The organism is Pectobacterium hainanensis, assembly GCF_046237015.1.
Classification (GTDB): Bacteria; Pseudomonadota; Gammaproteobacteria; order Enterobacterales; family Enterobacteriaceae; genus JBJYIN01.
This window is the reverse complement of record NZ_JBJYIN010000005.1, coordinates 173,014-230,684: the sequence shown is the minus strand read 5'-3', so window position 1 is coordinate 230,684 and position 57,671 is coordinate 173,014. Positions and strand designations below refer to the sequence as shown.

The window sequence follows — 57,671 nt, the reverse complement described above, 5'->3', positions numbered from 1 at the left end:
GTGCATGTGGTGACAGTGAATGACTATCTGGCACAGCGTGATGCTGAAAATAACCGCCCTTTGTTCGAGTTCCTTGGTTTGAGTGTGGGCATTAACCTACCTAACATGCCTGCCCCGGCTAAGCGTGAAGCCTATGCCGCAGATATTACCTATGGTACGAACAATGAGTATGGTTTTGACTACCTGCGCGACAATATGGCGTTCAGCCCAGAAGAGCGTGTACAACGTAAACTCTATTACGCCTTGGTGGATGAAGTTGACTCCATTCTTATTGATGAAGCCCGTACGCCACTGATTATTTCCGGTCCTGCTGAAGATAGCTCTGAACTCTATACTCGGGTCAATACCATCATTCCTCATCTGATTCGTCAGGAAAAAGAAGATTCAGACACTTTCCACGGCGAAGGCCATTTCTCTGTTGATGAGAAGGCTCGCCAGGTTAACCTGACCGAACGTGGTTTGGTGCTGGTGGAAGAGCTGCTGGTTAGGGAAGGGATTATGGAAGAAGGGGAGTCCCTGTACTCTCCGGCTAACATTATGCTGATGCATCACGTAACGGCCGCATTACGGGCGCATGTGTTGTTTACTCGCGATGTGGACTACATCGTTAAAGATGGTGAAGTTATCATCGTTGATGAACACACGGGCCGTACCATGCAAGGACGCCGCTGGTCTGATGGTCTTCATCAGGCGGTGGAAGCGAAAGAGCACGTGACGATTCAGAATGAAAACCAGACGCTGGCTTCCATTACTTTCCAGAATTATTTCCGACTGTATGAAAAACTGGCAGGGATGACCGGTACGGCGGACACGGAAGCATTTGAGTTTAGCTCTATTTATAAGCTAGATACGATTGTTGTGCCGACCAACCGTCCAATGATTCGTAAAGACCTCCCCGATCTGGTCTATATGACAGAGCAAGAAAAGATTGATGCCATTATCGAAGACATCAAAGACCGCACCCAAAAAGGCCAGCCGGTCTTGGTTGGTACGATCTCTATTGAAAAATCAGAGGTTGTTTCTCATGCATTGGAAAAAGCGGGCATCAAGCATAATGTTTTGAACGCCAAATTCCATGCTATGGAAGCGGACATTGTTGCACAGGCTGGTCAAACGGGAGCGGTAACCATCGCGACCAACATGGCCGGTCGTGGTACGGATATCGTGTTAGGCGGGAGCTGGCAGGCGGAAGTAGCACATCTGGATGCGCCTGATGAAGATCAAATCGCCGCGATCAAGGCGGCATGGCAAGAACGCCATGATGCCGTGCTGGCCGCCGGTGGTCTGCACATTATTGGTACGGAGCGTCACGAATCTCGTCGTATTGATAACCAGCTACGTGGTCGTTCTGGTCGTCAGGGCGATGCCGGTTCTTCCCGATTCTACCTGTCAATGGAAGATGCGCTGATGCGTATTTTTGCTTCTGATCGGGTGTCTAATATGATGCGCAAGCTGGGTATGAAACCGGGCGAGGCGATTGAGCATCCATGGGTGACAAAAGCGATTGCTAACGCTCAGCGGAAGGTGGAAAGCCGTAACTTTGATATCCGTAAGCAACTGCTGGAATATGACGATGTTGCTAACGATCAACGTCGTGCTATTTATACCCAACGTAATGAATTGTTGGATGTTTCCGATATCAGTGAAACGATTAATAGTATTCGGGAAGATGTATTCAAGGTTACCATCGATAGCTATATTCCACCGGAATCTCTGGAAGAAATGTGGGATACAGAAGGGCTGGAACAGCGTCTGAAAAATGACTTTGATCTGGATATGCCGATTAAAGCGTGGCTGGATAAAGAGCCAGAGCTTCATGAAGAGACGTTGCGAGAACGTATTTTCCAACAAGCGATTGAAGTGTATCAGCGTAAAGAAGAGATTGTCGGCGTAGAAGTGATGCGCAACTTTGAGAAAGGTGTGATGTTGCAAACGCTGGATTCTCTGTGGAAAGAGCATTTGGCGGCCATGGACTATTTACGGCAAGGCATCCATCTGCGAGGCTATGCTCAGAAGGATCCTAAGCAGGAATATAAGCGTGAGTCATTCTCAATGTTTGCTGCGATGCTGGAATCGCTGAAGTATGAAGTGATTAGTACGCTGAGCAAAGTTCAGGTACGTATGCCAGAAGAGATTGAAGCGCTAGAGCAGCAGCGCCGTGAAGAGGCCGAACGTCTGGCTCGCCAGCAGCAATTGAGCCATCAGGAAGAGACGAACCTGAATACGGGAATGCCTGTCCACGCCGATCGTAAAATAGGTCGTAACGATCCATGTCCGTGCGGTTCTGGTAAAAAGTATAAGCAATGCCACGGTCGTTTACAGTAATTACGAATACGTTGAATTGAATCATAATGAAAAGGCGGTCATTGGCCGCCTTTTGCTTGATAGGAATGATCATGGTGCAGAGACAGTTATCGGTTGCGGTGGGGATTATTCGCAACGCTGAACAACAGTTTTTTATCGCTCGTCGCCCTGGTGGCGTTCACATGGCTGGTATGTGGGAATTTCCTGGCGGCAAAGTTGAGCCCGGTGAGACACCGGAGGAAGCATTGGCGCGGGAGTTGCGCGAAGAGACTGGGATTGAAGTTCAGAGCGCAACGTTTCTGGATAAAAAAACATTCTCTACAACAGAACGAGTGATTACGTTGCACTTTTTTCTTGTAGAACAGTGGCAGGGTGAGCCCTATGGACGTGAGGGGCAGGCCTCACGTTGGTTGACGGTCAATGAACTGGAAGAGGATGAATTTCCGCCAGCGAATGCAGAAATGATCCGTTGGCTAAAAGCTAATTAACCGATTGGGTTATGGGTTCCACTCCATTGACCTTGCCAAATTCAGATACCGTTTTATACCCGTCATACTTCAAGCTGCTTGTGCGTTGGCTGCTCTCGTTACTCGGCTCATCCATGAGCCTCGCCCCGTTGGGGCCGCTGCAAGCAGCGTTCAAATCTGCTCCCAGCAGATTTGTCACCCGAATCACTTACCTGAGTAAGCTCCTGGGGATTAATGAGCTTCATAAATGAAGCTCACCCTGCGGGCCAGCGCTAGCGCTGTTTAAATCGGTTAAAACCGATTTGTCGTGCGGTTGCCGCCTTCACGCAACTTGAATTATTTTGGGTATATATGCGGTATCTGAATTCTAGAACGATCTGACCGTGCCGTTTAGTGCTGTTGGTTATCGCTCCAACCTTCACTATCTGAAACGATATCGTCGCTAGGGATACGTTTCTCTTCGTCAGCCCATTCCCCTAAATCAATAAGCTGACAACGCTTACTGCAAAAAGGGCGATAAGTGCTTTGCGTATTCCACACTACCAGTTTTTTACATGTAGGACATTGTACGGTTGTAATCTCATTATCCATTTGGGTTCTCCTGACAAATTCCCTTGTACGGCATTGATGTTAATCCTGATAATTTTTCTAGGGTCGTGTTGCGTTAGCAGCAGGCCAAATCGAATGTTAGGCGAGCAGGAATTTGACCGTTCTCGCTGTCTAAAGAGAGAAAACGTATCGCATAACGCGTTTTATGTCCGGATATTTGCGGATATAGCTGGAGCCCTAATTCGACACGCAAACGCAGCAGGTCAGCATCGGATGCATTATCCTGAAAGAACCCATTTAGGCTAATCTGTGGGCGAAAAGTACCAGAGTGACGAATGAGTTCTAACACCATATCCAGCGATTTTTTCAACGGCGATAATGATGTGAGCCAATTGGATACCACGTGTTCACGCTGTTCCTGCGGCTGGTGCAGCCAGATATGCAGCGTTGGTAAATCGAAGCTACAGCAGCCTCCAGGAATATTCAGCCGTTGGCGAACCATACTCACCAGACGGTCTTCTCGCAGAATTTGTCCCATCCGAGGGGCAGCCATGAGTACGGAGGACTGATCTTTTAACTGACGTCGTAACGTGTGAATGCGCTCCATATCAACGCCGGGCACATCGCTCCACTGTAGTAACTTCTGCTGCTGACGCTCCAGCTCTTTTAGTAGCTCTGTACGGACATCGCCTCGTTCTAATACATCCAGCAAATCTGAAATAGAGCGAAAGAATGTCAGAGCGTTTCCCATGTCAGTCAAGGCAGAGTTTTGATGCAACTGTTGTAGTAACGACTCGATGCGTAGCCAGGTACGTGTTTTTTCGTTTAAAGGATATTCAAACAAAATGGTTGAGGACGCGTCACTCATTCTCAGTAATCCTGTCAGCATCAGAGGCAGCTAGCTTGAGGTAAAGGCGATGCAGTTCGGCAACGCGTGAAGCTAGCTGTGTCTGATTGCCATTGTTATCAATAATATCGTTGGCGTAGGCCAGACGTTGCTCTCGAGTCGCCTGTGCTGCCAATATGTTTTCTGCCTGTTCCCGGCTCGTTCCATCTCGGGCCAGCGTGCGTTCAAGCTGTATATTCCGACTGACATCAACGACCAGAACACGTTGAGCTTTTTGCTGCAAGCCGTTCTCTACCAATAATGGTACCACCCAGAGCAGATAAGGCCCGTCCGCTGTCTGGAACTGTCGCAGCGTTTCTGCATGAATCAATGGATGCAGCAGATTATTTAACCACCGTTTTTCTTCAGGCGAAGAAAATATTTTCTGGCGTAATGCTGAACGATTGAGAGAGCCATCAGCATTGAGAATATTGTCACCAAATCGATATGTGATCGCCTGTAACGCTGGGGTATCAGGTTCAACGACCTGACGAGCAATGACATCCGCATCAATGATGGGGACCCCTAATTTTGTGAACTCATTGGCAACAGTGCTTTTCCCGCTGCCGATACCACCGGTCAGAGCGACGATATATGTCATGATACCGATTATGAAGGTCCTGAGAAAATGTATGGGTAAATTTTATCGATTCTATCCCAAATAAAGGTAAATTCGCAGTCTTGCCGAAGGATTATTAGTGCGTATGATAACGTCACTGGGAATGGCATTAATGATTCAGTATATAACTGAATGAAGACTTTTTTGCCCGCTGTCGCCACTAACCAGGAATCCAACCTCCATGCGTATCGAAGAAGACTTAAAGTTAGGCTTTAAAGATGTCCTCATCCGCCCTAAACGTTCTACCCTGAAAAGTCGTTCTGAGGTTGAATTGGAACGTCAATTCACCTTTCTTCATGCGGGGGAAGCGTGGTCCGGGGTGCCAATTATCGCTGCCAATATGGATACTGTGGGAACATTCCGCATGGCTGAGATCTTGGCGACGTTTGATGTATTGACTGCGGTTCATAAACATTACTCTGTCGAGCAATGGGCTCAGTTTGTGCAACGTTCTTCATCGGCCGTATTGCGCCATGTCATGGTGTCCACGGGAACCTCTGAAGCCGATTTCACCAAGCTGAAGCAAATTATTGCGTTATCTACAGAGCTAAAGTTCGTTTGTATTGATGTCGCAAATGGTTATTCCGAACATTTTGTCACTTTCTTGCAAAAAGCACGTGATGCTTTTCCAGATAAAGTGATTTGTGCTGGTAATGTCGTGACCGGGGAAATGGTTGAAGAACTCATTCTTTCTGGTGCAGATATTGTGAAAGTGGGGATTGGGCCCGGTTCCGTTTGTACTACCCGTGTTAAAACCGGTGTCGGTTATCCGCAACTGTCTGCCGTTATTGAATGTGCTGATGCCGCTCATGGTTTGGGAGGGCAGATTGTCAGCGACGGTGGTTGCTCCGTACCGGGCGATATTGCTAAGGCATTTGGCGGCGGTGCTGATTTCGTCATGTTAGGTGGAATGTTGGCGGGACATGATGAATGTGAGGGAACTGTCGTTGAAGAGAATGGCGAAAAGATGATGTTGTTTTATGGTATGAGTTCGGCTTCCGCAATGGAAAGACATGTCGGTGGTGTTGCTGAATACCGTGCAGCAGAAGGAAAAACCGTTAAGCTACCGCTTCGTGGCCCGGTAGAGAATACGGTCCGCGATATTATGGGTGGACTACGCTCAGCCTGTACGTATGTCGGTGCTTCTCGGTTGAAAGAACTGACCAAACGTACGACGTTTATCCGTGTTGCTGAACAGGAAAACCGAGTTTTCAACGGATAGAAAATATCTGTCGCATCCATCAATATTCATTCTGTTATGTTGGCTGGGTTAACCACCAGCCAACACATTTCCTAGTTGAAATATGGGCAGGTACATCCCTACCACAATTGCCCCAACCATTCCTCCGACGATCATCATCAGTAACGGCTCCAGTGTTTGCGTGAGATTTTCGGCTTCTTGCTCTGTTTTTCTCTCGTACCACTGTGCCAACTGAGCAAATAATGTATCCAAGGCTCCTGTTTCTTCACCCACGCGGATAAGCTGTTGGCTTGGGGCTGGAAACATTCTGACAAAAGGCTGTATTGCCTGATGCAGGGTGATGCCCTGATGAATTTGTTCCTGTATTTGTTGTATGGCCGATCGATAAAGTGGATGGTGAATCGTCGCGGCTGCATCCAGACCTGCCGGTAAGGTGAGCCCAGCATATTGTGTCATCGCGAGGATATTGAAGATCTGATTCAGGTATTTACCTCGGATCAACCCTGAAATAACGGGGATCTTAAGTAAAAAAGCCTGTTCTCTTTCTTGCCACATCAGTCTGTTGCGCCGCAGACTGGCATAGATCATCAATGATGTTATAAGCAAGAGTGAGGTTGGGAAACCATAATCGGCAACGCTGTCTGCCAGTTGAATAAGCCGCTGAGTAAACCAAGGGAGTGGCGTATCAAATGAGGCGTATAGGCTGGCAAATTCGGGCAACACCAGTGTCAGCATTAGCGTACTGACCAGCAAGGCCACGCTCAATACAAAACAAGGATAGCGGAGTGCTTTAATGACTTTGCGTTGTAGGTAGCTCTGTTTTTCCTGTTGACGCGATAGTTGTAGGCAACATTCATCGAGTTTTCCGGTAAGTTCTCCGACAGCAATCAAGGATCGGTAGACAACAGGGAAGATGTGTGGATATTCGGCCAGCGTTTCCGAGAATGCTTTCCCTTGTGAGAGTTGCACCGCGATTTCTTTGAGAATACAGCGCCAGCCTGGGCGTTCATGTTGTTCTGAGAGTAATTTGAGTGCATCTAATAAGGGGAGACCCGCCTGTAATAGTGTCGCCAATTGTTTGACCACTTCGCCGAGTTGCTCATTTTTCCAATAGCGTGGTGATAAGTACTGCCCCACTTTGAGGGATAAAGGTTGATACCCTTGTGCAATGAGGTCGGTATAGGCTTGATGGCGATGTTGACGCATCATTTCCCCTTTAATTAACTCGCCCTCCTGTGTGATTGCCTGCCAGTAATATAAACGGACCGGTTTCATTATTTGTCCACCTTAGCCGGAATGATGTTGCCCACAACACGATACAACTCGGCGATTGATGTTGTTCCCTCATTAACCAGTGATAACCCCGCTGAAAATAGCGTAGGGAAATCGGCGTGACGTGATAAGGAAGCGAGCTGGCGTTCATCGACGTTATTGACCAGCGCCTGCTGGAATTCGTGGGTGATGATCAGCAATTCATGTATGGCAATACGGCCATAATAGCCGGAAAAACAATGGCTACATCCCTGAGCCTGCCAGTGATTGAGTGGACCTCGCCATATTTCATCGGGGAAATGGTCTAGTGGTTCACTTTGGGTTTTACAGTGCGGACATAGGCGACGGACTAGCCGTTGTGCAATAACCAGTTTTAAGGCTGAGGCAAGCAGATAACCGGGAATGCCGAGGTGGGTTAATCGGCTTAGTGTTTCTATGGCTGAGTTGGTATGCAATGTAGACATTACCAGATGCCCTGTCTGTGCGGCTTTTACCGCAATTTCTGCGGTTTCAGCATCACGGATTTCGCCAATCATGATGACATCTGGATCCTGACGCAGTAGGGCGCGTAGTATCCGACTGAAATCGAGGTCGGCTTTTGGGTTGATTGCCGTCTGGTTTATACCGGATAGCGGGATTTCAATAGGATCTTCAACGCTGCAAATATTGCGACTGACATCATTAAGCCACTTGATGGCGCTGTAGAGCGTCACTGTCTTTCCACTTCCCGTCGGACCCGTGACCAAAATCATGCCCTGCGGGGAGCGAAGGGTATCGATAAACTGAGCCAGCGCATTTTCTGACATCCCCAGCGTATCCAGCCCCCATTCCTGTTGATAGGTCTGTAAAATCCGCAGCACGACTTTTTCTCCGTGTTGAACTGGAAGTGTGGCAATGCGTAATGAATAGCTCTGTTTGTCGAGTACCAGAGTGAATTGTCCATCCTGAGGTAAACGGCGCTCAGCGATGTTGAGTTTGCCCATGATTTTTAATCGGGCGGTAAGTCGTATGGTCAATTCTGCAGGTGGTGCGGATATTTCTTGTAGTACTCCATCAATACGGAGTCGGATACGATAATTCGTCGATAACGGTTCAAAGTGAATATCAGAGGCTCTGCGTTGAATAGCCATTCGCAATGTCTGATTAATAAACTGGATAACGGGGGAATCATCGTCATTAGCCGCATTATCCGATTGTGTAGGATAAACCGCTGTCGGTTCTTCAATCATTTTTGTGGGATTAAGCCGCTGTTCCAGTTTTGCTTGTGGCCATTGTTCAATTAAGATTCTGCGATTACTGGCGAAACGCAGCGCGGTGATCATCTCTGCTGACGGAGAAACACTGACTGCAACAGAAAGTGTTTGTTCATCCAGTGCAAGTAACAAGGCGCGGTAACGCTGACACAGCAACTGCAATTCGCTGATTAAATGGTCGGAGTTTGCCATCATCACCCTGCCGTATTATCAAAGCGGAAAACGTCCTGACAGGCGGATTGCAAGCTTTCAGCCTGACTGTCTGTGGCGCAGTTTTTTGTCCAGCGAGAGGTACTGGTGGTGGTATCCCAAATAGGGGTAAGTATGACATTCAACCCTTGCAAGGTTGATTGCCCGGTCAGGGTGATAACACCTTGATTCACTGTCACCGCACTGACATACCGTGAAGTTCTGGTGCCGGGTATCCCCTGATTACCTGAATTACAGGTAGAGAACGCACCATTTTCCAGGCCGCATAAATCGATAGCGGTTTTATAGGACACCATGTTTTGCAGCATATCGGTCATCGCCGCTTTTTGCAGATAGCCTTGATAGGCTGGCACGCCAATCGCGCTGAGTATGGCGATGATAGCAATGACAACCATCAATTCGACTAACGTAAATCCCTGTTGTTGAACCATTTCCCATTTCCCTGTTGTTGTTTGTATCAGGAGGATAGGGGGTTAACGCAGGACCGGCGATAGCGTTAAGGCTGAACGGGAACGAGTGATGAAAAAGATTTTTACGTTTGCCATTTGTTCTCAAATTTTCGCGATTGGCTACGCAATTTTTTAGTTGAAAGGGGGGAGGTTAGAACCCGGCAACCGGATGGATGCCGGATAAGAGGAGCTTAAAGGAAACGCATGGAGAGATCTAATGCCCGGATGTGCTTGGTTAATGCACCCACAGAAATGTAATCCACGCCGGTCTCTGCGTAATGACGTAATGTTTCAAGGGTGACATTCCCCGATATTTCCAGCAGTGCGAGCCCCTTGGCGAGTAAGATCGCTTCGCGTATCTTTTCCAGGCTGAAATTATCTAACATAACAATATCTGCTCCGGCATCTAACGCTTGTTGTAGCTCGTCAAGCGACTCGACTTCTACTTCAACGGGGACGTTGCTACGCAGCTGTTGTGCTTTTTCTACCGCCAGCCTGATAGAACCGGCGGCAATAATATGGTTTTCTTTGATCAAAAACGCATCTGCTAGCCCCAAACGATGATTGTCGCCCCCTCCGCATGAAACCGCGTATTTTAGCGCGGTACGCAAGCCCGGTATGGTTTTTCTGGTATCAAGCAAACGAGTTTGAGTACCTTTTAAACACGATACGTAGTGGCTTACTTCCGTTGCAACCCCGGATAGTGTTTGCAAAAAATTTAGCGCGGTACGTTCACCGGTCAGCAGTTGTTTTGCTGTCCCCGTTATTTCACATAGCAGTTGATCAGGTTTGATAGCATCGCCATCGGCGACATGCCAGGTAATTATGGCGGTGTTACCCAATTGGAAAAAGACTTCTTCCAGCCAGCGTTTGCCACAAAAAACGCCAGCCTCGCGCGTGATAATGCGAGCGTGCGCTTGCGCTTCATCGGGAAGAAGATGAGCGGTGATATCCTGATTGGCATCAACGATGCCGCCGAGATCTTCACACAAAGCCAGCGTGACGCTGGTGGGAATATCATGCTCAATACGTGCGAATAGCTCTGTTTGGCGTTGTTCCTGACTGTAACGGCGTGTTGGCATTACAAGGCTCCGGGAAAGAGGGCGAGGAGATATGCTACCTTGTTTATATACAGACATCCAGTCTGGATAGTCTTTATAAATCATATGATTACATTTATTTGATGATGCTGTGTGCAACGGGGCTCGTTCTGTATCTTATAGGCCTAACATGCCAAAATCTTTTTGTATCCAACTGGTTAGATATGGTGTTGGGAAACATGCTACCCTGTAGACGAGCGAATTGAAGTTAACCCACCTTACCTTATCTTTAGCCCGGCACGATACAATGCGAGGTTACCGCCGATGTTTTTGGAAAATGGCTGGTTATCTGAGATAAAGCATATACCTTCACCCCATTTTGACCTTCGCCCAGAAGATGAAGCGCCTTCGTTGTTGGTGATCCACAATATCAGTCTGCCACCCGGTGAATTTGGCGGGCCTTATATTGATCAGTTATTTACGGCCTCGCTCGATCCTGCTGCCCACCCTTATTTTTCTGATATCAGTCATTTACGTGTTTCTGCGCATTGCCTGATTCGCCGCGATGGGGAAATCATTCAATATGTTTCCTTTGACCAGCGGGCATGGCATGCCGGGGTTTCTTGTTTCGAGGGGCGTGAACGGTGTAATGATTTCTCAATTGGTATCGAGTTGGAAGGAACCGATACGCAACCTTTTACGGCAGAACAATACCACCAACTTGCTGCGTTGACCCAGATGTTGCTTGATGTTTACCCCATTACGCTGTCAAGAATTACCGGACATAGTCATATTGCACCAGGGCGTAAAACCGACCCCGGACCGGCTTTTGATTGGAACCAATATCATCGCCTGATTCAGGAAGGCTGGAGCGAGAACAAAGGGAGTATAAAACGATGACCTTATTTACATTGTTGTTGGTATTGGCATGGGAACGATTATTTAAACAAGGTGAACATTGGCAGGTCGACCACCGCCTTGAAGTGGTGTTTCGCCATTTACCCTCTCCTTCTCTATTTCAAACCTTGTTTCTGACGTTTTGTTGCATGGCGATCGTGTTCGTTTTGCTTTGGCTGTCGAGCGGTCTGCTATTTGGTCTTATTCTGCTCCTACTGTGGATCGCGTTAAGTTTGATGTGCATCGGCGCAGGGGAAGTTCGCCAGCATTATCGTCGTTACCTTCAGTCAGCGCAGCGTAATGAAAAGGATGCTAGCCAGGAATTAGCGGCTGAACTGGCTTTGATTCATGGTTTACCGGTAGGAACGGGGGAAAGTGAGCGCCTGAGGGAGTTACAGAACGCGTTATTATGGGTTAATTTTCGATTTTATCTGGCACCGTTATTTTGGTTTGCCGTCGCGGGGCCTTATGGTCCGGTAGCATTAGCGGGTTATGCGTTTTTACGAGCCAGACAGACGTGGCTGGCACGTCACCATACGCCGCTGGCGCGCGCGCAGTCTGGTGTTGATTCGCTGCTGCATTGGCTCGATTGGATTCCAGTACGTCTGGCTGGTGTGGCTTATGCTTTATTAGGACACGGCGAAAAGGCGCTGCCAGCCTGGTTTTCTTCGCTGTGCGATACCCGTAATTCCCAATATTGGGTGCTAACGCAATTGGCGCAATTTTCTTTGGCGAGAGAGCCTCACATTGATCCGGTAGAAACGCCGAAAGCAGCGGTGACATTAGCGAAGAAAGTGACGCTGGTGCTGGTCGTGGTGGTTGCCATTCTGACGATCTACGGCACGTTGGTATAGTCTTCTTATCCAACCTACGATAATGAAAAATGGCCGATATTCTCGGCCATTACTGGTGTTATCCGACTAAATGTTAGTGGCTTAGCCGCTTCCGTTTGAAGAAATAGCCAATGCCCAAAATGACCAACCAGACTGGAATTAATAAAACGGAAATTTGGATTCCAGGCGTCATATACATGATGACCAGAATGCCTGCCAAAAAGAGCAGGCAGAGGTAGTTACCTAACGGATAAATCAATGCTTTAAACTGGGTCACCGCCCCTTCTTTATCTTTCTGTTCCCGGAATTTCAGGTGCGCCAGGCTAATCATGGCCCAGTTGATGACCAGCGCAGAAACAACCAGCGACATCAGTAATTCGAATGCCTTACCCGGAATCAAATAGTTAATCAGCACACATAGCGCGGTAGCTAACGCCGATACGCCGATTGCCACGACAGGTACGCCACGGCGATCAACGGTTTGCAATACTTTTGGGCCATTTCCCTGCTTTGCTAAACCAAACAGCATACGGCTATTGCAATAAACGCAACTGTTATAAACCGATAGGGCTGCGGTCAGTACCACGATGTTTAAGACTGTCGCAACTGCATTACTGTTCAGTTCGTGGAAGATTAAGACGAACGGGCTACCCCCTTCGACCACTTTCCCCCACGGATAGAGTGATAACAGGATAGCAAGTGAACCGATGTAGAAAATCAGGATACGATAGATGACCTGATTGGTGGCGCGTGGAATGCTTTTCTCCGGTTCGTCTGCTTCAGCCGCGGTAATCCCAACCAGTTCCAGCCCGCCAAATGAGAACATGATCACGGCCATTGCCATGACTAACCCGGAAACCCCGTTCGGGAAAAATCCACCCTGAGCCCAGAGGTTGGTCACGGTCGCTTCTGGCCCGCCGGTGCCGCTAAGCAGCAGCCAACCGCCAAAGACGATCATACCAATAATGGCGGCAACCTTGATGATGGCAAACCAGAACTCCATCTCGCCGTAAACTTTAACGTTCGCCAGGTTAATCGCATTAATCAGTAGAAAGAAGACGGCAGCCGAAACCCAAGTTGGAATGTCAGGCCACCAGTACTGCACGTAAATGCCGACGGCGCTCAGTTCGGCCATCGCGACCAGAACATACAGCACCCAATAGTTCCAGCCCGAGGCAAAACCCGCAAAATTACCCCAATATTTATACGCGAAATGGCTAAAGGAACCTGCTACTGGCTCTTCTACCACCATTTCGCCAAGTTGGCGCATGATCAGAAAAGCAATCAATCCACCAATTGCATAGCCTAATAGTACTGACGGTCCAGCCATCTTGATGGTTTGAGCGATACCGAGAAACAGCCCGGTACCTACCGCACCACCCAAGGCAATCAACTGGATATGACGGTTTTTTAATCCACGCTTTAGCGTGCCGTCTTTTTGTTGATTATCCATCCAATATCATCCTCTGCCATTGTGAGCCAATAAACACTGGCGAAAAGCGCCGCTGTATTAACTCTTTTACGTTTATGTAATTTTATTTTTACGGTGACGAGAAATCTAATATTATGATGCCTCTACCGTTTGTCAGAGAATAGTGATAAGCGAGGAAGATTGCACTGATTTATTGATTATCAATAGATAAAAAGTACAGCGTATGGATGCCTGTTATATTTCAAGTTACAACGCCATGCGTTGTCATTGATTCTCTAGCCTATCCGTAAGTTGATCGTATCCCTTCTGTTAGCCTTAGTTAAAAATGTCTGTAAATATCTGGTAGAAGCTCACTTCGTTTTTATATTTTTGAATTAAAATTCATTTATTTTAACTTTATATGCATTTTTTGACGAATTAAACGGTTCAGCAATGCCTGTCTTACGTTTCAAAAAAGTTAAAATATAAAGTGATAGGATAAAGAGGCATAACTCAGGTGGGCTATCACTTTGCCTCATATTTCTTGTGCGTTTGTTAAAATCTGGTTGGATTGGTGATTTTGCTCAACGTCCTTATGGACAGAAGGTGAATACTTTGTTACTTTAGCGTCACGTTTTTGAAATTGGTATTACCAATTGACTCCGCGCCATTCGCAGAGAAGAATCCACCATGGCATATAGCAAGATCCGTCAGCCGAAGCTGTCAGATGTGATTGAGCAGCAACTGGAGTTTCTGATTCTTGAAGGAACCTTGCGCCCTGGCGAGAAGCTCCCCCCTGAGCGTGAACTGGCAAAGCAGTTCGATGTTTCCCGCCCTTCTCTGAGAGAAGCTATTCAACGACTGGAGGCCAAAGGTCTCCTCTTGCGCCGTCAGGGTGGTGGTACCTTCGTTCAAGCCAACCTTTGGCAAAGCGTCAGCGATCCGCTGGCGGAATTACTGAGCACACATCCTGAATCACAGTTCGATCTTCTGGAAACCCGCCATGCGCTGGAAGGCATCGCTGCATACTACGCTGCGTTGCGGGGGACTGAATCTGATCTGGCGCGTATCCGGGATTGTCACGCTGTCATTGAACAGGCACGAGAAGCGGGCGATCTGGATGCAGAGTCGGAAGCCGTTATGCAGTATCAGATTGCGGTAACAGAAGCCACGCATAATGTGGTTTTGTTGCATTTGTTGCGCTGTATGGGGCCAATGCTTGAACAAAACGTGAGACAGAATTTTGAATTGCTGTATCTGAGCCGCGAAGTGTTGGCGCAGGTGAGCATTCATCGCGCCAGCATTTTTGAGGCGATTGTTGCCCGTGAGCCGGAGAAGGCGCGCGAAGCATCACACCGTCATCTGGCGTTTATTGAGGAAGTATTGCTGGATCTTAACCGGGAACATAGTCGGCGTGAAAGATCATTACGTCGACTCCAGCAACGCAAGGATTGAGCGTCCTTTTGTACTTCGGGGCTCTGAATGCGGTAATGACGACGATGAGCCTGTCTTCATGCATTTTGCTAATGAGATGGCCGAATGCAAGAAGACAGGCTCCAACAAACTAACTTATTAGAGAAGATAAGGAATAACCATGTCAGATCGTTTAAATAATGACGTGGATCCGATCGAAACCCGCGACTGGCTGCAGGCGATCGAATCGGTCATCCGTGAAGAGGGTGTTGAACGCGCCCAGTATCTGATTGATCAGGTTCTGAGTGAAGCGCGTAAAGGTGGAGTAAGCGTTGCCGCTGGTAGCGCAGCTCGCCAATACATCAACACCATCGCAGTGGAAGATGAGCCGGATTATCCGGGGAATCTGGATCTGGAAAGTCGGATTCGTACCGCGATCCGTTGGAATGCGGTGATGACGGTGCTGCGTGCTTCGAAAAAAGATCTGGATCTGGGTGGCCATATGGCGTCTTTCCAGTCTTCCGCAACGTTTTATGAAGTGTGCTTTAACCACTTCTTCCGTGCGCGCAATGCACAGGACGGTGGCGATCTGGTTTACTTCCAGGGCCATATCTCTCCGGGCATCTATGCCCGTGCTTTCCTTGAAGGTCGCCTGACTGAAGATCAGATGAATAACTTCCGTCAGGAAGTTCACGGCAATGGCCTGTCTTCTTACCCGCACCCGAAATTGATGCCGACTTTCTGGCAGTTCCCAACCGTGTCAATGGGATTGGGACCAATTGGTGCAATCTATCAAGCTAAGTTCCTGAAATACCTGGAACACCGTGGTTTGAAAGATACGTCTAAACAAACCGTTTATGCTTTCCTGGGCGACGGTGAGATGGACGAACCAGAATCTAAAGGTGCGATCACCATCGCGACCCGTGAAAAACTGGACAACCTGGTATTCGTTATCAACTGTAACCTGCAACGTCTGGATGGCCCGGTAACCGGTAATGGCAAGATCATTAACGAACTGGAAGGTATCTTCAGCGGTGCTGGCTGGGATGTGATCAAGGTTATCTGGGGTGGCCGTTGGGACGAACTGCTGCGTAAAGATACCAGCGGTAAACTGATCCAACTGATGCAAGAAACGGTTGATGGTGATTACCAGACGTTCAAATCCAAGAACGGTGCCTATGTGCGTGAGCACTTCTTCGGGAAATATCCGGAAACCGCAGCACTGGTGAAAGACTGGACCGACGATCAGATTTGGTCATTGAACCGTGGTGGTCACGATCCGAAGAAAGTCTACGCCGCATTGAAAAAAGCGCAGGATACCAAAGGTAAACCAACGGTTATTCTGGCGCATACCATTAAAGGTTATGGTATGGGCGACGCTGCTGAAGGTAAAAACATTGCTCACCAGGTTAAGAAAATTAACATGGAAGGCGTGCGTTACTTCCGCGATCGTTTCAACGTGCCGGTCAGCGATGACAACATCGAAAAACTGCCGTACATCACGTTTGACAAAGACTCAGCAGAATACAAATACCTGCACGAGCGTCGTCAGGCTCTGGAAGGTTACCTGCCAAGCCGTCAGCCGAAATTCAGCGAAAAACTGGAATTACCGACGCTGGAAGATTTCAGTACACTGCTGGAAGAGCAGAACAAAGAAATTTCTACGACTATCGCCTTTGTTCGCGCACTGAACGTGATGTTGAAGAACAAATCGATCAAAGATCGTCTGGTTCCGATTATTGCCGATGAAGCGCGTACCTTTGGTATGGAAGGTCTGTTCCGTCAGATTGGTATTTACAGCCCGAACGGTCAGCAGTACACCCCGCAGGACCGCGAACAGGTTGCTTACTATAAAGAAGACGAAAAAGGTCAGATCCTGCAAGAAGGGATCAACGAACTGGGCGCTGGATCTTCATGGCTGGCGGCGGCAACGTCTTACAGCACCAACGATCTGCCAATGATCCCGTTCTACATCTACTACTCCATGTTCGGTTTCCAACGTATCGGCGACCTGTGCTGGGCGGCAGGTGACCAACAGGCGCGTGGCTTCCTGATCGGTGGTACTTCCGGTCGTACTACGCTGAACGGCGAAGGTTTGCAGCACGAAGATGGTCACAGCCACATTCAGTCTCTGACTATCCCGAACTGTATCTCCTACGATCCGGCATTTGCCTACGAAGTTGCAGTGATCATGCATGACGGTCTGCACCGTATGTACGGCGAAGCGCAGGAAAACATCTACTATTACATCACCACGCTGAACGAAAACTACCACATGCCAGCGATGCCGCAAGGTGCGGAAGACGGTATCCGTAAGGGTATCTATAAGCTGGAAACGGTTGAAGGCAGCAAAGGTAAAGTGCAGTTGCTGGGCTCCGGTTCTATTCTGCGTCACGTCCGTGATGCGGCTCAGATTCTGGCGAAAGACTATGGCATCGGTTCTGATGTGTTCAGCGTGACTTCCTTCACTGAATTGGCTCGTGATGGTCAGGATTGTGAACGTTGGAACATGCTGCATCCGACCGAAGCGCCTCGCGTACCTTATGTGGCTCAGGTGCTGAGTGATGCGCCAGCGGTTGCATCTACCGACTATATGAAGCTGTTTGCTGAGCAAATCCGTAACTTCATCCCAGCCAGCGATTATCGCGTATTGGGTACGGATGGTTTCGGACGTTCTGACAGCCGTGAGAACCTGCGTCACCACTTTGAAGTGGATGCGTCTTACGTGGTGGTTGCGGCTCTGGGTGAACTGGCTAAACGCGGTGAAATCGATAAGAAAGTGGTTGCAGATGCCATCACTAAATTCAACATCGATGCAGATAAAGTTAACCCGCGTCTGGCATAAGAGGTAAAGATTACATGGCTATCGAAATCAACGTACCGGACATCGGTGCAGATGAAGTTGAAGTCACCGAAGTGCTGGTGAAGGTGGGCGACACCGTTGAAGCGGAACAGTCGCTGATCACGGTTGAAGGTGATAAGGCTTCTATGGAAGTCCCTTCTCCGCAGGCCGGTGTTATTAAAGAGATTAAAGTCTCTGTCGGTGACAAAGTTGAAACTGGCAAACTGATCATGATTTTCGATTCCGCCGACGGTGCAGCTGACGCTGCACCTGCCAAGGCAGAAGCGAAACAAGAAGCCGCCCCGACTGCTGCACCAGCGGCGTCGGCAGCGAAAGACGTCAACGTCCCAGATATCGGCGGTGACGAAGTCGAAGTGACCGAAGTGCTGGTTAAAGTGGGCGACACCGTTGCGGCTGAACAATCTCTGATCACCGTAGAAGGCGACAAAGCTTCTATGGAAGTACCAGCACCTTTCGCGGGTACGGTTAAAGAGATCAAGATCAACACTGGCGATAAAGTCTCTACTGGCTCGCTGATCATGGTATTCGAAGTGGCAGGCGCTGCACCTGCTGCCGCTCCGGCACAGGCCGCTGCTCCAGCAGCATCGGCAGCGGCCGCTGGCGCTAAAGACGTCAACGTCCCGGATATCGGCGGTGATGAAGTTGAAGTGACTGAAGTGATGGTGAAAGTCGGCGATAAAATTGCCGCTGAGCAATCACTGATCACCGTTGAGGGCGACAAGGCTTCGATGGAAGTCCCTGCGCCATTCGCGGGTACGGTTAAAGAAATCAAAATCAGCACTGGTGATAAAGTTTCTACCGGCTCACTGATCATGGTCTTCGAAGTTGAAGGCGCTGCTCCTGCTGCGGTCGCTCCGGCTGCCAAACAAGAAGCGGCTGCACCCGCTCCAGCGGCAAAACCTGCTGCTGCGCCGGCTGCGAAAGCAGAAGGTAAAGGCGAGTTCACTGAGAACGATGCTTACGTTCACGCGACGCCGGTTATCCGCCGTCTGGCACGTGAATTTGGCGTGAATCTGGCGAAGGTGAAGGGAACGGGTCGTAAAGGCCGTATCCTGCGCGAAGACGTTCAGGCTTACGTGAAAGATGCTGTGAAACGCGCTGAGTCTGCACCTGCTGCGGGCGCTAGCGGTGGTTCTCTGCCGGGACTGTTGCCATGGCCGAAAGTGGACTTCAGCAAGTTTGGTGAAGTGGAAGAAGTCGAGCTGGGCCGCATCCAGAAAATCTCTGGTGCTAACCTGAGCCGTAACTGGGTGGTCATTCCACATGTTACGCACTTCGACAAGACGGATATCACCGATCTGGAAGCGTTCCGTAAACAGCAAAATGCCGAAGCAGAAAAACGCAAACTGGACGTGAAGTTCACCCCGGTTGTTTTCATCATGAAAGCCGTTGCTGCCGCGCTTGAACAGATGCCACGTTTCAACAGTTCACTGTCTGAAGACGCTCAACGTCTGACACTGAAGAAATACATCAACATCGGTGTTGCGGTTGATACGCCGAATGGTCTGGTGGTTCCAGTGTTTAAAGATGTGAACAAGAAAGGCATCGTTGAACTGTCTCGCGAACTGACGGCCATCTCTAAGAAAGCCCGTGACGGTAAGCTGACCGCAGGCGAAATGCAGGGTGGATGTTTCACCATCTCCAGCATTGGTGGCTTGGGTACCACTCACTTCGCGCCGATTGTTAACGCGCCGGAAGTGGCTATCCTGGGTGTGTCCAAGTCTGCGATGGAACCGGTCTGGAATGGTAAAGAGTTTACGCCGCGTCTGATGATGCCGATCTCTCTGTCCTTCGACCATCGTGTTATTGACGGTGCTGATGGTGCGCGCTTTATTACTATCATCAACAACACGTTGTCCGACATTCGCCGTCTGGTGATGTAATCGAAAAGTCGGCCTGACGGCCGGCTTTTTTCTGATAAGCTGTTATTTGTTGCAGCTATTAGTGATAAAGGACAAATCGTTAGTCGCTTGTTGTTTCAAAATTGTTAACGATTTTGTAAACTACCGCGGCAAAGACACGTCCCGGTGGAAGAGGACGTTAATAAAAATGGCACCCCAAATCTGAAAGACGACGAGGGTGACGTCAGACCCGCCGGAAATTAATTAAGAGGTCATGATGAGTACTGAAATTAAAGCTCAGGTAGTGGTACTTGGTGGCGGCCCAGCAGGTTATTCTGCGGCATTCCGCGCTGCGGATTTAGGGTTGGAAACCGTACTGGTAGAGCGCTACGCCACGCTGGGTGGTGTGTGTCTGAACGTTGGCTGTATCCCTTCTAAAGCATTACTGCACGTTGCCAAAGTGATTGAAGAAGCCAAAGCATTGGCACAGCACGGTATCGTATTCGGTGAGCCGAAGACCGATATTGACAAAATCCGCCTGTGGAAAGAAAAGGTCATTAATCAGATGACTGGCGGTCTGGCGGGTATGGCGAAAGGTCGTAAGGTCAAGGTTGTTAACGGTTATGGCAAATTTACTGGTTCCAACACGCTGGTTGTTGACGGTGAAAACGGTAAAACGACGGTAACCTTTGATAATGCGATTATTGCGGCGGGTTCACGTCCGATCCAACTACCTTTTATCCCTCATGATGACCCACGCGTATGGGATTCTACGGATGCGCTGGAACTGAAAAGCGTTCCCGGACGTCTGTTGGTCATGGGCGGCGGTATCATCGGTTTGGAAATGGGGACCGTATACCACGCGCTGGGTTCACAGATTGATGTAGTGGAAATGTTCGATCAGGTCATTCCCGCTGCCGACAAAGATATCGTTAAAGTCTTTACCAAGCGTATCAGCAAGCAGTTTAATCTGATGCTGGAAACCAAAGTGACGGCGGTAGAAGCAAAAGAAGACGGCATCTACGTGACGATGGAAGGTAAAAAAGCGCCATCTGAACCACAACGTTATGATGCGGTACTGGTGGCGATTGGCCGTGTGCCTAACGGTAAACTGCTGGATGTGGGTCAGGCTGGTGTTGAGGTTGACGAACGCGGCTTTATTCACGTTGACAAACAAATGCGTACCAATGTGCCGCACATCTACGCTATCGGCGATATCGTCGGTCAGCCTATGCTGGCGCATAAAGGTGTGCACGAAGGCCACGTTGCGGCTGAAGTTATTTCTGGCAAAAAACACTATTTCGATCCAAAAGTGATCCCTTCCATTGCTTACACTGAACCTGAAGTGGCGTGGGTAGGGGTAACTGAGAAAGAAGCGAAAGAGAAAGGCATCAGCTACGAAACGGCGACCTTCCCATGGGCGGCGTCTGGCCGTGCAGTCGCTTCTGATTGTTCAGAAGGTATGACCAAGCTAATTTTCGATAAAGCGACGCATCGTGTACTCGGTGGTGCAATCGTTGGTACTAACGGTGGCGAACTGTTAGGCGAAATCGGTTTGGCGATTGAAATGGGCTGTGATGCGGAAGATATCGCGCTGACTATCCATGCTCACCCGACGCTGCATGAATCAGTGGGTCTGGCTGCCGAAGTCTACGAAGGTAGCATTACCGACTTGCCGAATCCGAAAGCGAAAAAGAAATAATTTCACCTTAACGGTGGGAATGAATTCTCTCTGAATCCGGTATCGCAAGGTACCGGATTTTTTTGTTCATATGAGAGGCCTCTTCTGAATTATTTAGGGTATGGAAACTAAAAGACGTTATGATATTTCGACCTAATGTGACGGTTTAGAACGAGGGAAGGTAATGGAACGCGATGCAAAATTGATTGTGCGGTTGCGTGAACGTTTTGCGTTGTCAGATAAATCTCCACTGTATGTTCGATTCGTTCAAACGGTGCAGCAGGCGTTACAGATGGGAGAAATCCAGCGTGGTGATTTCTTACCCAGCGAGCGGGAACTGAGCGAATGGTTAGGTATTTCACGCATTACGGTACGAAAGGCACTGTCTGAGCTGGAATCGTTGAAAATTGTGGTACGTACGCGCGGTTACGGCACCTATATTAACGATCAGATGGAATACCACCTTAAAGAGGCGCGTGGGTTTACCCAACAGGTTCAGCATCAGGGGAAAAAGCCAGGTACGGAATGGCTGGCTAAATGCGTGGTTGGCTGTAGTGAAAGCGTGGCCGAACGCCTTGAATTGCCGGTAGGCAGCGACGTTTTTCTACTGAAACGTATTCGCTATATTGATGATGCGCCACTCTCTGTTGCTGAGTCCTATGTGCCGCTTGATTTCATTCATGATGTTAATGACATCACCCTGTCGTTATATGCTTATTTTCGTAGCCAGAACCGCAATCCAATGCGCACACGGAGTTGGGTTTCGGCGAAAATAGCGGATCAATCCCTGCAAACCTCGTTGAAATTAAGTGAAGATGCAGCGGTGCTGGTCGTGAAACAACTCGCTTTTGATCAGAGCAATGTTCCCATTGAATACAGTATTAGCTACTGCCGTGCAGACTCATACGTGTTTGTATCAGAAGAATAAACGCCAGCGGTTTTTAAGTTTGCGGCTGGCGGGTCATCAATGGGTTGTTAATTTGAGGGCTGTGACTCCTCTCGACGCATGTCTTCCTGATATCAGCAAGGTGTGACGTCGCGCGTTTGCAGATATTGGCTGAGCTGCTGGCGAGAGGGGGCGCAGTCTCCGCCTCGGTGGCTAACAACAAAAGAGGCAACCGAATTGCCTAATGTGATTGCCCTGTCTAATGTCCAGCCGGATGCCAGACCGGCAAGTACCCCGCCAGCGTGGCTGTCGCCGGCACCGATGGTATCGACCACTCGAGCGTTGAATGGCGCAACCCAACCAGCCTGCTGTGCGGTACAGTAGTAAGCGCCTTCTTTATCCATTCGGACAATCACTGGGCAGTGATGGCGGCGATACCACTCTTTTGCCAGCCTATCCACATCCTGAGTATCAAGCTGCTCCTGTGTACCTGCATTGTCGGTTTTTAGCAGGTAAGCGGCCTCATCACGGTTCACAGAAACAATCGGATTTCTGGCAAGAATGCGTGCCAATCGATCGGGCGCAATATCTGCAATGCGTGGACCGAAATCAATAAACAACGTGGTATCGGCAGATCGTGTTTCCAGCCAATCGATCAGCGCTTCGCCGTTTTTACTGGATAACTGATAGCCCGACAAATATATCAGCGCATCTGGATCAATCGTTAATTCTGACAGGATATCGGCTGACCATTGATTTTCTACTCCGCTAACTGACAAGAACGTCCGTTCTCCATCTGGTTCAATAAGCGCCAGACACCAGCCGTTATCACCCTCATCCGTTTGGATGACGCTTTCTATTCCTTTCTTTTGCAAGGCATTACGAATGATATCAGCCCAAACGCCTTGTCCGAGGGGAAGGGCATTCAGTGAGGTCATTTCGAGTTGCTTTAGGGTGATGGCGATATTAAGCGCACATCCCCCAATATTCACGCCTTGTTGGTGAAGTTCAATATCGCTACCACGGTGTGGCAGCGAATAAGCGTCGGCGATGACATCAATCACTGCTGCGCCGATGACGCAAATCTGACGCCGATTTTTCAATGTGGATATCTGCGCAATAAGCTTATCAGCTGGCATAACCTGCCTCTCTTTGTGAACGCAGGTGCAGCAGTGAACGGCTGTACTGCGTAACGTCAATCTGATTGACCTGATCTAATTGCTGCTTAAGTGCGACATCAAAACTTTCTATGCCGTTTAATGCCCCGCAGATGGCGGTGGCCATGGCGCCGATGGTATCGGTATCTCCGCCCAGATTGGCACACAAAATAGCGCACCGGTTGGCATCCGTTTGGGATAGTTCGACCATGGCGATAGCGGTTGGAACAGATTCGATGGTTGACGTGCCAGCACCAATCAGGTGGTAGATCCGATCCATCGTTTGCTCTACCCCATGACCTTGCCGGACCACCTGTAAAGCCAGTTCAATACGAGCCGCGATGGAGGCGCTGAATGTTGTCGTGTTTTTTTCCTGAGCGGCTTTAGCAATCGCGGGGAGCTGATCGCTGATCGCTGCCCAACTGCTCCCATCAATGGCCTTGGATATCGCCCAGGCAACCGCGGTTGCACCGGCAATCGCGACATCGGATTTATGCGTTGGGCTGGAGGCGAGTTCGACTTCAGTAATAAAGTCTGCCAGAGAATGGGTTGGCAGTAGGCATCCCAATGGAGAAACCCGCATGGCTGCGCCATTTGTGACACCGTTGTTTTCCAATGTGGCAATATCCTGCCCTTGATCAATCGCCCGTAGCGCAATTTTTGACGTTGGGCCCAGTACGTTTTTATTAAACGCATCAAAGCGTATCGCCCAGTCAAGAATATTTCGACCGATAATGTTGGGATCGATACGGCCTTCACACTCAATGATGGCATCAGCCAGCGCCAGCGCCATTGACGTATCATCGGTGTATTCCGCCACATTGAAGTAGCAGGCGGCACTATTTTCAGCGGGGCCCGGGAGGAAACGATCAATCCAGCCAAAATGCGATTTAACACGCGAACGCGGCCAGAGTTCAGACGGCATTCCCATCGCGTCTCCCAGAATTTGTCCGTATAACGTGCCTGTGATTCGGCTTTCTTTATTGTCTAGCATGAGATCATCCTCAATCGTGAACTGAGCGTAACACCTTCCTGATTAAGCAAAAGCGTTACGTTGGTGTTTGTTGCCCTTGGTGTTGGCAAAATTAATCGGCGTTTTCGCACTTACGCTTTCGTATTTACGCTGAGGTAGAAGGCGTTTTATCCGTATGAATTTTAATGGGTTGGATTTCTCGGGCGGACTCACGGAATAACACCAGAAAAATAACGGTGATAATGGCGATCATGATACCGCCGAATGCCCACATGCCGGCCCAGTTAAACGTCAGACCATTCTGTGGTTCTGGATAAGCAAAGAGTCGCTCCATCATCCAGCCTCCCAGACGATAGCCGAGTAAACTACCGATCCCCTGACATCCCAAAGTGATCAAGCCTTGAGCGGCATTACGCATTTGCACTGGCGTCTTTTTGTCCACATAGACGTAGGCGGTCACGAAGTAGAAATCGTAACTCACGCCGTGTAGCAAAATACCCATGAACAGTAACGCGTAAGTGAACAGGTGCTCTGCACCCCCATAAACGAAGAAAATGTAACGGATAGCGGCAGTAGCCAAACCTAGAATCAGAACTTTTTTGATCCCAAAACGTTTCGTGAAGAAGGGGAGTGCCAGCATGAAGAAGATTTCTGAAAACTGACCCAGCGTCATCCACCCTGTGGCATTCGCCATACCCACTTCGGTCAGATAGCCATTGGCGAAAATATAGTAAAACGCCAGTGGCATACTGAACATGAATGAGCAGATAAAGAAGACTAAAAAGTTACGATCTTTCAGTAATACCAGCGCATCCAGACCCAGCATCACTTTCAGGCTCAGCTTTCCGGTTCCTTTCGGTTCGGTATGCGGTAGCGTCAGGGCGAATATGCCAAGCAGTAATGAACAAGCCGCCGTTAACTCCAGCGGAATTTTAGTCGCTGAAATATCACCGAAACCTAACATCGGCGGCAGGAAGCCACAGGCGATGCCAGAAACGATCCAACCGATGGTGCCCATGACACGGATACGAGGAAAATCCCGCTCTACGTCGGCGACATGTGAAAAAGCAATACTGTTAGTCAGCGCTATCGTTGGCATGTAGGTGAGTGAATAGGCTAATAACAGTGGGAAGAATGTACTGAACTGCGTCTGCTGAGCAGCCAGATACATCAGTACCGCCCCCGTCACCATGAGCAACGCCAGCATTTTTTGTGCGGCGAAAAAGCGGTCAGTGAGTGAACCCACCAGGATGGGCGACAAAATAGCGGCAATGGACGTACAGGCGTAACACCAGGCAATTTGTGTCGGGGTAAACCCATTTCCATGCAAGAACGGCCATAGGGGAACAAACCAGGCTCCCCATATAAACCATTCAAGGAACATCATGAATGAGAGTTTGGATATTGTTTTATTCATTATTTTCATTCCTTCACCGGTGTGTAGGGGAGCGAGAGGTATATAACCTTTACAACACCATTAACGTTATCACTGGATGATACCTTTGCAATACCTTTATGTTTATAATTTGACCCTTGTAACATTTTTCAAACGTTTCCTTCTTCTGTGGAATAGTGATTTTCGCATTGGCACAGACGGGCTTTTTTACTACTTGCTTCGCAAAATTACACTTCCCTTTGTGGATTTTCATCTGCTCGATTGACAATCAAATATCAAACAGAAACGATGTTTTATTTTTAAGATTATGGTGAGGAGAATAAGCATGGTACGCCCGTTTTACTCCCTGTATCGCTATTATCCCGCACGCTGCTTATGGTCAATGAAATGAATACGTCTGTACCCGCTGTCACCGATGAAGGGCTGCCATCGTTTTATACACAGCTAAAGCGGCAGATGACCTATCCTGGTTCCTGGCTATCAGGAAACGATACCGACTTTACGTTGTGGAAATCTGGCGCACGGCAGAGGCTACGTACATCGTTGCTGACGCCAGATGCGACGAAAGCGTTTGTTCCTCAAACGTGTGAACGACAGGATCGCGGGAGTTATACGGCAGAGAAGGTGATTTTCAACCTCACAGATGAAAGTCGCGTTAATGCACTATTACTGTCCCCCAACGCATCGGGACCTCACCCTGCGATTGTTCTGCTACACGATCACGGCTCAATGTTTGATATCGGTAAGGAAAAAACGATCAAACCGTGGGGCGATACGGAGCAACTGACTCTTGCACAAACATGGGCGGATACGTATTTCTCAGGGCGCTTTGTCGGTGATGAACTGGCGACGCGAGGCTATGTGGTGCTGGCTGTCGATGCATTAGGCTGGGGAGAACGGGGACCGATAAAATATGAACAACAACAGGCGTTGGCGAGCAATTTTTTTAATCTGGGACGTTCGCTGGCGGGGCTGATGGCCTATGAGGATATGCGGGCAATAGATTTTCTGGCATCGCTTGATCAGGTCGATAAGCAACGCATTGGCGTTGTGGGATTTTCGATGGGGGCTTATCGAGCCTGGCAGTTAGCGGCGTTATCAGACAAGGTGGCTGCAACGGCGGCGATTGCCTGGTTCGGGACGTATGATGGTCTTATGACGCCGGGCAATAATGTGTTGAGGGGGCAGTCGGCATTCTACATGTTGCACCCTGGGTTACCGGGACATTTTGACTTTCCAGACGTGGCAAGCATATCGGCGCCGAATCCGATGTTATTGTTCAATGGTGGGAAAGATCACTTGTTCCCCACTCATTCTGTGGTGGCAGCGTATGAAAAAATACATAAAATTTGGCAATCGCAATGCGCAGACAGTCGGCTGGAAACAAGAATCTGGCCTGAATTAGGTCATGTTTTCTGTCGAGAACAGCAGGACGCCGTTTTTGCCTGGTTGGATCGTTGGTTAAAGGAATAACCGGTACGGGTCTGTATTATGATTGATTTTTTGATAAAATGCGGATTGCATAAATGAATGTTTAATCTCTGCGTGTTCAGAGATTTTTTTTACGCTGACAAGGATGAAAGAATGAAGAAATACTTGGGTGTGTTCATGCTGGCGTTATGGTTGTCGGGGTGTGATAGCGGGGAAAAGTTTTATCTTATTGATAAGATTCATCTTGAATTCGATAACAGCGAAGAGGTGATGACTAAAGAAGAGCTGTCTGTGATTCAGCAGGGGATTGCCAAAAGAGCGGTTGATAGCAAAGATGGTATCTATTTTAGTTTCATATCTGATCAAGGTTTTTACTACATTGACGGCGAAAAGTATGATGCTGGCCTTAAAGATGGACGGATGAAATTCAACGATATATTGCTGACGGTAAAAAAGGATGAAAAAGATACGATCAGTCTGGTATCGGATAAAAAAACAAACTGTGATTTCTTTGATTGTGAAATTTCAATGACATTGAAGCAGGTTGAAGAAAAGTCACCAGAATTTGTCAAGATGAAACAACATATTGATGAGAAGAAGAAAGCTGAATAGACCTGATTTATTCGGAACAGTGATGTACTCGTCTTGTATATCCGTCATACTTCAAGCCGCTTGTGTGTTGGCTGCTTAAACAGCCAGGGTATAACGTTGTTCAAAACAATAACGTTTTGTCACGCAGCTCGAATTATTTTGGTTATTGATGTTTTTTTAATTTAACAAGGATGAAAGAATGAAGAAGTACCTGGGTGTGTTCATTCTGGCGTTATGGTTATCGGGGTGTGACGGAGAAAAGAAAATTAGCGAGGGAACCTATCTGATTGATGATATTCGTATTGTATTTGATGGGGCTAGTAATAAAGAGGATGACCCCTTCAAATCAGCCGTTTCTGAAGGCCTTAAAGAGATTAAAGACGATATCTATTTCAATTTTACCTCCACGCAAGCGACATATTATACCCCAAAAAAACGGTATACCGAGGAGCTGAAAGGTAATCGGATTCAGATCGAAAATGTGTGGCATACGATAAATATAGATGAGAAAAACACGATTCGATTAGTGTCAGATAGAAAATCAGCCTGTTCGATTTATGACTGTGAAATTACGATGATCCTGAAGAAGAAGGACGATCAATCACCGGAAGTCATCAGAATCAAGCAAAATTTTGAAAAGTGGAGAATCGCCAGAGAAACGCAGCTTCTTGAGCAAAAAAGTATGTTTAATCAAGTGCCAATGGACGATTTCCCCGGTATTCTATTTTCGCCAGAGGCCAATTTTACCATTAAACTACCGTTTCGCATGTTTGACAAAATCAGTCAGCGGAAATCCGGTATGTATATCCGCAGAATGGGGCGTCTGCTGATCGATAAAGAAAATGAAGACACACTGATCTATACCCATCAGGATCAACAGACTGATTTTGATCTGTTTACCGTTAGCGCAGAGAAAAGCGATTTTAATTTGGCATTGTGGTTGGAAGGTCAAAATGAAGTCTTATTCCAGTCAGACAGCGGTGCTGCTTATTACAACCGGCAAGGCATACTGGAAGCGGTATATTTTCAATATGATGAATCGACCCATCGCTATTTTGTCGGTTTAGCCAATACTGAAGAAATTGTACCGCTCGCTAAAGCATTTGCCGTGTTGCGCACGATGGATAAACGCTACCGTGGCGAACAAGTATTATCTATGCGCGATTTGGCGTTATCTCAGCAGGCGCTGGAGGAAAAATACGGTATCAAGATTGCCGATGAATTTGATCTTGCTGATATGCATCAAATTCTCTGGGAAGCGATCGATGACGCTTTAGCAAAACCGATCCGTTTTATGACACAGAGGATGAGGCGTACGGCTATCGCCTTTCCGTCAGGTAGTCGGTACGAACATGATGTGCTGGTCTCTGTTTCTACCAAAACACGTGCTGAATTAATGGCAGAGGTGAAGGCAAAAATCCCTGAGGGAAAACAGATAGATGAGCATGTGTTTGTTTATGGCGATATGGTGTCCGATGGCTATGAATATTATGTTGATGCCAAGGATGGATTTACCTTGCATTTTACGGTGACCCATGACACTGGTACGCCATTGGAACGATTGATGTTTGTTCAGGTATTGCGGCAGCTCGATCTTGCTCGTTTCCCCACAATTCCAGAGCAAGAGAAAAAAAATCTGTTTAAGTATAACCGCCCGGAAGGTTCTCGCGATGATACCAGTGAGCGCTATTTCGTCGTTAAGGAAGGGCTGCTTGATAGTACAGGTAACTTAATTATTCCTGCTCCAGATGACGGATATTTTAATTTTAGTGAAAGCGAACCTTATCTATTGGCGACTAAATACAAACCGTGGGGTGAACATACTTATAGAGCGACATATGAAGGATTTATATTTGACGATAAAGGGAAATCTCTCCTTTATACTCCGGTATTTAAAGGCATCATTGAGCAGCGATTCGTTATCGGTGGTGATGAGAACAAGCTCGGGCTGTATGATTTAAAAGATCATAAATGGTTATTGAAACCAACTTATCACGAATTGAAATGGCATGACGGTGTTTATATTGGCTCTCACGTCAATATTCAAGAATCTGACAGTATGAGTGTGACGGAAAAGATCAAAGAGGACTTACTTGATAAAAATGCCCGAGTGATTGCCTCAGGTAAAGACATCAGAATGATTAAAAATAAGGACCGTATTATTGTTATTGGTTCTGATGAAAAGATTGTCAATCTTGTCAATAAGCAGGGAAAGATATTATTTACGCGTGTGGGTAGTGATTTGGAATATGTGCCAGAAATTGATGCTTATTCCGTGAGGGAACTCGGCTCTGCCAATGTCAGAAAACGGATAGGGATTGTGAGTGAGCGTGGCGAAGTGATTTTCCCGGTTGAGTATGGTGGATATTTGATACAGGATGGATACCTTGAGATGTCATCGGCTGATTTTAGCCGCGTCAGTCTATTTGAAGTCGACAAGGTTAAAAACTGGCGTAATCACCAGCCTTTAAAGGAAGTGGTTGTCTCTCCTTAGGTTTTTCTTCAATATTGTAGTGCGGTAACATTGTTGTGCAGTACATTGTAGTGCGGTCTATGGCGCGTGATTGAACACGAAAGCCCTAGACCGCCTATCATCGCGCTAGGCGATCTAGGGTGTTAAGTATGACATCCGACTGCCTGCGGCATCCCGTATAGGAAAGCGTGGCTACGCCTATATCTGTCATATACCCCTCATACTTCAAGTTGCCTATGTGCTGGTTTAGGGGATATTTATATAATTTTCTTCTTGTGATGGCATTCACGCGTCGCTATTCATTTGCCTAAAAAATAATGAGACAAGCATAATTAATGCTGGGCGTATTAATAATGTTAGTCACTTCTCTCCTTTTTATAATTCTGACGATGTTTGTTTTTAAATGCATATAAAACATATGGTTAACGCTTCGTCTTACATGTTTTTGTTATTTGTATAAGAGGGAAATATGAAGATTACAAATATAGAAGTGATTCGTCTTGCCATTCCTTTTAGTTCAGGAAGAAACCAGGAAAATGAATTAGATAACGACCGTTATAATGCTGCTTCTCCTACGCTAAAAAAGATGGAAACATTATTAGTTCGCGTTACAACAGATAATGGATTACAAGGATGGGGCGAAGGGTTTGGGCATCTTTGTAACCCTGTGACCTTCAATGCGCTGCAAGGGGTTGTTGGAAATTTTTTCTTGGGGAAAGAAATTGGACCATCACCCGATGATATTCAGGCACTGATGGTGAGTGCGGAACAAGCCTTACACGCTTTTGGCCGTTCTGGCCCGATTGTCTATGCATTATCGGCGATAGATATTGCGCTATGGGATCTTGCGGCTAAACAACAGGGTATTCCACTTTACCGGTTCCTTGGTTCTCACCGCAGCCAAATTGATGTTTATGCCAGCCTGGTGAGCTATGGCGAACCTGCACTGGCGGTGACGAATGCATTACGTGCGTATCATGCGGGTTTTAAAACCATAAAATTACATGAAACAGCTTATACAACCATTGCCGCAGTACGAGAAGCGTTACCACAGGATGTCGCATTGATGGTTGATGTGAATTGTCCCTGGGATGTCGATGAAGCTGTAAAGAATGCAAAAGCCCTGCGTCACTTATCGCTAACCTGGCTGGAAGAACCGGTTTGGCCGCCGGATGATATTGCGGGTCTGGCCCAGGTCAAAGCTGAAGGCGTTCCAATCGCCGCCGGTGAAAATGCGAATGGCGTACAAGGATTTATTCAACACTTTGTCGCCAATGCGATCTCGGTTGCACAACCCAGCGTTGCGAAAGTCGGAGGGATTAGTGCATCACTTCAGGTATTTAAACTCGCTGATAAGTACAAGGTAAAAGTAGTTCCCCATTGTTTTTATTATGGCGCAGGTTTGATGGCAACAGCGCATTTGGTTGCCACCCTGCCAAGCGAGGTTGCATTGGAGGTGCCTTATATTCAATGGACAGATAACCTTTATCCGCAATTAGCGTTTTCTCCTTATATGCAATTACCTGATTTACCCGGATTGGGTTTTGAACCTGATATGGCCGTCATCGATCAATATTGTATAGCCCGCGCGACATTAACGTTCGGCGAGGAGAAATCACATGTTGCAGCATAAATATCGTTGGGTTGTCGCACTTTTGTTATTTCTGGCTGGCATGCTTAATTATCTTGATCGTGCGGCATTATCCGTAATGGCTCCGTTAATTAAAAAGGATCTTCATATTGATGATGCGCAGATGGGGATCTTGTTCAGTTGTTTCTTTGTCGGGTACTGTCTTTTTTGTTTCATTGGCGGCTGGGGGGCTGACAAATACGGGCCTCGTAAAGTGTTTGCGTGGGCTGCCGGGCTATGGTCTGTTTTTTGCGGTGCTACGGCGATTGTTTCTGGATTTGCTCATCTCTTGGTTGTACGGGTGTTGTTTGGTATTGGCGAAGGGCCGATGGGAACCACGACAAATAAGTCTATTTCTAACTGGTTTCCTAAACGTGAAGTCGGACGTGCGGTTGGGCTGACAAATGCGGGTCAACCGTTGGGAGCAGCACTGGCCGCACCGGTTGTCGGTCTGGTTGGGTTGAGCTTTGGCTGGCGTATTTCTTTTATTGTGATTGCGCTACTGGGATTCGTGTGGCTAGCGTTTTGGTTGATATTTTTCCGCGATAAACCAGAGTTACATCACCGTGTGAGCGAGGAAGAAACGGCGCTTATTGTGAGTCAGCGTCCCGCAGCATCGTCGAATCATGTGGTAAAAGAGGGCACATCCGATCAACATAGCATCTTTTATTATGTGTTCTCGATGCCGGTTCTTGGCGTTGCTGCCGCATTTTTTTGTTTTAACTATATTCAATTCTTTTTTCTCTCCTGGTTACCCAGTTATCTGACCGATTTTCAACACCTCGATATTAAAAGTATGAGCATCATAGGAATCTTGCCGTGGCTGGGGGCAACATGCGGGTTTATTGGCGGTGGCATTATTTCTGACTGGCTGTATCGGACGACTGGTAATTTTCTGTTTTCGCGTAAGCTGGTGATTTTTTGTGGTCTGGCGATTGCCGCCGTTTGCGTCATGTTGACGGCTTATGCTTCAAATGTGACGATGGCCGTTGGGTTAATCACTGTCGCGAGTATTTTTGCCTACATGACGCCGCAGGCCTGTTGGTCACTGCTACAGGATATTGTACCTGCTGCGCGTATCGGTTCCGCCGGTGGCTTTGTCCACTTGCTGGCGAATTTAGCCGGTATTCTTTCTCCTGGTATTACTGGTTTTTTGATTCAGTATGGTGGCGGGTATCAGTCTGCCTTTATGCTCGCCAGTATTTTAGCGGTATTAGGGATCGTCGTGTTGGTTCTCTTTGTTCGTCAGGGAAAAGTGGACTTACTCAGGGCTCCGGCTGTGTGAGTCATTGACCGTACAAATCATTTCCCTCGTGGCCAACCTTAGGTTGGCCACATCCACTTTCAGCGTGGTTGTTGATGAACGCCGGTATTTATGGAAACAGTATTCCCAGTAGATAGTGTAAATCGCCAGCTTGTCTGAGTTCACAACGCCTGGCGATGTGGTTGCTATCCAGATGTGGGAGTGAACCTATCGTTTGTTGTAGTTTTGCCTGTAGATCTGTGGGTTTATCTGCGGTTTCCCGGCGGGTAACACGTTTGGTGAGTGTGGAACCATCATGTAAATACAGAGTCACCTCATGGAAACGGGCATCAGGATCGAGTTCGTCTGGTGGCGCGGTTTCGTCGGCAACGCGCTGCACTTTGTCGGCCAGTGCCAGAATATCAGGAACCACAGGTTCTTCAGTGAACCGCTCCAGTTTTAGTTCACCTTCCAGCAGTGCCGCAGCAATCACGTATTCCAGGCTGAAACGAGCTTCAACTCCCGTTGTTGCTCTGTGGATAAAGGGCGCGATATCACCACCGGGTGGGAAAGAAACGGTGATACGCGCTACGCTATCCGTCAGTGGTTTGACACCATGCTGTGCGTTCCATTGCTTTCTGAGTTCAAAAGCCGCTTCCGCTGCACTGTGTGTTCCCCCGCAAGTCGGATAACGTTTGAATTCCAGACCGGGAGAAAGAATACGCCACGGCGTTCCCCAGGATGCGGTGAGCTGCGTTGGTTGTTGTTTCCCATCACCATGCGCAACCAGAAAAGCGTCGATAACCTGTTCTGTATTGCCATGAAAACCCGCCAGTGAGAGCTTGAGCGCGGTGACGCCTGTTCTGGCGGCAAGCCCGGCGTGAAGCGGTTTCGCGGCGGAGCCGAACTGTGCGCGTAAACCCGCCGCTTGCGTCGCTGCCAGCCCGAGCGCTACCTTCGTTTGTTCAACCGATGCACCGAGTAAACGAGCCGCCGCCGCAGTTGCAGCGATGGCACCTAATGTCGCGGTGTTGTGGTAACCGAGACTATAGTGGCGAGATCCACAAGCCAGACCCAGCCTGCCTGCGGCTTCAACGCCAATAACATAGGCAATCAGAAAGGCTTCCTCGGTGATGTGCGGATACTCTGCCGAGAGTGCAAACAGCGCCGGTAATATTGTTGTGCTGGGATGCCCTCGAAAGGCCAGATGGTAATCATCGAAGTCCAGTGCATGGCCAACATAGCCCAGAATCAAGCTTGTGGTTTGACTGTCATTGCCGCTGAAAACCTGCTTTAGCGACGGTAGTCCGCTATCGGTAATTGCACCTTGGGTAATGGGTAGTGCGGTAGCAACAAAATCGGTTACGCCGAGACGTGCCGCATCAATTGCCAACTGATTAGGTAAACTGCATGTAATCCGTTGAGCAAACGTCGTTGTTAAATCTGTTGGGTTGGTCATAAGCAGAAGAAGGTCGACAGTGAAGAAGATCGATAGTAAAGATACCTTAATCTACTGTGCGCCGATGATAGGGGATTAATAACCAAATGAAATATGGTATTTGATTGCGTTATATAAGGATTCAGAAGCGATCTTTAATCTGCCCTGGTGTGATACCAAATGCACGTCGCAAAGCCGTAGCGAAATTGGCTGGACTATTATAGCCCGCGATGCTGGCGGCCTGTGCGATACCAATTCCATCTTTTTTCAACGCCAGCATGGCGCGTTGCAAACGACAATTTCGCAGGTATTCGAATACTGTCATGTTAAACGTCTGACGAAAATGCCGTTGTAGCGTACTTTCGCTCATATTAACGCTCTTGGCGATCTCACTCATAGAAAGCCGATCGGCAGCACCGCTTTCCAACATGTCTCTTACCTGTTGGATACGATGGTAGCCCCGTAACGTGACGCCATTTGTTTTTTCCTGTGTTGCGCTGGCGGTCAACGAGGTGAAGGCTTCGATGATCAGATTCATACACTGTGTTTCAAGATAGAGGCGCTGGAGCGGTGTTTTGCAGGGTTCCGCGTTGAGTATTTGCAGGGCAATAGCCAGCGCATGGCGCGAAGGTGTCCACAGGTGGGTGGCGAGGTGTGTTTGCGTAAAATCATAAATAGCTTGCCAGTCGTCGACGCTATCAAGCAGATTGCCGTACAGCCATTCGCGGCTGAAAGTCAGTGAAATTGTGCGTTCATATTCATCACGTTTGCCCGTGCGTGTAAACAGCGTGGGTTCGGTTAACATGATTAGTGACGCCGGTTGCTGATCGCCCAGATGCAACTGCTGTTCTCCAAATGTCACGTGCGCGGTGCCGTTAACAACGATGGCTAGTTTTATCGAACTGCTGAGGATTCCCTGCGTCTTCATGTTATGCAGGTTGAGTACATCGGCAGTATGCAATGTCACATGCTGGTTTAGCTGGGTCACGCTGAAGCTACCAAAGAGCACCGGTGTGTCATCTACCCATTTTGGACCGAATACACGGTAATCATTCGATAGAAGGCTGGACTGTTCAACAAGATGGTTCTTATAGATGGATTTTGACGACGGAATAGTATTTTGCATGATTCCCCCTTTGTAATGTCTGGTTATCCCCCGCCATTTTGATGTTTTGGCAAAGCAGTTTGCTGTTAGTGCAAACCTCATCCTGAACGACAAATGTAACAATGACTGCGCCAAAATGGTAATGCAAATACTTCTCAATAGCATTTTTCGTCGGGTTGACCCACATCGCTATTGGCTTATCCCATTTTCGGCACTGCGGAAAAAAGTGACTGACTGATGAAAATAATACGTATGCAAACGGCGTATGTTGGAAATGAAAGACGATGCCTTCCTTGATAATAAACGTATTTTCTGCCGGTTTTCTCTCCGCCTTTATTTAGCTCGTTGCTGATTGCCCGCTGCGCCTGTCTTCATCTGCGGCGGCATCAGAACGTCTATTCAGACGATTGACCCATTGATGACAGGGCAGGATGATTTTGATGAAACTACCACAACCACGCCACTATTTGGCGACTCTCATTGGCGTTAGCTGTGGGATGAGCGCTTTCCTGACGGTTGCACAAACGACAGATGTGACCGCTGAAGAACCTGCTGTTCAGGTTAAAAATAATACCACATCGGGCGATACGATGGTGGTGACGGCCGCAGAGCAAACGCGACAGGCTCCGGGCGTGTCGGTGATCACGGCCAAAGATATCAGTAAGCGTCCTCCTACCAACGATTTATCCGAGTTGATTCGTACCATGCCGGGGGTGAATTTAACCGGTAATTCGACCAGTGGTCAGCGGGGAAATAACCGTCAGATCGATATTCGTGGCATGGGGCCAGAAAATACGCTCATTCTGGTGGATGGCAAACCGATTTCCAGTCGTAACGCTGTACGCTATGGCTGGCGTGGTGAGCGTGATACCCGTGGTGATACCAACTGGGTTCCTGCTGATATGGTTGAACGGATTGAAGTGCTGCGTGGTCCTGCGGCTGCTCGCTACGGCAACGGTGCGGCAGGCGGGGTAGTGAACATTATCACCAAACAGCCAACGGATGAATTGCACGGCACCTGGAATACCTACATGAACATGCCGGAACATAAGGCTGAAGGGGCAACCAAACGTACCGATTTCAGCCTGATGGGAGGGTTAACGGATAACCTCAGTTTCCGTCTGTTCGGTAATATTAATAAAACGCAGGCTGATGCCAGAGATATCAATAAAGGCCATCAGTCGGAACGCGTGGGCGCTTATGCGGATACTCTAGCCGCTGGGCGAGAAGGCGTGCGTAACAAAGATATCAACGGCGCGTTGCGCTGGGATATCACCAAGCAACAGTCTCTGGAGTTTGAGGCCGGAGTGAGTCGACAGGGAAATATTTATGCCGGTGATACTCAGAACACTAACAGCAACGCCTATGTCGTCAGTAACTATGGTCGTGAAACCAATCGCATGTATCGGCAGAATTATGCTGTCACCCATCGCGGCTATTGGGACAGTGGGGTCAGTGCTATGTCATATCTGCAATATGAACGCACGCAGAATACCCGATTAGCTGAAGGCCTGGCCGGAGGGCTGGAAGGGATTTTCTCATCGGGGGATTTGTTCAGTACCATTAAATTGGACACCGTTACTGCGCACAGTGAGGTCAATATCCCGTTTGAAGCGTTGTTCAATCAAACGGCAACGGTTGGCGTGGAATGGTCAGAGCAAAAGATGAAAGATCCTGTGTCGAATTCACAAGCACTTAGTGGCGGGACAATCGACGGTTACCCAACAGGTACACGTAGCGATCGCATGTCGGCACGTATTGCATCCATGTTTGTCGAAGATAACGTGGAGTTAAGTTCCAGTACTATGTTAACACCTGCATTGCGTGTGGATCACCATAGTATGGTCGGAACCAACTGGAGCCCGTCGTTGAATTTATCGCAGGGGCTGGGAGATGACTTTACCCTGAAAATGGGCATTGCCCGAGCTTACAAAGCGCCGAACCTGTATCAACTCAACAGTGATTACTTGCTTTATAGTAAAGGGCAAGGATGCGCTGGAACCAGAACACCTTGTTATCTGCTAGGTAATGAAGATCTGAACGCAGAAACCAGTATTAATAAAGAAATTGGTATTGAGTTTAATCGTGATGGTTATCAGGCTGGCGTGACTTACTTCCGTAATGATTATCGTAACAAAATTGAGGCTGGGACTACCGTTCTTTCCAGAACGTCCAATGGTACACGTGTTTTCCAATGGGATAATATTCCGAAAGCGGTAGTTCAAGGGCTTGAGGGAACACTGAATGTCCCTATTAGCGAGGACATTAATTGGAATAACAATATTACCTATATGATTGAGAGTAAAAATAAAGAGACTGGCGAGTATTTGTCTACCATTCCTGAGTTTACGTTGAATTCATCGGTAAGCTGGCAAGCGACGGAAGCGCTCTCTCTCATGGCGGATATGACGTGGTATGGGCGTCAGAAACCGAAAAAATACGACTATCAAGGCAAGCGAGTAACGGATAGTGGTACGAATGAATTAAGTCCTTATGCCATTTTTGGGCTAAGTGGTACTTATGACGTTAACAAATACGCCAGCGTCACTGTGGGGGTGGATAATCTGTTAGATAAGCGCTTATATCGGGCAGGTAACGCGCAGACCACTGATAATACCAGCAATGGGGTTGTGTCTTATATGAGTGGGGCAGGTGCTGCAACGTATAATGAGCCGGGTAGAACCTTCTTTGTCAGCCTGAATACCCGTTTCTAAACCATATTGCCAACCGATATTTTCGGTTGGCGCTGATAGGAAGAGACAACGCGTAATCGTACGATTATTTCCGGTGTGGGTAAGTTACCCCACCGGATTTTTTGTTTGACCGACAATATGTTAACCATGACGAGAGGGCGGGACGTCGGAATGTATCAGTTGCGTAATACCGATGATGAGATGTTCACTTCGTCGGCGTGCGGGTGTTACCGCATTATGTCTTTTTGTCCTGATATTCCGTCACCGTCGCAGGGATGGCCGGTTATCTACCTGCTGGATGGCGCTCGCTACTTTCCTGTCGCGGTTGCATTAATAGAGGCGTTGGGTCGCCCGCGCTGTGGTATGGAAAGCGGTATGGTTGTCGCCATTGACTATAACGGCACAACGCGACGTGAACGGGATTATCGCCCGGCCGTTGAGAATATTGTGCCCGAAGTTAATCCGTCTGGCGGGTTTTATCCGTCGGGGATGGCGGGTGATGCAGAAGGATTTAGACGGTTTATCCAGACCGAGTTAAAGCCATTTATTGCCAGTAAATATCCCATTGATCATCGGCGTGAAGCGTTGTTTGGTCACTCTTATGGCGGCTTATTTACCGTTGATACGCTGCTGGCTGCCCCACAGAATTTTCAGCATTTTTATGCCGCCAGCCCCTCCGTTTGGTGGAATGGTGGTTACCTTATGCAACAGGCGGCGCGTTTTAATCCCGATAGGCTATCGCAGCGCGTAAGTTTGTCTTTATCCGTGGGGGAATATGAACAATCGCTGGAACCTTGGGAATGGCAATTGCCCGATGAGCAGCGTGAGGTGTTGCGTCAGCATCGGTATCAGCGACGCATGGTTGATGGTATTCGCGAACTATCGTGGTCATTACAGAATCGTTCATCGAATTTAGCGGTGAAATTGGATATCTACCCTGAGCAGTCACACCAATCTGTGCCGCTGTTTGCGCTACAACATGCTTTACGTTCTCATTTTCATGGCTCTCGCTAACAGGAGCGTGTCAGCAAACCGAATGGCAGAATGTGTTCACCGATGCTTTTGATGCTGTTGAAATCAAGGGCAAAAGATCGTTTTTAACGTTGCCACAATTTTTTCCACGTCCCGATTTTCTATGCGGTAGTACAGCGTCTGAGATTCGCGCCGATAGGCGATCAACCCTTCATCGCGCATTTTAGCCAGATGCTGCGATAGCGCTGACTGACTAAGGGGAATATGTTCAAGCAGTGCGCCGACTGACATTTCACCCTGCTCGATCAGCAGGCAAAGCACCAGCAGCCTGTTTTCGTTGCCAATCGCACGCAGCAGTGCCGAGGCTTTGGATGCCCCCTCCTGTAAGAAGATCCGATCTTGTTCATTTAATGCCATGTTGCCACCGTGATACTACGTTTGATAATTTAGGTAAATCTAATATATTGACGAAAGCATATGCAATCGATTTCTGGAGATGTTTGTTGATGACGGCAAAAGATAAAATAATGGGTAATTTGGCATCAGAAGGTAAGCTCGTCTCCCAAAAGGAGCGTGTATGGGATAGCCACTTCTGGAACCAGCGTTATGCCACAAGTGATTATGTTTATGGTACGACACCTAACGCATTTCTGGTTTCACAACGTCATCGATTCTGTCCGGGAATGCGCGTGCTTGCCGTGGCCGATGGTGAGGGACGTAATGGTGTTTGGTTGGCCGAGCAAGGGTTGGATGTGGTGTCGGTTGATATTTCTTCGATTGGACAACAGAAAGCTGACGCGTTAGCCGCTGCGCGTGGGGTTGAGCTGAATACGGTATGTGCCGATCTCAGCGAATGGGACTGGCAGCGCGAACATTTTGATGCGGTCGTCGGCATTTTTTTTCAGTTTGCCACCCCGGTTCTTCGTCAGAAGCTATTCACGGGGATGTGCACGACGCTGAATCCTGGCGGATTAGTGATATTGCAAGGGTATCGGGAAGAACAAATAAATTATGGAACCGGTGGCCCTGCTGCGGTTGAGCATCTATACAGTGAATCATTGTTGCGAACAGCATTTGGTGAGTTAGATATTCTCCATTTACGTTCCTATGACGAGATATTGAAAGAGGGACAATCTCATCATGGTCTGTCAGCACTCATCGATTTGGTTGCGCAGAAAAGGTGAGGGTTGCGTTTTTACGATAACGGCCACGGTGACGGATTTGTTGCGTATACCACGACACGCTCTGCGTGTTCTACACTGTGTGGGATAAGCGGTTCACGCTATTGGGGATAGTTTGTGCCATCAGGAGCATGCTATTCTGCGGAGGTCAGCATGGATAAGACTCGTTTCTGGCAGATAAAACGGTCAGGATGATTCAATAAAAATTAATGTTGCTATTATGTGAACAATTTAACAATCAATTCAAATCCTGATATGCTGACGAGGCTGGGCCGGACACTCTATTACCTTACATCCACAAGCTTACACCCAGGCATGGACATTAAGACCGGGAACAAGAGCGCCGGGCATAACGAAGACAATGAGAGCGAGGAGAAAGTCGTGCTAGAAGAATACCGTAAGCACGTGGCCGACCGGGCTGCACAGGGAATTGTTCCCAAGCCATTAGATGCCGCGCAGATGGCGGCGCTGGTTGAGTCACTAAAGAATCCACCGGCGGGTGAAGAAACCGTTCTACTTGATCTACTGATTAACCGCGTGCCTCCCGGCGTTGATGAAGCGGCGTATGTGAAAGCCGGTTTTCTGGCGGCGATTGCGAAAGGTGAGACGACCTCTTCTTTAGTGACACCAGAGAAAGCCGTTGAGCTGTTGGGCACAATGCAAGGTGGATACAATATTCATCCATTGATTGATGCGCTGGATAGCGAAGCCTTAGCCCCTATCGCTGCTGAAGCGTTATCTCATACCCTGCTGATGTTCGATAACTTTTATGACGTGGAAGAAAAGGCTAAAGCCGGTAATGCTTATGCCAAACAGGTCATTCAATCCTGGGCCGATGCTGACTGGTTCCTGTCCCGTCCCGAGCTGGCGGAAAAAATTACCGTTACTGTCTTTAAAGTGACCGGTGAAACTAACACCGATGACTTGTCTCCGGCACCTGATGCCTGGTCGCGCCCTGATATCCCCCTGCATGCATTAGCCATGCTGAAAAATGCTCGTGAAGGTATTGAGCCCGATCAGCCGGGCACGGTTGGCCCAATCAAACAAATTGAAGCACTGAACAAGAAAGGTTTCCCACTGGCTTATGTCGGGGACGTAGTCGGGACGGGGTCTTCGCGTAAATCGGCCACTAACTCGGTTCTGTGGTTCATGGGCGATGATATTCCGCACGTGCCTAACAAGCGAAGCGGTGGCGTGGTGCTGGGTGGTAAAATTGCGCCAATCTTCTTTAACACGATGGAAGATGCCGGAGCGTTGCCGATTGAAGTGGATGTCAGCAACCTGAATATGGGCGATGTGATTGATATCTACCCCTATAAGGGAGAGATTTGCCGTCATGATACCCACGAAGTACTGGCGACGTTTGAGTTGAAAACTGACGTGTTACTTGATGAAGTTCGCGCCGGTGGGCGTATTCCGTTGATCGTGGGTCGCGGCCTGACATCTAAAGCACGTGAGTCTCTGAATTTGCCATACAGCGACGTATTCCGCGTAGCCAAAGCGGCGGAAGCCAGTAAGAAGGGCTTTTCGTTGGCGCAGAAAATGGTGGGGCGTGCCTGCGGCGTCGAGGGGATTCGACCAAACGAATACTGTGAGCCGAAAATGACGTCGGTGGGATCGCAGGATACCACTGGGCCGATGACGCGTGACGAACTGAAAGATTTGGCCTGTCTGGGCTTCTCTGCCGATTTAGTGATGCAGTCGTTCTGCCACACGGCCGCTTACCCCAAACCAGTTGACGTGACGACTCACCACACGCTGCCGGACTTTATCATGAACCGTGGCGGGGTGTCTTTGCGGCCGGGCGATGGGGTCATTCACTCCTGGCTTAACCGTATGTTGCTGCCTGATACAGTCGGTACTGGTGCCGATTCACATACCCGTTTCCCTATCGGGATCTCATTCCCGGCGGGCTCCGGTCTGGTTGCATTTGCTGCCGCGACGGGCGTGATGCCGCTGGATATGCCGGAATCTGTTCTGGTGCGCTTCAAAGGTAAAATGCAGCCGGGTATTACGTTACGCGATCTGGTTCACGCTGTTCCGCTGTACGCGATCAAGCAAGGTTTGCTGACTGTCGAGAAGAAAGGCAAAAAGAACATTTTCTCGGGTCGCATTCTGGAAATCGAAGGTCTGCCAGATCTGAAAGTCGAGCAAGCTTTTGAATTGACGGACGCCTCGGCAGAGCGCTCTGCGGCGGGTTGTACCATCAAATTAGATAAAGAACCGATCATCGAGTATCTGAACTCCAACATCGTACTGCTGAAGTGGATGATTTCGGAAGGTTACGGCGATCGCCGTACGCTGGAACGTCGCATTGAGGGTATGGAAAAATGGCTGGCTGATCCACAGTTGCTGGAAGCCGATGCGGATGCGGAGTATGCCGCAGTCATCGATATCGATCTGGCTGAAATTAAAGAGCCAATCCTGTGTGCGCCAAACGATCCTGACGATGCTCGCTGGTTGTCTGATGTGCAGGGCGCAAAGATCGATGAAGTCTTCATTGGTTCTTGCATGACCAATATTGGTCACTTCCGTGCGGCGGGTAAATTGCTGGATAGCCACAAAGGCCAGTTGCCAACCCGTCTGTGGGTGGCGCCGCCAACTAAAATGGATGCGGCGCAACTGACCGAAGAAGGCTATTACAATGTCTTCGGCAAGAGCGGTGCGAGAATTGAGATCCCCGGCTGTTCGCTGTGTATGGGTAACCAGGCGCGTGTGGCGGATGGTTCTACGGTTGTTTCTACTTCGACCCGTAACTTCCCGAACCGTTTGGGGACGGGTGCCAATGTGTACCTGGCTTCGGCTGAACTGGCTGCTGTTGCATCGCTGTTGGGACGTCTGCCTACGCCAGATGAATATCAGGTCTATATGGATCAGGTGGATAAAACGGCACAGGACACCTATCGCTATCTGAATTTTGACCAGTTAGGTCAATATACCGAGAAAGCCGATGGCGTGATCTTCCAGAGCGCAGTCTAAATCGCTATAGTTGCGCACGCGTTATTGAAGGAGGCTCCGGTCTCCTTTTTTTCTGCCCATTTTTCGCTGGTGGTGAGGGGGAACGTGAAAGATGAAAGGCCGGTCACTGCGACATAGCGGGTGGGGCGCTACACTGAATAGAAGAGACATCACAGTGAGGATGGCATCATGGACTATGAATTTTTGCGGGATGTAACGGGTCAGGTAATTGTGCGAATGTCTATGGGACATGAAGCGGTCGGGCATTGGTTCAATGAAGAAGTGAAAGGCCAACTGACCGTGCTGGACGAAGTGGAACATGCCGCCAGTTCCGTTGCCGGTAGCGAGCGACAGTGGCAAAAAATCGGCCACGAATACACGCTGCTGTTAGATGCGGAAGAGGTGATCATTCAGGCTAATCAGTTGGAATTCACTACGGATGCGATGGAAGAGGGCATGAGCTATTACGATGAAGAAAGCCTCTCTCTGTGTGGTTTGGACGATTTTTTAGGTTTGACTGCGAAATATCGCGAGTTTGTACAGGAAAAATAATCGCTGGTTCATTATTTGAGCCATATTTATTCTCTAAGCTGTCTTAAAAAAACGGCCCAGCATAGCTGGACCGGATGAAATATATGAATCGGTATCATTTTTTACAGCGTAATTTTGCTGTGCCTTTTATCAGCGGGTGGACTCTGATAATTCGTATTCTTCCTCGACAGAAATCGGCTCTACTTTCCCCATCAGGAACAGGTAATTAATGATCCCCAATAGGACTAATGCGGCAGAGAAAATTAAAGCATAGGTAAATGATCCTGTTGCGGCGACAATCGCCCCGGTAATAATTGGTCCAACAGCTCCGCCCATATTTGATACCGTGTTTTGCAGCCCTGCGACCACAGAAACCATATTTTTGGGCGCTACATCGCCGGGTAATGCCCATACCTGAGACGCTGCCACTGTTGTACCTGATTTAGCAATACACAATAAGATTACCGTGAGGACAACAGAATCAGTAAGTGGGGCAAAGCCAATACAAAGTGCCATTAGCAAACCAATCGTAAGGAATAATTTCCGGGTTGCTGTTAGTGACAAAATTTTCTTGTGTGCAATTTTATCTGAAGCCCAACCAGCGATAACTTCAATAATCATACCTGATAATAATGGCAGCGCGGCGACGATCCCCATTTTTATAAAGTCCATTCCTTTTTCCTGGACTAAATAAGTTGGCAACCACGTAATAAAGAAGTAGGACGTGTAATTGATGGTAAAGAAGCCCAGACACATAGCCCAAATATTACGATAGCGTAAAAGTTGGTACCACTTCATGGGGAGCTTGGTGCCTGAACCATGTTTTTGTACCTGGCCATTGCGGATATAATCAACTTCTTCTTTGCTGATTTTTTTGTGATCTTCCGGATTTTCAGCATAAATAAAATACCATGCGATAACCCAAATAATGCCGACTGAACCAATGATCGCAAATGTCCAACGCCAGTCGATCATATAAATCATCCATACGATCAGTGGCATGGCAACAGCACCACCAAATTTCGATGCGCTGTCAAATAATCCCGATACGGTCGCTCGCTCGCGATCCGGGAACCATTTTGCTGCAATCCCCGCATTGCTGGGATAAGCGGCCGCTTCCCCAACCCCGAGTGCGACACGCAGTGCTAATAATGATTTGAATCCGGTTGCAAGTCCCATTGCAGACGTTGCAATTGACCACCAGGCAACGGCTAAACCCAGGCCTTTCTTTTGTCCGAATCGATCGGCAAACCATCCGGCAGGAATTTGTAATAACGAATATGACCAGAAGAAAGCGGCCATAATGAAACCCATCATCTCTGGCGTTAGGTGTAATTCGCTAATAAGATGAGGGGCTGCGGCTGAGAGTACGGTTCGATCAATATAATTGATAGCGATAGCTAACCACATTAATGCAGCGATCCACCAACGTATTGATGTTTTTTTTGCGGCGATATTATTCATGATTATTCGTTATCCTGTCGGTATAATTTATCCGGCGATATATACCCGTCATACTTCAAGTTGCATGTGCGTTGGCTGCGTTCAGTCACCCGAATCACTTACTTGAGTAAGCTCATCGGGATTCCTTCTCTTGCCGCCTTCCTGAAACTTGAATTATTTTGGGTATAGGGTACTTTTTTATCGGGTTATTAATGTCTCTAATCAATTACCTATTTTTATTCCCGTCATATTTCAAGTTACTTATACGTTAGCGAAATTTGACTTGGCCCATCCATAGGCCTTCTCCCCATCGGGATTAAATGAGAGACATCCTGTCTTGTCCTTCGCTTGTCGCCTTCCAGTCACTCGGATGACTTAAGGGTATGTCTATAACTTATTCATAATATTTAATGGTTTTTGATGATGGATAACATGGTTGATAATCTGTTCAACACAATGTTTCCCGATTTCACTAATGGCTCCGTCGGTATAACCGGCAATATGGGATGTCGGAATAAAGTTATCCAGCTCAAACAAGGAGTGAGTTTTAATTGGCTCGTTTTCAAATACGTCAGCCGCTGCACCTGCGATTTTCTTTTCGATAAGCGCTTGATACAACGCATTCTCATCAACAACGCCGCCACGCGAAACGTTAATTAAATAAGCGCTGTTTTTCATTTGGCCGATGCGTTCGGCATTGAAAAGATATTGGGTCTCTGGCGTTAATGGCGTATGTAATGTGATGAAGTCACTTTCTTTCGTTAGTTCATCTAAGGTGACGAATTCAATATTATTTTCTTTAGCAAAATTTTCGTCGGGATAGAAATCATAAGCAAGCACCCGCATGTTAAATCCACGTGCGCGTAATGCTACCTGCTTGCCGATATTACCTAATCCAATAATTCCTAATGTTTTCCCATAGGCATCAGTGGCAAAAATTCTTGGCCATTGTCCCGCGCGGGTTTGTTTCTCTGCCTGGGAAATTTGTCTGGCGCAGTTTAAGAGCAAAGAGAACGCGAAATCGGCGACAGCATGCTTATTGGCATTGGGCACGTTAGTCACATAGATATCTCGTTTGCGCGTCTCATCAAGATCAATGTTGTCAACGCCAACACCATGTTTGCAGACGATCTTTAAATGAGGTGTATGTTGCAAAAGTTCCGCATTCACTTCTGTAAACGCCACAATCATAGCCACTGCGTCTTTAAGATGCGGTATTAACTCGTTCAATGGGGTATCTGCTGGCAATGCGACCACTTCAAACCCGTGTTTTTCAAGATCGATAATGGGTTGTTGGTCGTATTTCGCAAAAGAAGGAGAAGTAGAAATAACTTTCATTGTTATATACCTATCTCATAGTGAATATTGGCGGAGCAGCCTGGGCGGCCCCGCCAGTCGTCTTAACCGGCAAACTGAGCCACGATACGACGAATGTTTTCTTCGTCCTGAGCCGAGAATTGGATGGGGTAGCGGCTGACACCGACATCATGACCCATCAGCGTCAGTGCTTTCTTCACAACGGCAGGTGAGAAGGCAATGGCGTACAGCGTCTTGCGTAATTCAGCAACTTGTTCCTGAGCTTGATGAGAGCCTTCAATGTCTCCCGCGTGGAAACGATGCCAGATCTGGCTGATGGGTTCTGGCGCGACGTTTGCCAATCCAGAAATACAGGCTGAGCAGCCATCAACAAAACCTTGATGAATCAGTGAATCAGGGCCATTCAGAACGTTAAAGCCTTCTACACCTTTCACCGCTTGCAAATAACCACTCAGGCTTTCATAGCTGCCTGCACTGTCTTTGATACCGATGATGTTTGGGTGATCCGCCAACTTACGTACGGTTTCTGGTGCCAGCGTGTTACCTGTGCGAGCTGGAATGTTGTAGAGGAAGACGGGTACCGTTAGTGCATCGGCGACGGCGGTATAGTGAGCAATCAACTCTTCTTGTTTCAATGGAATAAAATACGGGGTGATCACGGAGACGGCATCGACACCCAGTGCGGCAATGCGCTTCCCTAGCTTGATCGTTTCGCGTGTAGAGATTTCACCGATATGACCAACGACCGGGACTTTACCCGCCACTTCATCAACGCATGTTTCGGTTACCGCTACTTTTTCATCGGTATGTAAAACGAAAAACTCACCGTTGGTACCGTTACAGAAAATACCATTGCCGTATTTCATTTGGCGCTGTACCTGAAGGCGCAGTGCAGCAGGATTGAATTCACCCTGTGCGTCAAACGGCGTAACGATAGCAGTGAGTACTCCAGCAATTTTCTTACTCATTAATCTTTCCTCATTCATACGTAGTCAAAAACGAAAGTTTTAAAACAGCGTTAAATAAATTTCGCGGACATCATCGGCACTGACCTGTGTCGGTACGTTCTTCATCAGACGCTGAACCTGTAGCGCAGCCTCAACCAGATAGGGCAGATGCGATTTTTCTACGCCGAGCTGTTGTAGTGTGTCAGGCAGGTTGAGACGCTTGACCAGATCGGTGAAATAAGCCACCAGTGCCTGAGCTTTTTCCGCTGTACTGAGGGACAACTCCGCATCGGGTAACAGATCGTAAGCTTGCGCAAATTTTTCCTGCGCGGCGGTTTGTACAAAACGCATACAAGGCGCGAGTAGGATGGCATTCGCAGCGCCGTGGGGAATATGGTACTTACCGCCAAGAGGGTAGGACATGGCATGCACCAGGTGAGTACCTGAATGAGCAATGGCCGCACCGCCATAGTAGGAGGCCCACAACATATTCAATTTGGCTTCCAGGTTTTCTGGCTCGCGTACGGAAGCCTCAATATTGGCAAATAATTTTTTCAAGCCGATCAACGCATAGTTATCACTGACTGGGTTGGCGATGGTCGATGTGAAGCATTCGATCAGGTGGCATAACGCGTCGATCCCTGTCGAGGCAGCAATATGGGCAGGCATGCTGATAGTCAGTTCAGGAACCAGAGCAACGTAGTCTGGCAGCATAACCGGCGTGATAATGCCGACTTTAGTTTCTTTTTCAGGGATGGCTAAGATCGCGTTGGGCGTGGCTTCGGAGCCTGTACCCGCCGTCGTTGGAATCAGTAAGGACGTCGTCCGGCGTGTCGGTTTCTCTCCGGCCAACAGGCTTTCCAGCGTGACGGCATCATCACCCGCACATAAAACAGAAAGCAGTTTGGCTACATCCAGTACGCTGCCTCCTCCCACCCCGATAACCAGGTCGGTACGGGTTTGAGGAAGTTGCGCCAGTATGTTGGCGACATCATGTTGGCTGGGTTCGGCGGGAACATTATCTACCAGCAACACCTCTGGAATTTCTTGTTTCACTTGTTCGATCAGTGTCTGTACATCAGGCAGGCTGATGATGTTCTTGTCTGTCACAAACAGCACATGCTGTTTGCCTGCCATAAGATGGCGAATATCCTGTAATACCCGGTAGCCACTGATGACTGTGCTATTGATGTTCATGTGTATTACCTTGTTTTTTACCCATGTTAACAAATGGTGTTGATTTTTTTTAATCAAATTGACTGTTGTTAATCAATCAATACGGCCATTTGCTCGCTTTCGTGGCTATTTTATAAGTTAAATTCATTTTAAATAATTTGAGATTGCTCACATATAATCAAATATGATTTAATATAATCATTGTCAGCAAATTGATAACCCGAGGATAAAGTATGCCGACAGCGCAGCAGACAGCCGTTCATGTATTGGTCGTTGCGGATGACTTTACCGGTGCAAATGATGCCGGTGTCGGCCTGTCTCTTAACGGTGCTCAGGTCAATGTGGTTTTTGACATTAACAAGTTACAGCGTGACTTGTTGGGTGATGCGGTTGTGATTAATACCGACAGTCGTGCTGTCAGCTCAACGCTGGCTGCTCAGCGTACCGCTAAGGCGATTGAGGCATGGTTTTCCGCCGGGGGGAGAGGGTGGGTCTTTAAAAAGATTGATTCTACTTTACGCGGGAATATAGGTGCAGAAATCGAATCAGCCCTCGTTGCGACAGAAGCGCCTTTCGCGCTGATTGTTCCCGCCTCACCGACATTAGGGCGTGTGACCCGCGAGGGGCAGGTTTGGGTTAATGGTTGCCTGTTGACCGATACTGAATTTGCCAGCGATCCAAAAACGCCGGTGATATCAGCTTCTATCATGGCGCGAGTTGCGGAACAAACCACCTTGTCGGCTGTTGAAATCCATTTGTCGGCAGTGCGTGAGCCTGACCTGGCGCAGCAATTACATCATCTGGTTCAGGCCGGTGTAAGGCTGGTGGTTATGGATGCAGAAACGCAAGACGATCTGATAAAGATTATCAGTGCTGCCAACTCGTTATCGTTCCGGCCGCTATTGGTCGGATCATCTGGGCTAAGTGAAGCGCTGGCACAACGTCTTCATTTCCAACCGAAATCATATCGGCCATTGCTTGCGGTAGTTGGGTCAATGAGCGATATCGCTCAAAAACAGATCGTGGCCGCTAGCCATAAACCCAATGTCAATATTATTGATGTCGATATCAATGCGTTACTTTCAGATTCGGCGTTGACGGAAATTAAGCATTGGCGTGATGACATCATTACCACGCTGGTACAACGGCAGCACTGCATTATTCGCACCTGTCACCGCGATAGCCAGCGGTTTGAAATCGATGACTTGTGCCGACACTACGAACTGAGCCGTCAGCAGCTTGGTGAAACGATCAGTCGTGCGCTGGGAGAACTGGTGCGCAGTATTGTGGTTGATAAAAGAATCATGAATCAACAACGGCTGGGTGGGCTGTATTTATCCGGTGGCGACATAGCGATTGCGGTGGCAACGGCTTTGGGGGCTAGCGGCTTTCAGATTAAGGGGCAACTCGCATCCTGCGTGCCTTGGGGAACATTGCTTGACAGTGTGGTCGGCGATATTCCCGTCATGACTAAAGCGGGCGGTTTCGGCAATGAAACCACTCTGCTAGACGTTTTTCGTTTTATTGAGGAGAAGGCCAGTGAGTAAAATTATCGCAGTTACTATGGGTGACCCGGCGGGGATTGGGCCGGAGATTATTATCAAGTCTCTGGCCGAAGGAGAACTTTCCGGTGCGCCTGCCGTTGTCGTTGGGTGTGTACAGACGCTGCGTCGTATTCTCGCGCTGAATGTCGTACCCGCCGTCGAGTTGAAAGTGATTGATCGACCTGCCGATGCTGTTTTTACACCCGGGGTTATTAACATTATTGATGAGCCTCTGGCTGATCCAGAGACGTTAAAACCGGGTCTGGTACAGTCGCAGGCTGGCGATCTGGCCTACCGCTGTATTAAGCGCGCCACCGCATTAGCAATGGCGGGAGAAGTACATGCTATCGCTACTGCACCACTGAATAAGGAAGCGCTCCATTCGGCTGGGCATCTTTATCCGGGGCACACCGAGTTATTGGCCAAGCTAACCAACAGCCGTGACTATGCGATGGTGCTTTATACCGATAAATTGAAAGTGATTCATGTTTCAACACATATCGCATTGCGTAAGTTTCTTGATACCCTTAATCGCGATCGGGTTGAGACGGTGATTGCGATGGCAGATACGTTCCTGAAACGTGTCGGTTTCTCTCATCCTCGTATCGCGGTGGCGGGTGTGAACCCACATGCCGGTGAAAACGGGCTTTTTGGGGATGAAGAGATCAAGATTGTTACACCGTCCGTAGAAGCCATGAAAGCCAAAGGTATTGAGGTATACGGGCCGTGCCCACCGGATACTGTCTATCTGCAAGCTTATGAAGGCCAGTACGATATGGTGGTGGCAATGTATCATGACCAAGGACATATTCCGCTGAAATTGCTCGGTTTTTATGATGGGGTAAATATTACTGCGGGATTGCCTTTTATTCGTACCTCTGCCGATCACGGTACGGCTTTCGATATCGCATGGACGGGAAAAGCGAAGTCTGAGAGTATGGCGATCTCAATCCAGCTTGCCATGCAGCTCGCATAATTTACGCTTAGTGACAGGCTTCTCACGACGAGAGCCATCAATCCAGAGATAATAAGAGCGGGTGTAGGGAGACGTCATGTCTCCCTTGCGTGAGATAATCGTGTTGTCGTTTTATCGGCATCTAAGGGTTAAATGGATGCACATCGTCGAGGAGAAAACATTGAGCGATGCTTTGCGCATAAGCGGAGAGAAAGTGACAGGGCAAAGCCGTCTGGATCAGATTATGGACTATCTGAAGAGTCATAATCTGGTAACGGTAGATGAATTAGTTTCCGTCATTGATGCTTCCCCTGCGACGATCCGTCGCGATCTGATCAAATTGGACGAACAGGGAGTGATTAGTCGCAGCCATGGCGGCGTTACGCTTAATCGTTTCATTCCCTCTCAGCCGACAACCAATGAGAAACTGCAACGTAATTTGCAGGAGAAGCAGTCGATCGCGCGTTATGCCGCCACGCTGGTTCAACCGGGAAGTGCCGTGGTGTTGGATGCGGGCACTACCATGCTGGAGTTGGCTCGTAATCTGACGCATTTACCGTTACGTGTGATTACCGCTGACTTGCAAATTGCACTATTTTTGTCCGAATTTAAACAGATTGAGGTGACCATTATCGGTGGTCGCATTGACGATAGCAGCCAGTCATGTATTGGCGAGCATGGTCGTCGTCTGCTGCGTAGCATTTATCCCGATATCGCTTTTATTAGCTGTAATTCATGGAGCCTGGAAAAAGGCATCACGACGCCGACCGAGGAAAAGGCAGGCGTAAAGCAGGATCTTGGCCTGAATGCCAGCCGACGGGTATTGCTGGCTGATAGCAGTAAATACGGTGCTTACTCTCTGTTCTGTGTCGCACCGCTTACGGACCTAACCGATATTGTCACCGATACAGGGTTACCTCCTGACGTGCAAGCCCAGCTTAAGGCTCAGCCTTTTCATCTGAAATTGGTTTAACGCAGTTGGGGGAGACACTCCCCGACTCCCTCCTCATTGTTTCTACGGTCACGAGCCGCGTGCTGATATATGCCCGCGGTTTACTCAACGTGTTGTGTTCGTTTTCCGCTGCGGATCTCGTCTTCCTGAAAATTTCATTTCCTGACATGCATTCTGTGATCCAGTGACCATTTCTTAACTCTGTCCTCAGCCGGTTATTTACTCATCATAAACTGCGGTGCTAGCATTTCTGTTATGTAATATAGAATTGTGTTTTATAATGTAAAACAAAATAAACGAAGCGTTTGTCATGAGGCCATTAGCATTTGCTGACGTGCGGCGCCTTCCTTCCTTGATATTTGATGCTGTAAGGAGAAGTAAATGGGATTTGCCACAAAATTTGCCGGAATCATTCCACCGGTGTCTTCGATCTTTGCTGCCGATGGTTCGCTGGATGAAGCAGGGATGCAGCGTGTGATTGATCACTTGGTTACTGCGGGTGTGAATGGCTTGTTTTTCCTCGGTACGGGCGGTGAGTTTTCGCAAATGTCAGCACAGGAACGTATGGCATTAACCGAAGCCGTTGTGCGTATGGTAGACCATCGTGTGCCTGTCTTGATTGGTGTGGGTAGCACAAATACACGTGAGGCTGTGGCATTGAGCCAACACGCCCAGGAAGTTGGGGCTGATGCGATTGTTGCTATTAATCCCTATTACTGGCAAATCACCGAAGAAAATCTGATGGGATATTACCGTTCGATTGCCAAGGCCGTCACGTTGCCCGTGATCCTGTATAACTTCCCGAAACTTACTGGGCAGGATCTGTATCCAGATTTAGTGAAACGACTGGCAGATGCCAATGACAATATTGTCGGTATTAAAGACACCATTGATTCGGTTGCGCATCTGCGTGACATGATTACCACCGTGAAATCTGCACATCCTAATTTCAGCGTGTTCTGCGGATTTGACGATCATCTGTTGAATACGATGTTGATGGGAGGGGACGGTGCGATTTCCGCCAGCGGTAATTTTGCACCGGAGTTATCCGTCGGTATTTATCGGGCTATTTGTGATGGCGATTTGGCTCGCGCTGGTGAGATGCATAAAACCATCCTGCAATTGCCGCGCCTTTATCAAATTGACAGTCCTTTCGTCAATGTAGTGAAAGAAGCTATGCGGTTAGTTGGGTTGGATATTTCGACGTTCTGCTTGCCACCAACGCAGCCGCTGAATGACGCCCAGAAAGCACAGGTTCGGCAGACGCTGGTGGATGCTGGTCTGTTACCAAAGTAGTCGCGAATCGCCGATCGTTTTTTATATTGAGCATACTGTCGTGATTGCTGTTACCCAGGGTAAACAGTGATTTTCATTCTATAAAGATAAGTGAAGAAGCCATGTCTATTAATACGATCTTTAATCAAGACAATGCGCAGATCTATAACGTTCAGACGCATGCAGAAGGTCCGCAGGGTGCGCTGCCACTCACTCCGGAAATGTTGATTGATTCACCGAGTGGCCATATTTTCGGCCTGACGCTCAATGCGGGTATGGGATGGGATCCGAACAAGCTATTGGGTAGTGAAGTCCTCATCCTGGGTACGCAGGGCGGGATCCGTGATGCTGATGGTAAGCCAGTTGCGTTAGGCTATCACACGGGACACTGGGAAATTGGTTTGCAAATGCGTGCTGCTGCTGAAGAAGTGGCTCTGCACCGTGGCGTCCCTTTTGCTGGCTATATTAGCGATCCTTGCGATGGTCGTTCTCAGGGCACGACCGGTATGTTTGATTCTTTGCCGTACCGTAACGATGCCGCGATGGTGTTTCGCCGTCTGATTCGTTCTCTCCCTACCCGCAAAGCCGTTATTGGCGTCGCTACCTGTGATAAGGGTTTGCCTGCCATGATGATCGCGCTGTCATCCATGCATGCTTTGCCAACTATCATTGTTCCCGGCGGGGCCACGCTGCCGCCCACGCACGGTGAAGATGCCGGTAAAGTACAAACCATCGGCGCACGTTTCGCTAACCAGGATTTGACGCTGGAAGAAGCGGCGATGCTGGGTTGTCGGGCATGTGCTTCGCCTGGCGGCGGATGTCAGTTCCTTGGTACGGCTGGCACGTCACAAGTGGTTGCTGAAGGTCTGGGATTGGCGTTGCCGCACTCTGCGCTTGCGCCTTCTGGACAGGCCGTTTGGTTGGAAATTGCTCGTCAGTCGGCACGTGCGGTGCTTACGCTGGAGCATAAAGGGCTAACCACTCGCGATATCATAACGGATAAAGCTATTGAAAACGCGATGACGGTCCATGCGGCATTTGGGGGATCGACCAATCTCCTGCTGCATATTCCGGCGATTGCTCATGCTGCCGGTTGTCGTGTTCCAGGGGTAGATGAGTGGACGACAATCAACCGTCGCGTGCCGCGTCTGGTTAGCGTATTGCCTAACGGGCCAGTCTACCATCCGACGGTTCGCGCATTTTTAGCGGGCGGCGTACCGGAAGTCATGCTGCATCTGCGTGCGTTGGGGCTGTTGCATGAAGATGCGATGACGGTCACTGGCGAAACGGTGGGTGACAACTTGGCGTGGTGGGAAACGTCCGATCGTCGCAGAATCTTCCGCGAACGTTTGTTAGAGTTGGATGGCATTCACCCGGATGAGGTGATTATGAGCCCAACGCAAGCACGTACTCGTGGCTTGACATCGACCATTACGTTCCCAGTCGGCAATATTGCGCCGGAAGGGTCTGTTATTAAATCAACTGCGATTGATGATTCGGTGGTCGGGGAGGATGGCGTCTATCGGCATACCGGAAAGGCCAGCGTCTTTACTTCCGAAGAATTAGCGATCAAAGCCATTAAGCATGGTCAGGTCCATGAAGGCGATATCATGGTGATTATCGGTGGCGGGCCATCCGGTACTGGTATGGAGGAAACTTATCAGGTTACCTCCGCGCTGAAGCATTTACCCTATGGCAAACATGTCTCACTGATTACCGATGCCCGTTTCTCTGGCGTATCAACGGGAGCCTGTATCGGGCATGTTGGTCCGGAAGCGCTGGTAGGGGGACCAATTGGTAAACTGCGTAACGGCGATATCATTGAAATCATTGTTGATCGTCAAAAATTATCCGGTTCTATCAACTTTATTGGTACTGACGACAAACCGCTGACGCCGGATGAAGGCGCTGAAGAGTTGGCGAAACGTGAAGCGCATCCTGATCTGAGTGCGCATCCTGACTTACCGGATGATACGCGTCTATGGGCGGCATTACAGGCGGCCAGTGGTGGAACATGGACGGGATGTATTTATGATACCGATAAAATTATCGAAGTATTACAAGCTGGTGTTAAAGCATTAAATAAATAGGCTCGACAACATAGTTTTTAATTAATAAAAAATTAACGTTATATATTACCGTAGATTTTATTGAGTCTACGGTAATAAGAGTAAGTTGATTATGTGATTTGATAATAAAGTGTGGTTTAGCTTTATACTCTACACCCAAATAATTCAGGTGATAAATTTGCCAGAGTTCGATTTGAACATAATCAATCACTGGCAATGCAAAGTATGATTTGATAGTTTGAACAACAGTTTGAATAGTAGTCTTAATTAATCTGGCTAATGCTCTGTGCCTCAATTTTATTAGGCGCAGAGGATAGTTGTATGTCATGTGTCATGAATGAATGGTCTGAATACCAGGGAAATATAAAAACGGAAGTCTATCTTGCCTTAATAATATAAAAGTTGGAGCTAATAAGATGCCTTTATTTATTGTCTGTATCGGGATTTTTTTCCTGCTAATATTAATTATGAAGTTGAAGTTAAATACCTTTGTGTCCTTGCTTATCGTCGCATTTGGTGTCGCGCTGGCGTTAGGTATTCCACTTAATGGTGTCGTGAAATCTATTGAAAAAGGGCTCGGAGGGACATTAGGGCATATCGCGCTGATCTTCGGCGTCGGTGCCATGTTGGGGCGACTTATTGCGGATGCTGGCGGTGCTCATCGTATAGCTGTTACGTTGATTAATCGGTTTGGTGAACGCCATATCCAATGGGCGGTAGTGATTGCGTCGTTTATTGTCGGGATCGCGTTATTCTTTGAAGTAGGATTGGTGCTGTTGATTCCTATCCTGTTTACCATGTCGCGACAGTTAAAGGTTTCTATTCTGCACCTTGGTATCCCTATGATTTCCGCTTTGCTGGTGACGCATGGGTTTTTGCCACCGCACCCAGGGCCAACCATGATCGCGGGTGAATATGGCGCAGATATTGGTACCGTATTATTTTATGGCATCATTGTCGGTGCACCGACGGTCGTTATTTGTGGCCCGGTATTTAATAAGTTTGCAAAGAAAATTGTTCCAGAAGGCTTTAATAAAGTTGGGAATATTGATTCCTTAGGCCAGCAAAAGACATTTGATATTGAAGAAACGCCGGGATTTGGCATCAGCTTATTTACCGCTATGTTACCTGTGATATTGATGTCGATCTCTACCGTGATATCGATGGTTCAGCAGGAAATAGGATTAGCCGATAATTTATTGATCAACGTGATTAAATTTCTCGGTGATGCCTCTGTCGCGATGATCATCTCTTTGCTGTTTGCCATTTATTCAATGGGATTGTCACGAAATATTGCCGTAAAAGACTTGATGTCCTCCTGTAGCTCTGCGGCTGCTGGTATTGGGATGATGCTATTGATCATTGGGGGCGGTGGCGCATTCAAGCAGGTATTGATTGACGGTGGCGTTGGGACGTACGTTGCAGCACTGTTTTCCGGTACATCAGCGTCGCCTATTCTTCTGGCCTGGGGCGTTGCCGCAATTCTGCGTATCTCTCTTGGGTCTGCGACCGTTGCCGCAATTTCTACTGCTGGATTGGTAATCCCTACACTGGCACAGAGTGATGCAAATCTGGCATTGGTCACTCTGGCGACAGGAGCCGGGAGCGCAATTGCCTCTCATGTGAATGATGCCGGTTTTTGGATGATCAAGGAATACTTCGGATTAACCATGAAAGAAACGTTCGCTACCTGGACTTTGCTGTCCACGCTAGTTTCCGTTTTCGGTCTGGCATTCATTTTGATGTTAAATATGGTGATTTGAGTTTGGTTGGCGGGTGGTAAGATCACTCTGGCAATCCGTCCTTCAGCAGAAGGGCGGATTGTTATCGGGTTGAGGATTGTTATTGGGTGAGAATTGTTATCAGGCTATAGTTGAAGCGCTTTCATCGTCAGCCCATTACCCCAGATTGCTTTATTACTTCTTTTCAGACTTAATCGCTTTACCGGACCAGTAACCTGCCAGTAGTGAACCAGAAAGGTTATGCCATACGGAAAACAGTGCGCCTGGCAGGGCAGCCAATGGTGAGAAATAGAGTTTGCCAAGCGTTGCGGCCAAACCGGAGTTTTGCATGCCGACTTCCAATGCCAGAGTACGGCAGGTGGACTCATCAAAGCCGAACAGCTTGCCTCCCCAATAACCACCGA

The 57,671-nt window shown here is 48.2% G+C and carries 45 protein-coding genes (2 of these 45 only partly in view); 26 read left to right on the top strand and 19 right to left on the bottom strand.

All coding sequences use genetic code 11. The annotated features are described in order from the left end of the window. Together secA and mutT are read left to right on the top strand one after the other, a co-directional pair. A protein-coding gene (secA, locus tag ACKPVM_RS07225; RefSeq protein ID WP_409308164.1) for a preprotein translocase subunit SecA crosses the window boundary here: on the top strand, positions 1-2,325 show its 3' portion. Its footprint begins 375 nt before the window's first position; only the last 2,325 of its 2,700 coding nucleotides appear in the window; its start codon lies beyond the left edge, outside the window; its stop codon occupies positions 2,323-2,325. 71 nt (positions 2,326-2,396) lie between these two features. Further along, complete coding sequence (gene mutT, locus ACKPVM_RS07220) at positions 2,397-2,792, top strand: 8-oxo-dGTP diphosphatase MutT (RefSeq protein ID WP_409308162.1); 396 nt, start codon at positions 2,397-2,399, stop codon at positions 2,790-2,792. A gap of 369 nt (positions 2,793-3,161) precedes the next feature. Here mutT and yacG read toward each other — a convergent pair whose 3' ends face one another. The 3 genes from yacG to coaE all read right to left on the bottom strand — a co-directional run bounded on the left by yacG (position 3,162) and on the right by coaE (position 4,807). After that, the gene (gene yacG, locus ACKPVM_RS07215) at positions 3,162-3,362 is read right to left on the bottom strand and encodes a DNA gyrase inhibitor YacG (RefSeq protein ID WP_409308161.1); all 201 of its coding nucleotides are present in this window, start codon (positions 3,360-3,362) and stop codon (positions 3,162-3,164) included. A gap of 73 nt (positions 3,363-3,435) precedes the next feature. Next, positions 3,436-4,188 (bottom strand): cell division protein ZapD, encoded by a 753-nt coding sequence (zapD, locus tag ACKPVM_RS07210; RefSeq protein ID WP_409308159.1) that lies wholly within the window; start codon positions 4,186-4,188, stop codon positions 3,436-3,438. Next, positions 4,181-4,807 carry a dephospho-CoA kinase gene (coaE, locus tag ACKPVM_RS07205; RefSeq protein ID WP_409308157.1) on the bottom strand — a complete coding sequence of 209 codons (627 nt, stop codon included), beginning with the start codon at positions 4,805-4,807 and terminating at the stop codon, positions 4,181-4,183. Before coaE ends, zapD begins: the two co-directional genes overlap by 8 nt. 199 nt (positions 4,808-5,006) lie before the next feature. On the opposite strand from coaE, the gene ACKPVM_RS07200 reads away from it, so the two are divergent. After that, positions 5,007-6,047 carry a GMP reductase gene (locus ACKPVM_RS07200; RefSeq protein WP_409308155.1) on the top strand — a complete coding sequence of 347 codons (1,041 nt, stop codon included), beginning with the start codon at positions 5,007-5,009 and terminating at the stop codon, positions 6,045-6,047. Positions 6,048-6,095: 48 nt separating this feature from the next. Here ACKPVM_RS07200 and hofC read toward each other — a convergent pair whose 3' ends face one another. From hofC to nadC, 4 genes are all read right to left on the bottom strand, one after another. Further along, on the bottom strand, positions 6,096-7,301 hold the full coding sequence (hofC, locus tag ACKPVM_RS07195; protein WP_409308154.1) for a protein transport protein HofC: 1,206 nt from the start codon (positions 7,299-7,301) through the stop codon (positions 6,096-6,098). Next, the gene (gene gspE, locus ACKPVM_RS07190; RefSeq protein WP_409308152.1) at positions 7,301-8,746 is read right to left on the bottom strand and encodes a type II secretion system protein GspE; all 1,446 of its coding nucleotides are present in this window, start codon (positions 8,744-8,746) and stop codon (positions 7,301-7,303) included. Before gspE ends, hofC begins: the two co-directional genes overlap by 1 nt. Continuing rightward, positions 8,746-9,192, bottom strand: a complete 447-nt coding sequence (ppdD, locus tag ACKPVM_RS07185; RefSeq protein WP_409308151.1) for a prepilin peptidase-dependent pilin — start codon at positions 9,190-9,192, stop codon at positions 8,746-8,748. The genes gspE and ppdD overlap by 1 nt, the downstream gene beginning before the upstream one ends. 209 nt (positions 9,193-9,401) lie before the next feature. After that, positions 9,402-10,292, bottom strand: a complete 891-nt coding sequence (gene nadC, locus ACKPVM_RS07180) for a carboxylating nicotinate-nucleotide diphosphorylase (protein ID WP_409308149.1) — start codon at positions 10,290-10,292, stop codon at positions 9,402-9,404. A 282-nt stretch (positions 10,293-10,574) separates the two neighbouring features. On the opposite strand from nadC, the gene ampD reads away from it, so the two are divergent. Both ampD and ampE read left to right on the top strand, forming a co-directional pair. Further along, positions 10,575-11,150 carry a 1,6-anhydro-N-acetylmuramyl-L-alanine amidase AmpD gene (ampD, locus tag ACKPVM_RS07175; protein WP_409308147.1) on the top strand — a complete coding sequence of 192 codons (576 nt, stop codon included), beginning with the start codon at positions 10,575-10,577 and terminating at the stop codon, positions 11,148-11,150. After that, positions 11,147-12,001, top strand: coding sequence for a beta-lactamase regulator AmpE (gene ampE / locus ACKPVM_RS07170; RefSeq protein ID WP_409308146.1), 855 nt, complete (start codon positions 11,147-11,149; stop codon positions 11,999-12,001). Before ampD ends, ampE begins: the two co-directional genes overlap by 4 nt. Before the next feature lie 73 nt (positions 12,002-12,074). Here ampE and ACKPVM_RS07165 read toward each other — a convergent pair whose 3' ends face one another. After that, positions 12,075-13,433: an amino acid permease gene (locus tag ACKPVM_RS07165; protein ID WP_409308144.1), complete on the bottom strand. Its 1,359-nt coding sequence runs from the start codon at positions 13,431-13,433 to the stop codon at positions 12,075-12,077. Between the two features lie 648 nt (positions 13,434-14,081). On the opposite strand from ACKPVM_RS07165, the gene pdhR reads away from it, so the two are divergent. From pdhR to ACKPVM_RS07140, 5 genes are all read left to right on the top strand, one after another. Then, positions 14,082-14,846: a pyruvate dehydrogenase complex transcriptional repressor PdhR gene (gene pdhR / locus ACKPVM_RS07160; protein ID WP_409308142.1), complete on the top strand. Its 765-nt coding sequence runs from the start codon at positions 14,082-14,084 to the stop codon at positions 14,844-14,846. Between the two features lie 139 nt (positions 14,847-14,985). Further along, on the top strand, positions 14,986-17,649 hold the full coding sequence (aceE, locus tag ACKPVM_RS07155; protein WP_409308140.1) for a pyruvate dehydrogenase (acetyl-transferring), homodimeric type: 2,664 nt from the start codon (positions 14,986-14,988) through the stop codon (positions 17,647-17,649). Positions 17,650-17,663: 14 nt separating this feature from the next. After that, entirely contained in the window at positions 17,664-19,550 is a 1,887-nt protein-coding gene (gene aceF / locus ACKPVM_RS07150; protein ID WP_409308138.1) for a pyruvate dehydrogenase complex dihydrolipoyllysine-residue acetyltransferase, read from the top strand. Between the two features lie 235 nt (positions 19,551-19,785). After that, positions 19,786-21,210, top strand: coding sequence for a dihydrolipoyl dehydrogenase (gene lpdA / locus ACKPVM_RS07145; RefSeq protein WP_409308246.1), 1,425 nt, complete (start codon positions 19,786-19,788; stop codon positions 21,208-21,210). A gap of 163 nt (positions 21,211-21,373) precedes the next feature. After that, positions 21,374-22,117, top strand: coding sequence for a GntR family transcriptional regulator (locus ACKPVM_RS07140; protein ID WP_409308136.1), 744 nt, complete (start codon positions 21,374-21,376; stop codon positions 22,115-22,117). A 92-nt stretch (positions 22,118-22,209) separates the two neighbouring features. Here the strand turns inward: ACKPVM_RS07140 and ACKPVM_RS07135 are convergent, their stop codons facing one another. The 3 genes from ACKPVM_RS07135 to ACKPVM_RS07125 all read right to left on the bottom strand — a co-directional run bounded on the left by ACKPVM_RS07135 (position 22,210) and on the right by ACKPVM_RS07125 (position 25,622). Next, positions 22,210-23,214, bottom strand: a complete 1,005-nt coding sequence (locus ACKPVM_RS07135) for a PfkB family carbohydrate kinase (RefSeq protein WP_409308134.1) — start codon at positions 23,212-23,214, stop codon at positions 22,210-22,212. Continuing rightward, a complete protein-coding gene (locus tag ACKPVM_RS07130; RefSeq protein ID WP_409308132.1) occupies positions 23,204-24,226 on the bottom strand; it encodes an ADP-ribosylglycohydrolase family protein in 1,023 nt (340 codons plus the stop codon). The genes ACKPVM_RS07135 and ACKPVM_RS07130 overlap by 11 nt, the downstream gene beginning before the upstream one ends. A 124-nt stretch (positions 24,227-24,350) precedes the next feature. Continuing rightward, a complete protein-coding gene (locus tag ACKPVM_RS07125; protein ID WP_409308131.1) occupies positions 24,351-25,622 on the bottom strand; it encodes a nucleoside permease in 1,272 nt (423 codons plus the stop codon). A gap of 366 nt (positions 25,623-25,988) precedes the next feature. Between ACKPVM_RS07125 and ACKPVM_RS07120 the strand changes: the two genes are divergently transcribed. The 5 genes from ACKPVM_RS07120 to ACKPVM_RS07100 all read left to right on the top strand — a co-directional run bounded on the left by ACKPVM_RS07120 (position 25,989) and on the right by ACKPVM_RS07100 (position 33,011). Next, positions 25,989-27,074, top strand: a complete 1,086-nt coding sequence (locus tag ACKPVM_RS07120) for a dienelactone hydrolase family protein (RefSeq protein WP_409308129.1) — start codon at positions 25,989-25,991, stop codon at positions 27,072-27,074. 111 nt (positions 27,075-27,185) lie between these two features. Further along, the gene (locus tag ACKPVM_RS07115; RefSeq protein WP_409308127.1) at positions 27,186-27,644 is read left to right on the top strand and encodes a putative periplasmic lipoprotein; all 459 of its coding nucleotides are present in this window, start codon (positions 27,186-27,188) and stop codon (positions 27,642-27,644) included. Between the two features lie 178 nt (positions 27,645-27,822). Next, on the top strand, positions 27,823-30,117 hold the full coding sequence (locus tag ACKPVM_RS07110; protein WP_409308126.1) for a hypothetical protein: 2,295 nt from the start codon (positions 27,823-27,825) through the stop codon (positions 30,115-30,117). Positions 30,118-30,565: 448 nt separating this feature from the next. Further along, the gene (locus ACKPVM_RS07105; RefSeq protein WP_409308125.1) at positions 30,566-31,729 is read left to right on the top strand and encodes a mandelate racemase/muconate lactonizing enzyme family protein; all 1,164 of its coding nucleotides are present in this window, start codon (positions 30,566-30,568) and stop codon (positions 31,727-31,729) included. Continuing rightward, on the top strand, positions 31,716-33,011 hold the full coding sequence (locus ACKPVM_RS07100; protein WP_409308124.1) for an MFS transporter: 1,296 nt from the start codon (positions 31,716-31,718) through the stop codon (positions 33,009-33,011). The genes ACKPVM_RS07105 and ACKPVM_RS07100 overlap by 14 nt, the downstream gene beginning before the upstream one ends. An 88-nt stretch (positions 33,012-33,099) precedes the next feature. On the opposite strand, the gene ACKPVM_RS07095 is transcribed toward ACKPVM_RS07100, so the two are convergent. Then, entirely contained in the window at positions 33,100-34,428 is a 1,329-nt protein-coding gene (locus tag ACKPVM_RS07095) for an MmgE/PrpD family protein (protein ID WP_409308123.1), read from the bottom strand. A 121-nt stretch (positions 34,429-34,549) separates the two neighbouring features. After that, entirely contained in the window at positions 34,550-35,533 is a 984-nt protein-coding gene (locus tag ACKPVM_RS07090) for a helix-turn-helix domain-containing protein (RefSeq protein ID WP_409308121.1), read from the bottom strand. 419 nt (positions 35,534-35,952) lie between these two features. Between ACKPVM_RS07090 and ACKPVM_RS07085 the strand changes: the two genes are divergently transcribed. Beyond that, a complete protein-coding gene (locus ACKPVM_RS07085; RefSeq protein WP_409308119.1) occupies positions 35,953-38,226 on the top strand; it encodes a TonB-dependent siderophore receptor in 2,274 nt (757 codons plus the stop codon). A gap of 150 nt (positions 38,227-38,376) precedes the next feature. Beyond that, positions 38,377-39,219, top strand: coding sequence for an alpha/beta hydrolase (locus ACKPVM_RS07080; protein ID WP_409308118.1), 843 nt, complete (start codon positions 38,377-38,379; stop codon positions 39,217-39,219). Between the two features lie 63 nt (positions 39,220-39,282). On the opposite strand, the gene ACKPVM_RS07075 is transcribed toward ACKPVM_RS07080, so the two are convergent. Further along, positions 39,283-39,594, bottom strand: a complete 312-nt coding sequence (locus ACKPVM_RS07075) for an ArsR/SmtB family transcription factor (RefSeq protein ID WP_409308116.1) — start codon at positions 39,592-39,594, stop codon at positions 39,283-39,285. A gap of 89 nt (positions 39,595-39,683) precedes the next feature. Here ACKPVM_RS07075 and ACKPVM_RS07070 point away from each other — a divergent pair, with 89 nt between their 5' ends. The 3 genes from ACKPVM_RS07070 to yacL all read left to right on the top strand — a co-directional run bounded on the left by ACKPVM_RS07070 (position 39,684) and on the right by yacL (position 43,868). After that, on the top strand, positions 39,684-40,361 hold the full coding sequence (locus tag ACKPVM_RS07070) for an SAM-dependent methyltransferase (protein ID WP_409308114.1): 678 nt from the start codon (positions 39,684-39,686) through the stop codon (positions 40,359-40,361). 378 nt (positions 40,362-40,739) lie between these two features. Continuing rightward, positions 40,740-43,337 carry a bifunctional aconitate hydratase 2/2-methylisocitrate dehydratase gene (gene acnB, locus ACKPVM_RS07065; RefSeq protein WP_409308112.1) on the top strand — a complete coding sequence of 866 codons (2,598 nt, stop codon included), beginning with the start codon at positions 40,740-40,742 and terminating at the stop codon, positions 43,335-43,337. A gap of 168 nt (positions 43,338-43,505) precedes the next feature. Then, positions 43,506-43,868 carry a protein YacL gene (gene yacL, locus ACKPVM_RS07060; protein WP_409308111.1) on the top strand — a complete coding sequence of 121 codons (363 nt, stop codon included), beginning with the start codon at positions 43,506-43,508 and terminating at the stop codon, positions 43,866-43,868. 129 nt (positions 43,869-43,997) lie between these two features. Here yacL and ACKPVM_RS07055 read toward each other — a convergent pair whose 3' ends face one another. The 4 genes from ACKPVM_RS07055 to ACKPVM_RS07040 form a co-directional block, all read right to left on the bottom strand. After that, on the bottom strand, positions 43,998-45,311 hold the full coding sequence (locus tag ACKPVM_RS07055; RefSeq protein ID WP_409308109.1) for an MFS transporter: 1,314 nt from the start codon (positions 45,309-45,311) through the stop codon (positions 43,998-44,000). Positions 45,312-45,677: 366 nt separating this feature from the next. After that, positions 45,678-46,628: a phosphoglycerate dehydrogenase gene (locus tag ACKPVM_RS07050; protein ID WP_409308107.1), complete on the bottom strand. Its 951-nt coding sequence runs from the start codon at positions 46,626-46,628 to the stop codon at positions 45,678-45,680. 62 nt (positions 46,629-46,690) lie between these two features. Continuing rightward, positions 46,691-47,575, bottom strand: coding sequence for a dihydrodipicolinate synthase family protein (locus ACKPVM_RS07045; protein WP_409308105.1), 885 nt, complete (start codon positions 47,573-47,575; stop codon positions 46,691-46,693). A gap of 39 nt (positions 47,576-47,614) precedes the next feature. Further along, a complete protein-coding gene (locus ACKPVM_RS07040; protein WP_409308104.1) occupies positions 47,615-48,751 on the bottom strand; it encodes an iron-containing alcohol dehydrogenase in 1,137 nt (378 codons plus the stop codon). Positions 48,752-48,963: 212 nt separating this feature from the next. Here ACKPVM_RS07040 and dtnK point away from each other — a divergent pair, with 212 nt between their 5' ends. From dtnK to ACKPVM_RS07010, 6 genes are all read left to right on the top strand, one after another. After that, positions 48,964-50,277 carry a D-threonate kinase gene (gene dtnK, locus ACKPVM_RS07035; RefSeq protein WP_409308102.1) on the top strand — a complete coding sequence of 438 codons (1,314 nt, stop codon included), beginning with the start codon at positions 48,964-48,966 and terminating at the stop codon, positions 50,275-50,277. Continuing rightward, positions 50,270-51,250: a D-threonate 4-phosphate dehydrogenase gene (locus tag ACKPVM_RS07030; RefSeq protein ID WP_409308101.1), complete on the top strand. Its 981-nt coding sequence runs from the start codon at positions 50,270-50,272 to the stop codon at positions 51,248-51,250. Before dtnK ends, ACKPVM_RS07030 begins: the two co-directional genes overlap by 8 nt. 136 nt (positions 51,251-51,386) lie before the next feature. Next, positions 51,387-52,202: a DeoR/GlpR family DNA-binding transcription regulator gene (locus tag ACKPVM_RS07025; protein ID WP_409308099.1), complete on the top strand. Its 816-nt coding sequence runs from the start codon at positions 51,387-51,389 to the stop codon at positions 52,200-52,202. A gap of 360 nt (positions 52,203-52,562) precedes the next feature. After that, positions 52,563-53,477, top strand: a complete 915-nt coding sequence (locus ACKPVM_RS07020) for a dihydrodipicolinate synthase family protein (RefSeq protein ID WP_409308097.1) — start codon at positions 52,563-52,565, stop codon at positions 53,475-53,477. A 101-nt stretch (positions 53,478-53,578) separates the two neighbouring features. Continuing rightward, entirely contained in the window at positions 53,579-55,546 is a 1,968-nt protein-coding gene (locus tag ACKPVM_RS07015; RefSeq protein ID WP_409308096.1) for a YjhG/YagF family D-xylonate dehydratase, read from the top strand. Between the two features lie 395 nt (positions 55,547-55,941). Beyond that, a complete protein-coding gene (locus ACKPVM_RS07010; protein ID WP_409308094.1) occupies positions 55,942-57,288 on the top strand; it encodes a gluconate:H+ symporter in 1,347 nt (448 codons plus the stop codon). A gap of 153 nt (positions 57,289-57,441) precedes the next feature. Here ACKPVM_RS07010 and panS read toward each other — a convergent pair whose 3' ends face one another. Then, on the bottom strand, positions 57,442-57,671 hold the end of the coding sequence (gene panS / locus ACKPVM_RS07005) for a ketopantoate/pantoate/pantothenate transporter PanS (protein ID WP_409308093.1). Its footprint extends 694 nt past the window's final position; 230 of the gene's 924 nt are visible here — the last part of the coding sequence; its start codon lies beyond the right edge, outside the window; its stop codon occupies positions 57,442-57,444.

Coding starts and splice junctions, on each gene's coding strand:
- zapD (WP_409308159.1), bottom strand. CDS start 4,188: ATGAGTGACGCGTCCTCAACCATTTTGTTTGAATATCCTTTAAACGAA.
- ACKPVM_RS07110 (WP_409308126.1), top strand. CDS start 27,823: ATGAAGAAGTACCTGGGTGTGTTCATTCTGGCGTTATGGTTATCGGGG.
- pdhR (WP_409308142.1), top strand. CDS start 14,082: ATGGCATATAGCAAGATCCGTCAGCCGAAGCTGTCAGATGTGATTGAG.
- gspE (WP_409308152.1), bottom strand. CDS start 8,746: ATGATGGCAAACTCCGACCATTTAATCAGCGAATTGCAGTTGCTGTGT.
- ampE (WP_409308146.1), top strand. CDS start 11,147: ATGACCTTATTTACATTGTTGTTGGTATTGGCATGGGAACGATTATTT.
- ACKPVM_RS07165 (WP_409308144.1), bottom strand. CDS start 13,433: ATGGATAATCAACAAAAAGACGGCACGCTAAAGCGTGGATTAAAAAAC.
- ACKPVM_RS07085 (WP_409308119.1), top strand. CDS start 35,953: ATGAAACTACCACAACCACGCCACTATTTGGCGACTCTCATTGGCGTT.
- ACKPVM_RS07050 (WP_409308107.1), bottom strand. CDS start 46,628: ATGAAAGTTATTTCTACTTCTCCTTCTTTTGCGAAATACGACCAACAA.
- ACKPVM_RS07125 (WP_409308131.1), bottom strand. CDS start 25,622: ATGAATAAAACAATATCCAAACTCTCATTCATGATGTTCCTTGAATGG.
- ACKPVM_RS07120 (WP_409308129.1), top strand. CDS start 25,989: ATGAATACGTCTGTACCCGCTGTCACCGATGAAGGGCTGCCATCGTTT.
- ACKPVM_RS07010 (WP_409308094.1), top strand. CDS start 55,942: ATGCCTTTATTTATTGTCTGTATCGGGATTTTTTTCCTGCTAATATTA.
- ACKPVM_RS07140 (WP_409308136.1), top strand. CDS start 21,374: ATGGAACGCGATGCAAAATTGATTGTGCGGTTGCGTGAACGTTTTGCG.
- lpdA (WP_409308246.1), top strand. CDS start 19,786: ATGAGTACTGAAATTAAAGCTCAGGTAGTGGTACTTGGTGGCGGCCCA.
- nadC (WP_409308149.1), bottom strand. CDS start 10,292: ATGCCAACACGCCGTTACAGTCAGGAACAACGCCAAACAGAGCTATTC.
- ACKPVM_RS07055 (WP_409308109.1), bottom strand. CDS start 45,311: ATGAATAATATCGCCGCAAAAAAAACATCAATACGTTGGTGGATCGCT.
- ACKPVM_RS07200 (WP_409308155.1), top strand. CDS start 5,007: ATGCGTATCGAAGAAGACTTAAAGTTAGGCTTTAAAGATGTCCTCATC.
- hofC (WP_409308154.1), bottom strand. CDS start 7,301: ATGAAACCGGTCCGTTTATATTACTGGCAGGCAATCACACAGGAGGGC.
- ACKPVM_RS07095 (WP_409308123.1), bottom strand. CDS start 34,428: ATGACCAACCCAACAGATTTAACAACGACGTTTGCTCAACGGATTACA.
- ppdD (WP_409308151.1), bottom strand. CDS start 9,192: ATGGTTCAACAACAGGGATTTACGTTAGTCGAATTGATGGTTGTCATT.
- yacG (WP_409308161.1), bottom strand. CDS start 3,362: ATGGATAATGAGATTACAACCGTACAATGTCCTACATGTAAAAAACTG.
- ACKPVM_RS07015 (WP_409308096.1), top strand. CDS start 53,579: ATGTCTATTAATACGATCTTTAATCAAGACAATGCGCAGATCTATAAC.
- ACKPVM_RS07070 (WP_409308114.1), top strand. CDS start 39,684: ATGACGGCAAAAGATAAAATAATGGGTAATTTGGCATCAGAAGGTAAG.
- ACKPVM_RS07115 (WP_409308127.1), top strand. CDS start 27,186: ATGAAGAAATACTTGGGTGTGTTCATGCTGGCGTTATGGTTGTCGGGG.
- mutT (WP_409308162.1), top strand. CDS start 2,397: ATGGTGCAGAGACAGTTATCGGTTGCGGTGGGGATTATTCGCAACGCT.
- ACKPVM_RS07100 (WP_409308124.1), top strand. CDS start 31,716: ATGTTGCAGCATAAATATCGTTGGGTTGTCGCACTTTTGTTATTTCTG.
- dtnK (WP_409308102.1), top strand. CDS start 48,964: ATGCCGACAGCGCAGCAGACAGCCGTTCATGTATTGGTCGTTGCGGAT.
- ACKPVM_RS07075 (WP_409308116.1), bottom strand. CDS start 39,594: ATGGCATTAAATGAACAAGATCGGATCTTCTTACAGGAGGGGGCATCC.
- ACKPVM_RS07040 (WP_409308104.1), bottom strand. CDS start 48,751: ATGAACATCAATAGCACAGTCATCAGTGGCTACCGGGTATTACAGGAT.
- ACKPVM_RS07045 (WP_409308105.1), bottom strand. CDS start 47,575: ATGAGTAAGAAAATTGCTGGAGTACTCACTGCTATCGTTACGCCGTTT.
- ACKPVM_RS07020 (WP_409308097.1), top strand. CDS start 52,563: ATGGGATTTGCCACAAAATTTGCCGGAATCATTCCACCGGTGTCTTCG.
- aceE (WP_409308140.1), top strand. CDS start 14,986: ATGTCAGATCGTTTAAATAATGACGTGGATCCGATCGAAACCCGCGAC.
- yacL (WP_409308111.1), top strand. CDS start 43,506: ATGGACTATGAATTTTTGCGGGATGTAACGGGTCAGGTAATTGTGCGA.
- ampD (WP_409308147.1), top strand. CDS start 10,575: ATGTTTTTGGAAAATGGCTGGTTATCTGAGATAAAGCATATACCTTCA.
- ACKPVM_RS07105 (WP_409308125.1), top strand. CDS start 30,566: ATGAAGATTACAAATATAGAAGTGATTCGTCTTGCCATTCCTTTTAGT.
- coaE (WP_409308157.1), bottom strand. CDS start 4,807: ATGACATATATCGTCGCTCTGACCGGTGGTATCGGCAGCGGGAAAAGC.
- aceF (WP_409308138.1), top strand. CDS start 17,664: ATGGCTATCGAAATCAACGTACCGGACATCGGTGCAGATGAAGTTGAA.
- ACKPVM_RS07090 (WP_409308121.1), bottom strand. CDS start 35,533: ATGCAAAATACTATTCCGTCGTCAAAATCCATCTATAAGAACCATCTT.
- ACKPVM_RS07135 (WP_409308134.1), bottom strand. CDS start 23,214: ATGCCAGCTGATAAGCTTATTGCGCAGATATCCACATTGAAAAATCGG.
- ACKPVM_RS07025 (WP_409308099.1), top strand. CDS start 51,387: ATGCACATCGTCGAGGAGAAAACATTGAGCGATGCTTTGCGCATAAGC.
- ACKPVM_RS07080 (WP_409308118.1), top strand. CDS start 38,377: ATGTATCAGTTGCGTAATACCGATGATGAGATGTTCACTTCGTCGGCG.
- ACKPVM_RS07130 (WP_409308132.1), bottom strand. CDS start 24,226: ATGCTAGACAATAAAGAAAGCCGAATCACAGGCACGTTATACGGACAA.